Source organism: Enterobacter sp. 301B (assembly GCF_003850715.1).
GTDB lineage: Bacteria > Pseudomonadota > Gammaproteobacteria > Enterobacterales > Enterobacteriaceae > Enterobacter > Enterobacter intestinihominis.
Map to the genome: position 1 here is coordinate 56,575 of NZ_PQTC01000013.1, position 57,671 is coordinate 114,245.

General features: G+C 53.9%; 47 protein-coding genes and 1 pseudogene (2 of these 48 only partly in view). 35 read left to right on the forward strand and 13 right to left on the reverse strand.

Going from position 1 to position 57,671, the window contains the following annotated elements; translation table 11 throughout:
* The 27 genes from C3451_RS15280 to dbpA form a co-directional block, all read left to right on the forward strand.
* Positions 1 to 1,357: the 3' portion of a peptide ABC transporter substrate-binding protein gene (locus C3451_RS15280; protein WP_023300237.1), read on the forward strand. Its footprint begins 260 nt before the window's first position; only the last 1,357 of its 1,617 coding nucleotides appear in the window; its start codon lies beyond the left edge, outside the window; its stop codon occupies positions 1,355 to 1,357.
* A gap of 612 nt (positions 1,358 to 1,969) precedes the next feature.
* Positions 1,970 to 2,461: a type VI secretion system contractile sheath small subunit gene (gene tssB, locus C3451_RS15285; RefSeq protein ID WP_023300236.1), complete on the forward strand. Its 492-nt coding sequence runs from the start codon at positions 1,970 to 1,972 to the stop codon at positions 2,459 to 2,461.
* Between the two features lie 40 nt (positions 2,462 to 2,501).
* Positions 2,502 to 4,037 (forward strand): type VI secretion system contractile sheath large subunit, encoded by a 1,536-nt coding sequence (gene tssC, locus C3451_RS15290; protein ID WP_022648284.1) that lies wholly within the window; start codon positions 2,502 to 2,504, stop codon positions 4,035 to 4,037.
* Between the two features lie 15 nt (positions 4,038 to 4,052).
* The gene (tssK, locus tag C3451_RS15295) at positions 4,053 to 5,393 is read left to right on the forward strand and encodes a type VI secretion system baseplate subunit TssK (RefSeq protein WP_022648283.1); all 1,341 of its coding nucleotides are present in this window, start codon (positions 4,053 to 4,055) and stop codon (positions 5,391 to 5,393) included.
* The gene (gene tssL / locus C3451_RS15300) at positions 5,390 to 6,079 is read left to right on the forward strand and encodes a type VI secretion system protein TssL, short form (protein WP_022648282.1); all 690 of its coding nucleotides are present in this window, start codon (positions 5,390 to 5,392) and stop codon (positions 6,077 to 6,079) included. Before tssK ends, tssL begins: the two co-directional genes overlap by 4 nt.
* Positions 6,076 to 7,782, forward strand: coding sequence for an OmpA family protein (locus tag C3451_RS15305; RefSeq protein ID WP_038416146.1), 1,707 nt, complete (start codon positions 6,076 to 6,078; stop codon positions 7,780 to 7,782). The genes tssL and C3451_RS15305 overlap by 4 nt, the downstream gene beginning before the upstream one ends.
* A gap of 5 nt (positions 7,783 to 7,787) precedes the next feature.
* Positions 7,788 to 8,279: a type VI secretion system effector Hcp gene (gene hcp / locus C3451_RS15310; protein WP_009653685.1), complete on the forward strand. Its 492-nt coding sequence runs from the start codon at positions 7,788 to 7,790 to the stop codon at positions 8,277 to 8,279.
* Positions 8,280 to 8,451: 172 nt separating this feature from the next.
* On the forward strand, positions 8,452 to 11,097 hold the full coding sequence (gene tssH, locus C3451_RS15315; protein ID WP_045621585.1) for a type VI secretion system ATPase TssH: 2,646 nt from the start codon (positions 8,452 to 8,454) through the stop codon (positions 11,095 to 11,097).
* Entirely contained in the window at positions 11,094 to 13,466 is a 2,373-nt protein-coding gene (vgrG, locus tag C3451_RS15320) for a type VI secretion system Vgr family protein (protein ID WP_045621586.1), read from the forward strand. Before tssH ends, vgrG begins: the two co-directional genes overlap by 4 nt.
* A gap of 15 nt (positions 13,467 to 13,481) precedes the next feature.
* Entirely contained in the window at positions 13,482 to 13,748 is a 267-nt protein-coding gene (locus tag C3451_RS15325; protein WP_045621588.1) for a PAAR domain-containing protein, read from the forward strand.
* A gap of 46 nt (positions 13,749 to 13,794) precedes the next feature.
* Positions 13,795 to 16,563 carry a T6SS effector BTH_I2691 family protein gene (locus C3451_RS15330; RefSeq protein ID WP_063139070.1) on the forward strand — a complete coding sequence of 923 codons (2,769 nt, stop codon included), beginning with the start codon at positions 13,795 to 13,797 and terminating at the stop codon, positions 16,561 to 16,563.
* Entirely contained in the window at positions 16,560 to 17,519 is a 960-nt protein-coding gene (locus C3451_RS15335) for a putative type VI secretion system effector (protein ID WP_022648276.1), read from the forward strand. Before C3451_RS15330 ends, C3451_RS15335 begins: the two co-directional genes overlap by 4 nt.
* 293 nt (positions 17,520 to 17,812) lie before the next feature.
* Entirely contained in the window at positions 17,813 to 18,775 is a 963-nt protein-coding gene (locus C3451_RS15340) for a putative type VI secretion system effector (RefSeq protein ID WP_063139071.1), read from the forward strand.
* Positions 18,776 to 18,986: 211 nt separating this feature from the next.
* Positions 18,987 to 19,892 (forward strand): DUF4123 domain-containing protein, encoded by a 906-nt coding sequence (locus tag C3451_RS15345; RefSeq protein ID WP_045622584.1) that lies wholly within the window; start codon positions 18,987 to 18,989, stop codon positions 19,890 to 19,892.
* Between the two features lie 51 nt (positions 19,893 to 19,943).
* On the forward strand, positions 19,944 to 21,119 hold the full coding sequence (locus C3451_RS15350; RefSeq protein ID WP_045622582.1) for a hypothetical protein: 1,176 nt from the start codon (positions 19,944 to 19,946) through the stop codon (positions 21,117 to 21,119).
* Complete coding sequence (locus C3451_RS15355) at positions 21,082 to 24,537, forward strand: ImcF-related family protein (protein WP_306418672.1); 3,456 nt, start codon at positions 21,082 to 21,084, stop codon at positions 24,535 to 24,537. Before C3451_RS15350 ends, C3451_RS15355 begins: the two co-directional genes overlap by 38 nt.
* On the forward strand, positions 24,537 to 26,138 hold the full coding sequence (gene tssA, locus C3451_RS15360) for a type VI secretion system protein TssA (RefSeq protein WP_045622579.1): 1,602 nt from the start codon (positions 24,537 to 24,539) through the stop codon (positions 26,136 to 26,138). Before C3451_RS15355 ends, tssA begins: the two co-directional genes overlap by 1 nt.
* A gap of 41 nt (positions 26,139 to 26,179) precedes the next feature.
* Entirely contained in the window at positions 26,180 to 27,934 is a 1,755-nt protein-coding gene (gene tssF / locus C3451_RS15365) for a type VI secretion system baseplate subunit TssF (RefSeq protein ID WP_045622577.1), read from the forward strand.
* On the forward strand, positions 27,898 to 28,983 hold the full coding sequence (gene tssG, locus C3451_RS15370) for a type VI secretion system baseplate subunit TssG (RefSeq protein ID WP_045622575.1): 1,086 nt from the start codon (positions 27,898 to 27,900) through the stop codon (positions 28,981 to 28,983). Before tssF ends, tssG begins: the two co-directional genes overlap by 37 nt.
* Complete coding sequence (gene tssJ / locus C3451_RS15375; RefSeq protein ID WP_045622573.1) at positions 28,961 to 29,506, forward strand: type VI secretion system lipoprotein TssJ; 546 nt, start codon at positions 28,961 to 28,963, stop codon at positions 29,504 to 29,506. Before tssG ends, tssJ begins: the two co-directional genes overlap by 23 nt.
* Positions 29,506 to 29,961: a type VI secretion system baseplate subunit TssE gene (gene tssE / locus C3451_RS15380; RefSeq protein ID WP_045622571.1), complete on the forward strand. Its 456-nt coding sequence runs from the start codon at positions 29,506 to 29,508 to the stop codon at positions 29,959 to 29,961. The genes tssJ and tssE overlap by 1 nt, the downstream gene beginning before the upstream one ends.
* 23 nt (positions 29,962 to 29,984) lie before the next feature.
* Positions 29,985 to 31,316 (forward strand): VasL domain-containing protein, encoded by a 1,332-nt coding sequence (locus C3451_RS15385; RefSeq protein ID WP_045622570.1) that lies wholly within the window; start codon positions 29,985 to 29,987, stop codon positions 31,314 to 31,316.
* A gap of 25 nt (positions 31,317 to 31,341) precedes the next feature.
* On the forward strand, positions 31,342 to 31,830 hold the full coding sequence (locus C3451_RS15390; protein ID WP_045622569.1) for a hypothetical protein: 489 nt from the start codon (positions 31,342 to 31,344) through the stop codon (positions 31,828 to 31,830).
* 313 nt (positions 31,831 to 32,143) lie between these two features.
* On the forward strand, positions 32,144 to 33,274 hold the full coding sequence (locus tag C3451_RS15395; RefSeq protein WP_022648264.1) for a methyl-accepting chemotaxis protein: 1,131 nt from the start codon (positions 32,144 to 32,146) through the stop codon (positions 33,272 to 33,274).
* Positions 33,275 to 33,364: 90 nt separating this feature from the next.
* A complete protein-coding gene (gene zntB, locus C3451_RS15400; protein ID WP_045622567.1) occupies positions 33,365 to 34,348 on the forward strand; it encodes a zinc transporter ZntB in 984 nt (327 codons plus the stop codon).
* A 275-nt stretch (positions 34,349 to 34,623) separates the two neighbouring features.
* Positions 34,624 to 34,776, forward strand: coding sequence for a hypothetical protein (locus tag C3451_RS24340; protein ID WP_154815129.1), 153 nt, complete (start codon positions 34,624 to 34,626; stop codon positions 34,774 to 34,776).
* Positions 34,777 to 34,833: 57 nt separating this feature from the next.
* Positions 34,834 to 36,207 carry an ATP-dependent RNA helicase DbpA gene (gene dbpA / locus C3451_RS15405; RefSeq protein WP_022648261.1) on the forward strand — a complete coding sequence of 458 codons (1,374 nt, stop codon included), beginning with the start codon at positions 34,834 to 34,836 and terminating at the stop codon, positions 36,205 to 36,207.
* 43 nt (positions 36,208 to 36,250) lie between these two features.
* Here the strand turns inward: dbpA and ttcA are convergent, their stop codons facing one another.
* Together ttcA and C3451_RS24560 are read right to left on the reverse strand one after the other, a co-directional pair.
* Positions 36,251 to 37,186 carry a tRNA 2-thiocytidine(32) synthetase TtcA gene (ttcA, locus tag C3451_RS15410; RefSeq protein WP_001186974.1) on the reverse strand — a complete coding sequence of 312 codons (936 nt, stop codon included), beginning with the start codon at positions 37,184 to 37,186 and terminating at the stop codon, positions 36,251 to 36,253.
* Between the two features lie 48 nt (positions 37,187 to 37,234).
* Positions 37,235 to 37,420, reverse strand: a pseudogene (locus C3451_RS24560) (tyrosine-type recombinase/integrase); the annotation flags it as partial.
* A gap of 417 nt (positions 37,421 to 37,837) precedes the next feature.
* On the opposite strand from C3451_RS24560, the gene C3451_RS15420 reads away from it, so the two are divergent.
* Both C3451_RS15420 and C3451_RS15425 read left to right on the forward strand, forming a co-directional pair.
* Positions 37,838 to 38,035: a hypothetical protein gene (locus C3451_RS15420; RefSeq protein ID WP_022648260.1), complete on the forward strand. Its 198-nt coding sequence runs from the start codon at positions 37,838 to 37,840 to the stop codon at positions 38,033 to 38,035.
* Between the two features lie 3 nt (positions 38,036 to 38,038).
* Positions 38,039 to 38,461, forward strand: coding sequence for a GFA family protein (locus C3451_RS15425; RefSeq protein WP_023300213.1), 423 nt, complete (start codon positions 38,039 to 38,041; stop codon positions 38,459 to 38,461).
* A 33-nt stretch (positions 38,462 to 38,494) separates the two neighbouring features.
* On the opposite strand, the gene ompC is transcribed toward C3451_RS15425, so the two are convergent.
* On the reverse strand, positions 38,495 to 39,622 hold the full coding sequence (ompC, locus tag C3451_RS15430; protein ID WP_063139072.1) for a porin OmpC: 1,128 nt from the start codon (positions 39,620 to 39,622) through the stop codon (positions 38,495 to 38,497).
* Between the two features lie 387 nt (positions 39,623 to 40,009).
* The gene (gene nifJ / locus C3451_RS15435) at positions 40,010 to 43,534 is read right to left on the reverse strand and encodes a pyruvate:ferredoxin (flavodoxin) oxidoreductase (RefSeq protein WP_045622566.1); all 3,525 of its coding nucleotides are present in this window, start codon (positions 43,532 to 43,534) and stop codon (positions 40,010 to 40,012) included.
* A 270-nt stretch (positions 43,535 to 43,804) separates the two neighbouring features.
* Between nifJ and C3451_RS15440 the strand changes: the two genes are divergently transcribed.
* Positions 43,805 to 44,071, forward strand: a complete 267-nt coding sequence (locus C3451_RS15440; RefSeq protein ID WP_003856935.1) for a DUF333 domain-containing protein — start codon at positions 43,805 to 43,807, stop codon at positions 44,069 to 44,071.
* 1 nt (position 44,072) lies between these two features.
* Here the strand turns inward: C3451_RS15440 and hslJ are convergent, their stop codons facing one another.
* From hslJ to C3451_RS15460, 4 genes are all read right to left on the reverse strand, one after another.
* Positions 44,073 to 44,510 carry a heat shock protein HslJ gene (hslJ, locus tag C3451_RS15445; RefSeq protein ID WP_022648255.1) on the reverse strand — a complete coding sequence of 146 codons (438 nt, stop codon included), beginning with the start codon at positions 44,508 to 44,510 and terminating at the stop codon, positions 44,073 to 44,075.
* 124 nt (positions 44,511 to 44,634) lie between these two features.
* Positions 44,635 to 44,763, reverse strand: coding sequence for a DUF2474 domain-containing protein (locus C3451_RS15450; protein WP_017693358.1), 129 nt, complete (start codon positions 44,761 to 44,763; stop codon positions 44,635 to 44,637).
* Entirely contained in the window at positions 44,763 to 45,773 is a 1,011-nt protein-coding gene (gene cydB, locus C3451_RS15455) for a cytochrome d ubiquinol oxidase subunit II (RefSeq protein WP_022648254.1), read from the reverse strand. Before cydB ends, C3451_RS15450 begins: the two co-directional genes overlap by 1 nt.
* A gap of 5 nt (positions 45,774 to 45,778) precedes the next feature.
* Positions 45,779 to 47,173, reverse strand: coding sequence for a cytochrome ubiquinol oxidase subunit I (locus C3451_RS15460; RefSeq protein WP_022648253.1), 1,395 nt, complete (start codon positions 47,171 to 47,173; stop codon positions 45,779 to 45,781).
* A 393-nt stretch (positions 47,174 to 47,566) separates the two neighbouring features.
* Between C3451_RS15460 and C3451_RS15465 the strand changes: the two genes are divergently transcribed.
* The 3 genes from C3451_RS15465 (at position 47,567) to patD (ending at position 50,826) form a co-directional block, all read left to right on the forward strand.
* Entirely contained in the window at positions 47,567 to 47,755 is a 189-nt protein-coding gene (locus C3451_RS15465) for a hypothetical protein (protein WP_017693360.1), read from the forward strand.
* Positions 47,756 to 47,837: 82 nt separating this feature from the next.
* Positions 47,838 to 49,262: a PLP-dependent aminotransferase family protein gene (locus C3451_RS15470; protein ID WP_045622562.1), complete on the forward strand. Its 1,425-nt coding sequence runs from the start codon at positions 47,838 to 47,840 to the stop codon at positions 49,260 to 49,262.
* 139 nt (positions 49,263 to 49,401) lie between these two features.
* Entirely contained in the window at positions 49,402 to 50,826 is a 1,425-nt protein-coding gene (patD, locus tag C3451_RS15475) for an aminobutyraldehyde dehydrogenase (protein WP_063153489.1), read from the forward strand.
* 35 nt (positions 50,827 to 50,861) lie between these two features.
* Here the strand turns inward: patD and C3451_RS15480 are convergent, their stop codons facing one another.
* The 3 genes from C3451_RS15480 to C3451_RS15490 are packed head-to-tail and all read right to left on the reverse strand — an operon-like array spanning position 50,862 to position 51,755.
* Positions 50,862 to 51,044 (reverse strand): DUF1869 domain-containing protein, encoded by a 183-nt coding sequence (locus C3451_RS15480; protein WP_003856955.1) that lies wholly within the window; start codon positions 51,042 to 51,044, stop codon positions 50,862 to 50,864.
* Positions 51,045 to 51,047: 3 nt separating this feature from the next.
* Positions 51,048 to 51,401: a DUF1971 domain-containing protein gene (locus C3451_RS15485; RefSeq protein WP_022648250.1), complete on the reverse strand. Its 354-nt coding sequence runs from the start codon at positions 51,399 to 51,401 to the stop codon at positions 51,048 to 51,050.
* A gap of 27 nt (positions 51,402 to 51,428) precedes the next feature.
* Complete coding sequence (locus tag C3451_RS15490) at positions 51,429 to 51,755, reverse strand: DUF1971 domain-containing protein (protein ID WP_022648249.1); 327 nt, start codon at positions 51,753 to 51,755, stop codon at positions 51,429 to 51,431.
* 243 nt (positions 51,756 to 51,998) lie between these two features.
* Between C3451_RS15490 and C3451_RS15495 the strand changes: the two genes are divergently transcribed.
* Complete coding sequence (locus C3451_RS15495) at positions 51,999 to 52,172, forward strand: GhoT/OrtT family toxin (RefSeq protein ID WP_003856960.1); 174 nt, start codon at positions 51,999 to 52,001, stop codon at positions 52,170 to 52,172.
* 86 nt (positions 52,173 to 52,258) lie between these two features.
* The gene (locus tag C3451_RS15500; protein WP_039270671.1) at positions 52,259 to 53,017 is read left to right on the forward strand and encodes an alpha/beta hydrolase; all 759 of its coding nucleotides are present in this window, start codon (positions 52,259 to 52,261) and stop codon (positions 53,015 to 53,017) included.
* A gap of 33 nt (positions 53,018 to 53,050) precedes the next feature.
* On the opposite strand, the gene C3451_RS15505 is transcribed toward C3451_RS15500, so the two are convergent.
* The gene (locus tag C3451_RS15505) at positions 53,051 to 55,225 is read right to left on the reverse strand and encodes a virulence factor SrfC family protein (RefSeq protein WP_045622555.1); all 2,175 of its coding nucleotides are present in this window, start codon (positions 55,223 to 55,225) and stop codon (positions 53,051 to 53,053) included.
* A protein-coding gene (locus tag C3451_RS15510; protein WP_045622553.1) for a virulence factor SrfB crosses the window boundary here: on the reverse strand, positions 55,222 to 57,671 show its 3' portion. Its footprint extends 532 nt past the window's final position; only the last 2,450 of its 2,982 coding nucleotides appear in the window; its start codon lies beyond the right edge, outside the window — the gene reads right to left on this strand; it ends in the stop codon at positions 55,222 to 55,224. Before C3451_RS15510 ends, C3451_RS15505 begins: the two co-directional genes overlap by 4 nt.

The window sequence follows — 57,671 nt, forward strand, 5'->3', positions numbered from 1 at the left end:
GCAGAGCAACGATAACCGTGTCTGGACGTTTACGTTGCGGGATAACGCGAAGTGGTCTGACGGTACCCCGGTGACGGCACAAGATTTTGTCTACAGCTGGCGTCGTCTGGTTGATCCTAAAACTACGTCACCTTTCGCCTGGTTTGCAGCGCTGGCGGGTATTAATAATGCGCAGGCCATTATCGATGGTAAAGCTGCACCGGAAACGCTCGGCGTGACGGCAGTCGATGCTAAAACGCTGCGCGTGCAGCTGGATAAACCGCTGCCATGGTTCAGCAACCTCACGGCTAGCTTTGCGTTCTATCCTGTTCAAAAGGCAAACGTGGAAAGCGGTAAAGAATGGACGCGCCCTGGCGCGCTTATCGGCAACGGTGCGTATGTGCTGAAAGATCGCGTGGTGAATGAAAAACTGGTGGTTGAGCCGAATACTCACTACTGGGATAACGCCAACACGGTGCTAAAAAAAGTCACTTTTGTGCCGATCAACCAGGAGTCCTCAGCGACCAAACGCTATCTGGCGGGCGATATCGATATTACAGAATCGTTTCCGAAAAACATGTACCAGAAGCTGCTTAAAGATATTCCGGGACAGGTTTATACACCGCCACAGCTTGGGACCTATTACTACGCGTTTAACACACAAAAAGGCCCAACTGCGGATGCCCGCGTACGTCTGGCGCTCAGCATGACTATCGACAGACGTATTATGGCGGAAAAAGTCCTGGGAACCGGTGAGAAACCGGCCTGGCATTTCACTCCCGATGTCACTGCCGGTTTTACACCGGAAATCTCGCCATTTGAGCAGATGTCGCAGCAGGAGCTAAATGCTCAGGCGAAAACGTTATTACAGGCGGCAGGCTATGGTCCCCAGCGCCCGCTGAAATTAACGCTGCTGTACAACACGTCTGAAAACCACCAGAAAATCGCCATTGCCGTCGCATCTATGTGGAAGAAAAATCTGGGTGTTGACGTTAAGTTGCAGAATCAGGAATGGAAGACCTACATCGACAGCCGCAATACCGGGAATTTCGACGTGATCCGTGCGTCGTGGGTAGGGGATTACAATGAGCCGTCGACATTCCTGTCGCTGCTGACGTCCTCTCACACCGGCAACATCTCACGGTTCAACGACCCTGCTTACGATAAGATTATTCATCAGGCGACGCTCGAAACCACTGAAAAAGCGCGTAATGCAGACTACAACATGGCCGAGAAGATCCTCGCCGAGAAAGCGCCGATAGCCCCTATTTATCAATACACCAATGGCCGCCTCATTAAGCCCTGGGTTAAAGGGTATCCGATAAATAACCCAGAGGATGTTGCGTACAGTCGTACAATGTATATTGAAAAGCATTAAAAAAACAGGAAAGGCGCTTAAGTGGTTTTGGCAAATAGCTATACATCGCTTAAGCGCCTGAACACACGGTTCATGGTACCTACAGGCTAGTTATTATCAAAATTCCTTTCATAAAAAATCATTTATTCTTTTGATGAATGCTTCGAGCGACATCTCTTTTCCAGTTTATCGAAAAGCGTGCAAGCATTTATACATCCTCCATGTAATAGCTTAATTCCTGCTATTTAAAACCTGACTTTTGTCCGATATAGGATTTTTCCATATTCAGGAGGTTTATTGAATAAGATGATATGTCTCTGCGATTTTGCAGCTGATGCTTAAATCAGCATTGATATAAATCAATTATTCAACGACAGGTGGCAATGAATTCAATATTCTCTATCAAGGCAGACGTTCCTGCTAATCTATTGTGAATAAATGGTTAATACTTTCTGCGTGCCACTTATATCTGGAATTTATAAATACTAGTGATTAGTGGAAAATTCTTAAGAAAAATCCATATGCAGATCTTTGATCTGAAAAGTTGATCATGAATGGGCTTTTGCTCTAATATGGTTTTGTAAAGACCCGTCACTCACTTAACTCGTATTTCTTGCAAAGAAAGGGACTGCTATGGCCGATTCATTTCAGAATGAGGTGCCCAAGGCACGCATAAATTTAAAGCTGGCGCTGCATACAGGCGGCGCGCAGAAGAAAGTCGAACTGCCGCTTAAACTTCTCACCGTCGGTGATTTCAGTAATGGAAAAGAGAATCGTCCATTGTCCGAAAGGAAGAAAATCAACGTCAACAAAAATAACTTTAATAGCGTACTTTCGGAATTTAACCCGGAGGTTAATCTGACGGTGCCTAACACCATGGCTGTCGATGGTTCGGAGGAAAGTATAAAACTGAATTTCTCCGATATTAAGGATTTCGAACCTGAACAGGTTGCCCGCCAGATCCCCCAGCTCCGCGCCATGCTGGCCATGCGTAATTTATTACGCGACCTCAAATCCAATCTTCTTGATAACGCCACTTTCAGAAAAGAACTCGAGAAAATTCTTAAAGACCCAGCGCTGTCTCAGGAATTACGCGACGAAATGAGTGCACTGGCCCCGAAATAAGCGGCATGTGTAATTTAATGGATTAACCGGGAATATGCTGATGTCTGTGAATAGTGAAACCGCCTCCGCGCAGGGGCAGACCATCGTACTGGAAAAAGAGGGCGTTTACGCCTCCCTGTTTGAAAAAATCAACCTGACTCCGGCCTCGAGCCTGGGTGATATCAATGCGTTTCTGGATGATGCCGCGCTTTCTGACGCGCCGGCGGGTGAACGCCTGACGGCGGCGATGCAGGTGTTTATGGACTGCATCCGCAAATCTGGTCAGCCCGTGGAGAAGCTCGACAAGACCCTGATTGACCACCATATCGCCGAACTGGATTTCCAGATCAGCCGTCAGCTGGATGCCGTAATGCATCACCAGGCGTTCCAGAAGGTGGAGTCCCTGTGGCGCGGCCTGAAGCAGCTGGTGGACAACACCGACTACCGCCAGAATGTGAAAACCGAGATTCTGGACGTCTCCAAGGACGACCTGCGCCAGGATTTTGAGGATGCACCGGAACTTATCCAGAGCGGCCTCTACTGGCACACCTATACCGCCGAATACGACACCCCGGGCGGCGAGCCGATTGGCTCAGTGATTTCATCCTATGAATTTGACGCCAGTCCGCAGGATGTGGCGCTGCTGCGCAACATCTCGAAAGTGTCTGCCGCCGCACACATGCCGTTTATTGGCTCTGTCGGCCCGAAATTCTTCCTGAAAGACTCTATGGAAGAGGTTGCTGCGATTAAGGATATCGGCAACTACTTCGACCGCGCTGAATACATCAAGTGGAAATCCTTCCGCGATACTGACGACGCCCGCTACATCGGCCTCGTGATGCCGCGCGTGCTGGGGCGTCTGCCGTATGGCCCGGACACCGTACCGGTGCGCAGCTTTAACTACGTTGAGCAGGTGAAAGGCCCGGATCACGAGAAATACCTGTGGACCAGCGCGTCGTTCTCCTTCGCGTCAAACATGGTGAAGAGCTTCATCAATAACGGCTGGTGCGTGCAGATCCGTGGCCCGCAGGCGGGCGGGGCGGTGAAAGATCTGCCTATTCATCTGTACGATTTGGGTACCGGCAACCAGGTGAAAATCCCGTCTGAGGTGATGATCCCGGAGACCCGCGAGTTTGAGTTTGCCAACCTCGGCTTTATTCCGCTCTCGTATTACAAAAACCGCGACTATGCCTGCTTCTTCTCGGCGAACTCCGCTCAGAAACCGGCGCTGTACGACACCGCAGATGCCACGGCCAACAGCCGCATCAATGCCCGTCTGCCGTACATCTTCCTGCTGTCGCGTATTGCGCACTATCTGAAGCTCATCCAGCGCGAGAACATCGGCACCACCAAGGACCGCCGTCTGCTGGAGCTGGAGCTGAATACCTGGGTGCGTAGTCTGGTGACGGAAATGACCGATCCGGGCGATGAGTTGCAGGCTTCTCATCCGCTGCGTGACGCGAAGGTGGTGGTGGAAGATATCGAAGACAACCCGGGCTTCTTCCGCGTGAAGCTGTTTGCGGTGCCGCACTTCCAGGTGGAAGGCATGGATGTGAACCTGTCTCTGGTGAGCCAGATGCCGAAAGCGAAAGCGTAACGTAAGGCAGGAAGCATGAAAACGGAACAACCGTTATGGGGCAGGGGCCAGATGGTCTCTCCCCAGCACTTCCAGCAACAGGCCGCGTATGCGGCCTGGTCTGCGGAATGCATCGCCCGGTTAGGTCTCTCCCATCCCTGGGGAGTGATTGAAGCCACTTTCGAACCGGATGCACTGAAACTGGGCCGCCTGCAGGCCCGCCATCTGCACATCCGTTTCCCCGACGGGACGCTTATCGACACGGATAATGCTGACGATCTGCCACCGGTTCTCGCGCTGGAGAGTGAATCAAATGAGGTGGTAGTGATGCTCGCGCTTCCGCTGCTGCGCGCGAATGGTGGCAACTGTCTTAAGCCTGATGAGGTAGCCGGGCGTCCTGTTCGCTATCGCCAGCGCTGGCAGGATATCCGCAATACCTTCGGGGACGATACCCGCCAGATTGCGGTAATGCGTCCTGAGCTGACGCTGCGGTTTGCACATCAGAACAACAGCGATTACCTGACCTGTCCGGTTGCCCGCCTGCAGCAGGATCTGCAGGGGGCGTGGCAGCCTGATGAGACGTTTCTCCCCCCGCTCCTGGCCATCGAGGGCAGCCGCTGGCTGTTAACCCAGCTCGAACAGCTGATGATCCAGCTACGTGTACGCCTGAGCCGACTGATGGCCATGCGACGGGAAAGTAATGAGCGCATGGCAGACTTTGCCGTGGCCGACGTGTCGCTGTTCTGGTTGCTGAATGCCCTCAACAGCGCTGAGCCCGTGCTGGGGCAGTTTCAGCGCCATCCGCAAAGTCCGCCTGAACGCCTGTATCCGGAGCTGGCCCGCCTGGCGGGCAGCCTGCTGACCTTCTCGCTGGAGCACCAGGTGAGTGCGATCCCGGTCTGGCAGCACGAGCAACTGAATAACGTATTTCCGCCGCTGTTTGATTTACTGGGGGACCTTCTGGAAGCCAGTCTGCCATCGCGGGTGGTGGCGATTGAGCTTGAGCACGATGCCCGGCTGCACTTCTGGCAGGCCCGTCTGCATGATCCGCGTCTGCGTGAAGGGGCGGATTACTACCTCTCCGTGCGTTCAATGGTGCCGGTGGCTCAGCTGCAGGAGCAGTTCCCGCGCCAGTGCAAGGTTGGCAGCCCCGATCATGTCAGAAGTATCGTCAATTCATCGCGGGTGGGCGTGCCGCTGACCCCGCTGCGCCATGTGCCGGCAGCCATTCCGTTACGTCTGGAAAATCAGTATTTCAGTCTTGATGTCTCTCATCCTCAGGCCACTGAAATGCTCCAGGGCGGCACCTGCATGTTTTACGTTCCGGGCATGCTCGGCGAGCCTGAACTTGAACTCTTTGCGGTGCTGAGAACATGAGTGAGCGTAAACGCGGCGCTGCCGCGGCCATTGATATTGATGCCCTGCTGCAGGATACCTGGCTGCAGGTGATCAGCCTGCGTCACGGTCCGAAATTTCAGGATGGAGAAGGGCGCACGCTGTGGGAGCGTTGCATTGCTGATGTCGAACGTGTGCAGCGTGAGCTGAAAGCGGGCGAACTTGATGAAGCCAGCTGCCGGCATATTCTCACCGCACAATGTGCGCTGCTGGATGAGGCGGTTAAGAGTCGCGGTGTGGAGGATGATGCCTGCGTGCAGTGGTATGACATTCCCCTGCAGGGGCACTTCCTTGGCACCATGGACGCCGGTGACACGCTGTGCGATCGGATGCGCGATGTGCTGCGTGAACCGGCTCCTGACCACGCTGTCGTGACCTGCTTCCAGCGGGTCATGATGCTCGGATTCCTCGGCAACTTCCGCTCCCTGAACGATCCTGAGCGGCAGAAACTCATGAATGCACTTAATGAACATGTTGCGCCGTTCAGCTATTCACAACCCCATCCCGTTCTGGCGGAAAGCCATGCCGGACGGGGGATAAGGGGTTGGCTTGCATCATGGCCCATGCGCATTGGCCTGAGTGTGGTGGTGGTCACCGCATTATGGTGGGGACTGGATTGCTGGCTGGATCAGACACTGCTTACCCTGCTGCCGGGAGCCGTGAAATGAGCCCTGCACAACAGCGCGGGCTTGCGCTCTGGGCTGCCCTGCTGAGTGCAGTGGTCTGCCTGTGGTTTCTGCCAGCATCCCGGCTGGTTTCCGTTCTCGTCCTGCTGGCGGTACTGGGGCTAATCATGGCGTTCTGGGCTGTCGCCTGCCGTCGCGTGCAGCACGATTTCACCCTGTGTCTGGAGGACCTGCCTGAAACCAGTTATTGCCAGCCCGTGGTACTGGTCTGTGGCGATCTGCCGCTTGCCTGGCCGCATCAGTCACCGGTACTTACTGTCACGCAGGGCTGCTGGATCCGTGTGGAGGATCATCTGGAACTGGAGCAGGCCGCCCGTCAGGTACTGTGGTTGCGCCCCGACTGGGGACGTCAGCTGTCAGTGATGGTCAGTGTTTGTCCGCAGCAGCACCCTGACAGTGAACGCCTTACCAGTCGTTTGCTTGCCCTGCGCTGGCAGATTAGTCGGTTGCGTAAAGCAACCGGCCATTCTGTGCCACTGGTTCTGAATGGACAGGTCGGCAGTGCGATGATGAATGACATGCTCTGGCAGACGGCGATCCTGGGGGAAGGGGTAAAGGTCTGGAGTGGGACTTCAGCGCCTGGCTCAGTTGCTGAATGGGTTAATACTGGCGGAACGCCTGCGATGCATCAACAGGTGCTTATGAACAGCCTGATGAGCTGGTTCCAACAGCACGTCCACGCTGTCCTTATGGATGAAAACCCCGATATTCCTGTCATTGAACCTGTTGCGGTTCTGTGGGGATTGGGCCCGATCCTGGCCGGAAGCATGGCCACCTCTGTCTGGACAGCGTGGTTGTCCCGCCATACTGCGATGCAGCAGGTGTCTGGCTGGCAGCCGGCGGGAACGGACAGTACGGTTATTTCCCTGTTCCCGAATTTTGTCCTCCCTTTACTGCCAGAAGGACGAGGCCTGACACCGCATGGACGAACCTGGCGCGGTGCGCTCGGAATCTTCACGCTGGCGACCATTGCTGCACTGCTCAGCAGTGGCTGGAACAACCGCCAGCTGCTGCAACGCGTTAGCTTCGATATTGTCCGTTACAACAGCATCGCCATGGATGATTACGGTCCTAAAGCCAGCGCCGTACAGGTGCTGCGCGAGGATGCGGCGCTGCTGGATGAGCATGCACGCAATGGTGTACCGGCCCGGCTGGGTCTGGGGCTTTATCGGGGGGAACGTCTGCGAATACCGGTGCTGGAAGCGATCCGCTCATATGTGCCACCACCTCCTCCACCAAAGCCTGTGGAAAAGGTCGCGCCGAAAATCATCCGCCTCGACAGCATGTCGCTGTTCGATACCGGAAAGTGGGCGCTTAAACCCGCCTCAACAAAGCTGCTGGTGAACTCACTGGTGGGGATCAAGGCGAAGCCCGGCTGGCTGATTGTGGTCGCGGGCCATACCGACAGCACCGGGGATGACCAGTCAAACCAGGTGCTGTCCCTGAAGCGTGCGGAGTCGGTGCGCGACTGGATGCGGGACACCGGCGATGTGCCGGAGAGCTGTTTTGCGGTGCAGGGCTACGGTGAAAGCCGACCTGTCGCCACCAACGACACGGCGGAAGGCCGGGCGCTGAACCGCCGTGTCGAAATCAGTCTGGTGCCGCAGGCGAACGCCTGCCAGCTGCCGGGCAACACCCCCGCGTCATCGCAGGATGATGGCGCTGATAACAACTTAACGGAGTAATTAACATGGCAATACCAGTCTATCTGTGGCTGAAGGACGACGGCGGCGCGGACATCAAAGGGTCTGTGGACGTTCAGGATCGTGAAGGCAGCATCGAGGTGGTGGCCCAGGAGCATAACCTGTACATCCCGACCGACAATAACACCGGCAAGCTGACCGGTACCCGTATCCACACCCCGTTCCTGTTCACCAAGGAAATCGACTCCTCCAGCCCGTACCTGTACAAGGCGGTGACCACCGGCCAGACCCTGAAATCTGCGGAATTTAAGTGGTACAGAATCAACGACGCGGGCCAGGAAGTGGAGTACTTCAACACGAAGCTTGAGAACGTGAAGCTGGTGAAAGTGAATCCGAAGATGCACGACATCAAGGATCCGGCGTTCGAGAAGCACAACCACCTCGAGCAGATTGAACTGCGCTACGAAAAAATCACCTGGACCTACAAGGACGGCAACATCATTCATTCCGATTCCTGGAACGAACGCGCCACCGCGTAAGTCGCATGCGGACAGGGCCCTGTCCGCAGTTTTTTGCACAGCGTCTGTATGCACGGACGCTGTGCAAAGAAAAACACAATCTGCCTGCCCGACCTGATGCGCTTTGGGTTCCTGAATAACAGGGAACAGCGACGGGCGGTAGCGTGTCCGGAACTGATAAAGAGAGAGTCTCATGGAAAATCCCGCCATCCTGTTACGCCGTCTTAACCCTTACTGTGCCCGCGCGATGGAAGGGGCCGCGTCCCTGTGCCAGACCCGCGCCCATGCGGAAATCCTGCCCGAGCACTGGTTGCTGAAGCTGCTGGAGCAGGGTGAGGGCGACCTGACGGTGCTGGCGCGGCGCTACGAATGGGATATGGATACGATATGGCAGGATATGCTGGGTTTTCTGGACAACCTGCCACGTTCGGTGCGCAGCCGTCCGCAGCTGTCGGACAGTGTCCGGGCTCTGATGCAGGAGGCCTGGCTGCACGCCTCGCTGTCGGGGGAAGAGCACATCCGCAGCATTCACCTCCTGATGGCCCTGGTGGACAAACCGAAACTGGTGCGCTGCGACGGCCTGTGGCCGCTGCTGACGCTGGCGCAGAGCCAGCTTGAGCGCCTGCGGGGGCTTCTGGATGCGCAGTCGGATGAACGCCCGGAGGTGCAGCAGGAAGCGGAGCTTACGCAGGGCGATGAGGTGGAGTTTGTCGGCCGTCCGGTGAATGCGGATATAAAAGGAGAGCTGAACCCGGCGTTACAGAATGCGCTGGACAGGTTCACCCTCGACGTCACCGCCCGCGCCCGTGAGGGCAGAATCGACCCGGTCTATGGCCGCGACAATGAAATCCGCCAGATGGTGGACATTCTTTCCCGGCGCCGCAAGAACAACCCGATTCTGGTCGGCGAACCGGGCGTCGGCAAGACCGCCCTGGTTGAAGGACTGGCGCTGCGCATCGCCGAAGGCAATGTGCCGGACGCGCTGAAGCCGGTCTCGGTACGCACCCTTGACCTCGGCCTGTTACAGGCGGGTGCAGGCGTGAAGGGTGAGTTTGAACAGCGCCTGAAAAACATCATCGACGCGGTGCAGCAGTCACCCCTGCCGGTTCTGCTCTTCATTGACGAGGCGCACACCATTATCGGTGCGGGCAACCAGGCGGGGGGCGCCGATGCGGCCAACCTGCTGAAACCGGCACTGGCCCGCGGTGAGCTCAGAACCATCGCCGCCACCACCTGGAGCGAATACAAGCAGTACTTTGAGCGCGACGCCGCGCTGGAGCGTCGTTTCCAGATGGTGAAGGTGGACGAACCGGACGACGACACCGCGTGCCTGATGCTGCGGGGACTCAAGCCACGTTACGCGCAGCACCATGGCGTGCATATTACCGATGAGGCGGTTAAAGCCGCCGTCACGCTCTCCAGACGCTATCTGACCGGACGCCAGCTGCCGGACAAGGCGGTTGACCTGCTGGACACCGCGTCGGCCCGTGTCCGCATGAGCCTCGATACGGTGCCGGAGCCGCTGACCCGCATGAAGGCGCAGCTCACGGCACTTGCCATGGAGAAACAGGCGCTGCTGGAGGATATCGCGGTGGGCAATACCGCCCATGGCGAACGTCTGGCCGCCATCGGAGAGGAAGAAGTCGGCATCATTTTGCAGCTCGATGAACGGGAAACCCGGTACGGCCAGGAGCTGAAACTCACGGAAGAACTGCTTGCCTGCCGCACGGATATCTCGCGTCAGGGGGAAATTGCGGACCTTCAGATGCAGCTTACTGCCGTGCAGCAGAATACCCCGCTGCTGGGGCTGGATGTGGACGCGCGTACCGTCGCCACCGTTATCGCCGACTGGACGGGCGTACCGCTCTCTTCCCTGATGAAGGACGAGCAGACGGAACTGCTGAGTCTTGAGCACAGTCTGGCGAAACGCGTTGTCGGCCAGGACAGCGCACTGAATGCCATTGCGCAGCGCCTGCGCGCCAGCAAAACCGGTCTGGCGCCGGAGAACGGCCCGCAGGGCGTGTTCCTGCTTGTGGGCCCGAGCGGCACCGGCAAGACCGAAACCGCCCTGGCGCTGGCCGATGAACTGTTCGGCGGCGAGAAGTCCCTTATTACTATCAACCTCTCGGAATACCAGGAGCCACACACCGTCTCGCAGCTCAAGGGCTCACCGCCGGGCTACGTGGGTTACGGTCAGGGCGGCATTCTGACCGAAGCCGTCCGTAAGCGCCCGTACAGCGTGGTGTTGCTGGATGAAGTGGAAAAGGCACACCGGGACGTGATGAACCTGTTCTACCAGGTGTTTGACCGGGGCTTCATGCGCGACGGCGAGGGGCGGGAAATTGACTTCCGTAACACGGTGATTCTGATGACCTCGAACCTCGGCAGCGACCTCATCATGCAGATGCTGGAGGAACAACCGGAGGCGACAGAGCCGGACCTGCATGAACTGCTGCGTCCTGTCCTGCGGGACCACTTCCAGCCCGCGCTGCTGGCGCGCTTCCAGACGGTGATTTACCGTCCGCTGGCACAGGCAGCGATGCGTACCATTGTGGGGATGAAGCTGAATCAGGTGAGCAGACGCCTCAACCGTCACTACGGAATAACTACCCATATCAGCGAAAGCCTGTACGACGCGCTGACCGATGCCTGCCTGCTGCCGGACACCGGGGCTCGCAATGTTGACAGCCTGCTGAACCAGCAGATTTTGCCGGTCCTGAGCCAGCAGCTGCTGAGCCAGATGGCGGCGGGAAAGAAGCCGCATACCCTGACGCTTGGCTGGGATGAGGAAGAGGGCATAGTGCTCGAGTTTGACCGGACAGAAGGTGAGCATGCATGAGCAGTAATCTTCCCTTACGATTCAGCCACAGCCATCACCTGCTTTCGGTGAAGGGCTGCGATGCAGGGCTTGATGTGCTGGCATTTGAGGGCGATGAAGCCCTGAGCACGCCGTTCAGCTACCGTACTGAATTCACCAGCGCGGATCATGCCATCAGCAAAGAGATGATGCTGATGAAAGCGGCTTCCCTGACGCTTCAGGCCCCGGTAGACCAGGGTTACGGTATCAAAATACAGCAGCCGGTACGGGTGATTCAGGGCGTGGTGACCGGTTTTGAACGCCTCAGCACGTCAAAAGATGAAACCCGCTACGCCCTGACGCTTGAGCCGCGTCTGGCGCTGCTCGACCGCTCGCACCAGAACGCGATTTACCAGGACATGTCGGTTCCGCAAATCGTGGAAAAAATCCTGCGCGAACGTCACGGCATGCGCGGTCAGGATTTTCTGTTCTCACTCTCAAAAGAATACCCGCGTCGTGAACAGGTGATGCAGTACGCTGAGGACGACCTGCACTTTATCACCCGCCTGCTGGGCGAGGTCGGTATATGGTTCCGCTTCACCACCGACACGCGCCTCAGCATTGACGTGGTGGAGTTTTACGACAGCCAGCAGGGGTATGAGAAAGGCCTGACGCTGCCGTCTGTACCGCCATCGGGCCAGCATTCAAAAGGCGTGGATTCAGTCTGGGGAATGGGATGCCATCACAATGTGGTGCAGAAGCAGGTCAGCACCCGGGACTACAACTACCGTCAGGCCACGCAGGACATGAACACCCGGGTTGACGCGACCGGCGGGGATGTCACCACGTACGGTGATGCCTACCACTGGGCGGATAACTACCTGACGCCGGGCAGCGCGTATGACCGCAACCCGGCAGCGGAGTCCGGGGCGTTTTACGCCCGCATCCGTCACGAACGCTACCTGAATGGCCAGACGCAGACCGTTGCCTTCACCAGCTGCCCGGCCCTTTCACCGGGTATGCGGCTGAAAGTCACCGGCGGGTACGAAGTGGCGGAGGTGTTTACCCAGGGCGTGGTGGTCACGGCGATGCACAGCCATGCCCGGCGTGATGCAGACTTTTGCGTCAGGTTTGACGGCATCCCGGACAGCGCGGACTTTTGCTTTCGCCCGGAACCCGGCAGCCGCCCGGTAATGGCCGGCACCTTACCGGCCCGCGTCACCAGCACCACCGAAAATGACACCTACGGGCATATCGACAAGGACGGTCGCTACCGCGTCAATATGCTGTTTGACCGTGAGAACTGGGAAACCGGGTTCGAGAGCCTGTGGGTCCGTCAGTCCCGCCCGTATGCGGGGGACACCTACGGCCTGCACCTGCCGCTGCTGGCAGGCACCGAGGTGGCGATTGGTTTTGAGGACGGCAACCCGGACCGGCCGTACATTGCCGGTGTGCTGCACGACTCGGCGCACGGCGACCACGTTACCATCCGGAACTACAAACGCAACGTCCTGCGGACCCCGGCGAACAACAAAATCCGCCTCGACGACGAGCGCGGAAAAGAGCACATCAAGGTCAGCACAGAGTACGGCGGCAAGAGCCAGCTGAATCTCGGCCATCTGGTCGACAGCGAGAAACAGCAGCGCGGTGAGGGGTTTGAACTCAGAACCGACAGCTGGGGTGCCATCCGGGCGCAGAAAGGACTATTCATCTCGGCGGACGGGCAGGCGAAAGCGCAAGGACTGCAGCGTGAAATGCAAGCTGCGCTCAAAGAACTTGACGCTGCCAGAGAGGTGACTTCTGGATTACGTCACGCTGCTCAAGCAGCCCAGGCGGAATTAGCCGATCTTGAGAAACAAACAACATTTATGAATCAGACGCTTAGCGATCTTAAGCAGCAAGCATTACTTCTGTCTGCCCCTTCAGGAATTGCGCAGGTCACCCCCGCGAGCGTACAAGTTTCGGCGGGGGAAAATCTAATTGTTACTGCTGGTCAACATGCAGACATTAGCATTGCCAAAAAATTAACTCTGGCGGTGGGCGATATTCTGAGCTTATTTGCACACAAACTGGGAATAAAAATGTATGCCTCGGAGGGCAAAGTAGATATTCAGGCACAGTCGGACGCGCTGAATTTATTTGCTAAAGAAAAGCTTTCGGTCGCCAGTTCAGACAACAGCGTTGTCATATCAGCCAAAAAAGAAATCCTTTTGGTTTGTGGGGGGACATTTATACGGTTAAGTGATGCGGGGGTTGAAGTTGGTACTGGCAAAAACGTCACGTTGAAATGTATTGCGGTTCAACAGCAGTCTGCGGCGACGTTAAATTCAACGCTTTCGCTACCTTCTGGCTGCAAACCTGGGGTAATTTCTGCAGCCCAACAGCAAGGGGCTGTGGTGATGCTTAGCTAATACTTGAGGAAAAAGATGACTACAAAATTAGCCGTTTTAGGTGACAGGACGAGTAATGGGAAAATAATTTCTGCAACTGCGAATTATTTTAGTGATGGAAAACAGGTGGCACAAAATAATGACAAAGCCATCTGTACTGTCTGTAAGGGAACATTTCCCATCCTGGCCACTGCAGTTGGTATCGTCAGTAATGGCATACTTCTGGTACAGGATCAGGACCGTGTGCTTTGTCTATGTCCCGGCCATAAAGTGATCGCAGGCTCTAATTTTTTCACTGGCTAAATAAGAATTTTTTATTTACAGGCTTAATTAAAAAAAGGATGTGAATATGGCATGCCAGGGGTTATGCACAACGAAAGGCCTGACAGTACTGCCCGTGCGCTATGCTGTTGTGCCAGAAAATATTAATGCCAGTTTACCGGGATGGGCGAATGATCCGCACATCACAGGGGTAACGCTCGCCAGTAATGAAAAGTACACACTCCGCGCGCTTCGCCAGGGCTACCTTTACGTTTTTTATGAAAAAGGAAAACAGGGCATCAATTACTGGCAGTGCTACAGCGTTGCGCCAGACGGCTCACTGTGGCTGCAACAGGTGGCGTCTAATCCTGTACCGGTGGATAAAGCGCTGTGCGAAACGGGCGAGCATATCGCGCAAAACGTCGAGTTCATGAGCATTGAATCCCCGGATAAGTGCGGCAATGTGTGGTTTGCGTTCAGTCAGTATCCGTGGGAGCAGGAAACGCTCGATCGGTATCGCACCAGGCCAGAAGATCGCACTGAGAGAATGCAGAAAGTGATGCCTTCGGTGGCGGGAGCTCAGCGCACAAAAACAGGGACCGACGTTACCGGGGCAAGCCTGAATCAGGTACTGGACTATCAGGTGCCTTCTGTTTCTGGTCTTCTGCCTGGTCCGGATGAGGCGAAAGTGGTAAACATCAGCCGTGCATCGTCACTCTGGGATCCGACAGTGGATGATCCCTGGCGGGTCAATAATGATGTGGTGAAACTGCAGTCCAGTCTGTATCCGTGGGCAAAAAACCGCAGTGGCATGGCAGCCGCGACGGTCACGGCCATGGAAAACCGAAGTGAGGGGATGACGCCGTTGCTGCTTCCACTCTGGGATCCGGTGGGGATTGTTCATGAGCTTAACGGCTGGAGCCAGGATGTGCTGGGGCGCCAGGCGCAGTTCCTGCAGGAGCGTGAGCTTGAGTTCGCCACCAAAACAAACCTCGATGCAGTCAGAACGCTGCTGGAAAGCAATGCCGAATATCTGGAGGACGCGATGCGGAGACGAAGAACTGATGGTCCCATGCTGACAGACGAATATCTGGATTCGCGTCTGCAGGCGCTTGAGAAAAGGTATCAGGGTAAGCCTGATGTGCTGGCACAAATCAGGGCTGATGACAGGTTAGTGAGAAATTGGCATGCGCAGAACGTGACGGCATTATACCCGGAGAGTGTGCTGATGAGTCCACCCGAACCGCTGGCTGCTCACCAGCGACGGGTTGCCGCGATACAGGCTCAGGTCGATAAGGAACTGGCGTTAAATCTGCCTGAACCCTCGCAGGATTTCAGTGGAGTCCGGGCCCGGAGCTGGGCTCCCTATCAGAAAAAGCTCAACGCAACCCGACAGGCGAACTTTGATACCTGCTACACGAGCCTGGTTGATTCGGTTAATGCTATCTTCCAGAAGCGTATCGTCAGCGTGGTGAACTGGCTCAGTGCACCGGTACTGCTGGCAACGCTGGATGATTTCCAATGCGAGGCACAGCGGGCAGGGCTGTTCTACCAGTCAGCGGTGGGGATGGCCATGCACGGGATTAACAGCTGTCCGGCAGGGGCGGCAAAGATAGACGGCTGGTGGAATGAGTACAGCACTAAAAATCGCGGGAATCTGCTGTGGCGGCATGTGGCGGCCAATAACCCGCAGCTAATCAGTGAACTGGAGCCGTATCTGGCGACGGTGAAAGGGAAAAAGGACGAGGACGTGACGCCTCTGACGGCGACCGCCATGACGGCAGCCCTGATGCAGCAGGTCAGCAATATGAAAAAGCTGGAGGGGTATTACCAGAAATCGATGAACACTGTCGTGAAGGGGCTGCGGGAAAATGCCAGCAAACTGGAAGTACAGCTCTTCAACACGGATGCGTTTATCGTCACGGTGGGAGACAGGGTAAGCCGCATTCTGCGGGTGGATAAGGCAGGCGAGAAGCTTGCGACCACGGCGTTCAGGCTGATATTTATGATAAGGGCGGGAATACCTTCAGAAAAAGTTCACTCGTTAGTGAATGCGTATCTGAAAGATGCCCCGGAGTTACGTCAGACGGTGCTGGAAGGTATACGGCGCAGCGGACGTTTTATGGCGAGCGGGAATGAAGTCGCCGAGCTTAAACAGAGAATGAGCAGCAGGCTGGAAGAGCACTTTGCATCAGAAAAGGGCAAGGCCGAATATCGGCTGGCGGGAATAAACAGTCTGTTGCTGGTGCTGAATGCGATGGATTTTATCTACCTGTGCGGACAGGTAAGGGATGAGAAGAAGCCGCTGGCGAGCCTGCTGGCCAGCGGGCTGGCGATGGTGAGTCAGGGGACGTCGGTTATTTTGCCGGCAATAGAAAAAGGTCTGGAAGCGCGTGAGCTTACGGTGGCCTGGGTCAAGGGGGTTGGGGCGGCAGCGGGTGGAACTGCGTCTTTAATTTCGGTGTTTGCTGATGGTGCAAGTACTTACGAAGAGTTGCAAAGCAATCGTTTTTTACTTTCCTCTGTATTGCTTATTAAAACAACAGTTGATGTCCTGGCAGTCACAAAATCAGTCGGTCTTCTGCTGGAACAGTTTAGTCAACCGATAGTTAAAAAAGTAGCTGGGAAAATTACAGGTTTTTTGGCTTGGGAAATTTTAGGGATCCGAATACTTGCAGTACTGATGACCTGGGAAGTGATGGTAGCGATAACTTTGTTACAGGTGGTTGTGACCTGGATATCGGACGATGAGCTTCAGATATGGTGCAGGAAATGTGTATTTGGAACAGCACCGTTCAACCGCAGTGTGGCAGACCAGAATAAAGCCTTGGAAGGGGCGATAAAGGATATTTCATGAATTCAAAAGAGCAGCATCAGATATGCTCCCGTTTTGTTGAGCCAGAAAAATTAGCAGACCTGCGTACAAAGCGAGAGATTGAGATGATGAACGGCAGGCCGTGGACACGTGAGCTTCCGCCGCCGCCGGTATTGCCGCCTTATGGTCCTCTGGAGAAAATATCAGGGAAACTGCAGTCTTTCCGTAGCGAATATTTTCGGGAGTATTTTGATGCAGTTGCCTACCGGACCAGCACGTTGCCGGAGATATCAGATGGCCAGCGCGGAGCTGCCGCCGCTGCAGCGATAGTTGCAGGGAGCCCGGGTGTCGGGGCTGTAATGATGGCTGAAAGCGAGTCTTCGAATGATTCGGCGGAATATGTGCAGGGGATGATTAATGGCCAGCCGTTTCGCGGCTGGGTGGGTGTCACCCGGCTTCAGACTGGCGATGATGTGGACATGATTGTTGAGTGGCAGCATGACCATTATGAGGTCTATGCCATTGCGTTACCGGAAGAGCGGATAGTGTCAGTATGTCCGAAATGTGATATGGGGCATATTGCGCATATGCTGTGGCGCATTAAAAATATGTTCATTCTAATCACCATATTGATGGTGGCTTTTGTTTCTGTATGTGTATTTATCTCTATCTCAAAAGGAAATCCAAATGGTGTCTCTTTATTTGAGAGGTTTTATCTTTTCCTGGTAATGGCTTTTGTGGTGTCCTCTGTAATTTCGGGGTTGATTGCATTCTTTGCATATAAAGCCTGTGCGCCAACACGCTGCAAACTGGCGGAGGAGATATTTCAGTTGCTGCGGATGAGGCGTGTTGCAACAATCAATCTCAATAAAATAACAAAAAAACGTGAGCAACAACTAAAAGATAATGGGAAGTGGTATGAGCCGGGTGATAAAAGCAAACCTGCCTGTCCCAGCGGGAGATTCATTTATTCAGATGAAGGCTGGTTTTACTACTAAATCGGCAGTGAAACAAGCTACTTTCGCTAGTGTTATTAGTCGTGGAATGCTTCTGGTGTGGAATTAATTGCTGAAAAATAAACGGTGGAAATATATTTTGGAGTCAGATCTCTGGCGATTTTGCTGGCCTGGGCAGTGATGGTGGCGATAACTTTGTTACAGGTGGTTGTGACCTGGATATCGGACGACGAGCTTCAGATATGGTGCAGGAAATGCGTATCTGGAACAGCACCGTTCAACCGCAGTGTGGCAGACCAGAATAAAGCCCTAGAAGGGGCGATAAAGGATATTTCATGAATTCAGAAGAGCAATATCAGATATGTTCCCGTTTTGTTAAGCCAGGAAAATTAGCAGACCTGCGTACAAAGCGAGAGATTGAGGTGATGAACGGCAGGCCGTGGACACGTGAGCTTCCGCCGCCGCCGGTATTGCCGCCTTATGGTCCTCTGGAGAAAATATCAGGGAAACTGCAGTCTTTCCGTAGCGATTATTTTCGGGAGTATTTTGATGCAGATGCCTACCGGACCAGCACGTTGCCGGAGATATCAGATGGCCAGCGCGGAGCTGCCGCCGCCGCCGCGATAGTCGCAGGGAGTCCTGGCGTCGGGGCTGCCATTATGGCTGAGAGCGAATCATCAAATGATTCGGCGGAATATGTGCAGGGAGATATTAATGGCAGACCATTTCGCGGCTGGGTGGGCATCACCCGACTTCAGACTGGCGATAATGTGGACATGATTGTTGAGTGGCAGCATGATCATTATGAAGTCTATGCCATTGCGTTACCGGAAGAGCGGATAGTGTCTGTATGTCCGAAATGTGATATGGGGCATATTGCGCATATGCTGTGGCGGATTAAAAACATGTTTATTCTCACGGGGGTTTTTTTCTTCTCGGTGCTTTTTGCGGGAGTTCTGAGTGAAGTGATTGAAGATACCTGGAAGGGCCTTGAGTCATTTATCACCACATACTTTTGGTTGTATGTTATAGCATTGTTGGGGGGAGTGGGTCTTTCAGGATTAATTGCATTCTTTGCTTATAAAGCCTGTGCTCCAACACGCTGCAAACTGGCGGAGGAGATATTTCATCTGCTGGGTGTGAAAAATATTAGAACAGTAAACCTCAATAAGGTGACAAAAAAACGTGAGCAACAACTAAAAGACAATGGGAAGTGGCATGAGCCGGGTGATAAAAGTAAGCCTGCCTGTCCCAGTGGGAAATTCATTTATTCAGATGAAGGCTGGTTTTACTACTAGACAGAAAAAGACAGTGTTATTTTGGTTACCCTCGACAGGAAACGAGGTAAGCCAGCATGCCCAATTTTGAAATTTACCTACTCAGGAGGAAATTGCTATCTCTACTGAGAGAGGGAGCGGCTAAATCTGAATAAGATAATGATGTTTTATGAAAATCATAAATACAAATTAATTGAAATGTGTTTCTAATATTATTCTGGCAGGGTTGATTATGGATGATAAATTTTTTAACGATATACATGAAGAATTTACCAATGCTGCTTTTGGGAAAAATGGGAAATGTTTTCTGCTGATAGATGCATCTTTAGAACAGTATCATTCAGAACTTTTTTTGCCCGGTATTCTTAGAGAATATAAATCTTATCCTGTTACATTCCGCCAGGAAGAACTTCAGGGGGCTTTACCACTTTACCTTTTCCCTCTTAGTGCCTCCAGCGAGAGAGATGGTCAATTGTTTAAGAATAGTATTTACCATTCATTGAATGAGTTGAAAATAGAAAAACTTGAGTCCGGGGAAGGGCGCAGCGTCTGTGCGTGGATTTCGACGGATTTAACTGGGGAGCAGCTTGCTGAACAGGTCGCTTTGTCCGCCGTACAGTCGATTCAATCAGTTGGTAATATATTACTTCGCTATTACGACCCATCAGTATTTGGTTTGTTAATGTATACGCTAGATAAATGGCAAAAACAACAGCTATTAAGCAATATTAATACATGGTCTTATATTGATGGAGGCGGAATAGCTCAGGTGGTGAATGGTGATGGTAAATGCAAAAAAAAATTAAACTACTCACTTGGATTAACAGAGCAAAATGCATTAGAAATGGGCCGAATTTTAGTTGTTAATTATATTTTGCGAGCATATCGGAAAATGAGAATGCCGCATAAATTTAGTGAGCGTGATGTTATGGGATTATTGCATCCTGCGCTGGATTATTATTATTCAACTTTCTCAACATCCGATAAGGATGTTATTGATTTTGGGCTTGATGTGTTGAGCGCGCAGCGGCTATTTTATCAGGATGAGGTATTTAAGAAGATCTTATTTAGTAATCGCAGTAAAGACCTTCAGTCATACTCAGATATTAAATCCATAATTGACAGTATGGCATGTTAAGAAGTTTTTTCTCTTAAAGAAAATGTGCTGTTAACAATGATGGAGAATGATATGAATTGGCCTGTGCAAATAATCCCTCCAGTCGATAAGATTCCTGGAATTAAATGGAGTAAATGGTTTTTTTCTTTCATAAGTATTTTGTTGATTGTGGTGGTTAGTTGGGTTGGGGCTAAAATTATTTTGCCTGCTGAAGATGATGAGCTTTTGAAATTGCTTACCCTGTTGTTTTTTTCGGTGCCCCTAGCTTTTTCTGTCATAATTTCCGTTAGAATCTATTACCATGGTTTGTGTTTGTCGGCATTCGAAGCAAGAGAGCGCGAAGCAGCATTGGTCAGGAAAGACTGGACTGAATGGGCAAGTAAAAAGTTTTATGTTTCCGCTTATAAACTATTTCTCCCTTCTGCAATATCGCAAACCGATATAGCAATGTCTCATTCGGTTGAAATATATAATAACCAGCGATTGAAACTACGGGGCCATAACGATGATTTATATACTGAAGAACAACTGATTTACGAACTGTTGTCGTCTGTCAGAACAAGGCTGTTACGGTTGAGTGAATCATGTATATTTGATATTATATTTACCTATGATAGTAATTATATTACTTTCTCAATATTTCAAGAGTGTTGGGCTGCGATCGGGTTTGATGAAAATTGCTTGCGTAATTATTACTGTTGGAGTAAAGCATTAGGACAGGGATTTGATACATTATCCAACATCTCAAAAAATCGGGTGTCAATAATAATATCTGCAAACATTGAAACTTTTGTAAAATACCCCCCTGACTCAACAGAGTTCGCTTCAATATTGCTGGTGACTCATCGAGAACAACTCCCTGAAAAAAACAATAATGGTGTGGCTTTGCGACCAATGGTATGCAACAAAAATCTCACCAAACAAGAGGTCATCCACATGATGACTTACCAGTCAGATATTCTTAAAACGACAAGAGTACTTTTTAGCAATATGAGTGCAGAGGAAGCTTCAGAAGTTTCGGAGATATTAAGACTCTCATCTTTATCTATGAATGTTGAATGGGAGTGTGAGATAATGCATTTAAATTTGATGCTGGGTAATTTAAATGAGCACCATTTTTGGTTGGTGTTTACTCTGGCCCTTTTCATATCAGAAAAAAATAATGAGCCGGTTTTAATGGTCACTGGCGTTGGTGATGAATACCTTTTAAATGTCATTAAGCCATTTGATAATCGCAAGGAGCATTAAATTGAACACCTCGGCAAAATGGAGAGTGATTGGCCTTGTATCCTGTCTCATTATCTTTGGTGTGCTGACTTTTATAGGATGTTACTACTATGGGGATATCTTTGGATGGGTATCCTCAAAAGAAAAAGTGAGCCTTTGGTTCTTATGCATGTTTTTAATTTCTGTGTTCCTGATGTTGATGAACTTCGGTGTGTGGTTCCATCAAAAAGAGTATCGCTTTCAGCATATCGCGGGAGGGAAGTCCGTCACAGCTAATGTTCTTAATAACTATAAAAAGTCCAGTAAAAAGGATCCTGTAAAAGCTCATTTACGCCGACGCTATAGCTTCTTGTGGCAAAACAAGATCCGCCTGCTGTTGATCACCGGCGATGAAGCCGCGATTGAGCAACTGGTACCTGGCCTGCAACAGCAGCAGTGGCTTGAAGGCAACCGCACCGTGCTGATTTACGGCGGCAACCTGGCATCGGAGCCTGACCGCGAAAAATACACCGCGCTGCGTAAACTACGCCGCGGGCGCCCGCTGGACGGGATTATCCGTGTACTGCCTGAGTCGCCTAAGCTGACCCCACATATCAGCGACAGCGATTTACGCGGCCTGGAAAAAATCAGCGAACTGCTGCGTTATTCCGCTCCGGTCTGGCTGTGGCAACTGTGCAGCAGTCACTGGTCGCAGGGTACGCGTCCTGAGCAGGCGGTAGGTGCAAGCTTTCCACCACGCGCAAAAGAAGACGATGTAATCCGCCAGCTGGAACTGATGCTGCCAGCCCTGCGGGCGCAGGGGATGAGTCAGGTCGCGGAAAACAGCAGCCACGACTTCCTGCTGCGCCTGAGCCAGCACCTGAACGACGGTGCTATTGCCCGCTGGGCTCAGCAGTTGCAGCCATGGCTCTTTGTTTCTCAGCAGCGCGTCCCGCTGCGTGGTCTGATGTTCAGCCTGTCGGAGAAGAAACCTGCCGAAATGTCAGCGGGAACAGCCGACGCTGAGAATTATGGATCACAGCGTCATGCCCTGACTCTGCCAGCAACCTGGCAGGGTATTGTCGACGACTGCACCCGCGTACGTGGCCGTCGTGTCGGTATGCCGTGGGAACGAGCGCTGGCCTGGGCACTGATGGCCATCATCAGTGTCTGGGGGGCAGGGACGCTGCTGTCGTTTGCGGTCAACCGGTCACAAATAGTTTCTGTTGCACAGCAGGCTCATGCTCTGGTGGAGCACCCTTCTGTATCGGATTACCAACTGACGGCCCTGCATGCTCTGCGTAATGATGCCGGTCGCCTGCTGCACCATATTCAGGACGGCGCGCCATGGTATCAGCGCTTTGGTCTGGACCATGATCAGCAGTTGCTTGACGCAATGCTGCCCTGGTACGGAGTGGCGAACAACCGTCTGATACGTGACCCGGCAAATGAAGCGCTTAAGCAGAAGCTCATTGCGCTGGTCAATTCGGCACCCAACAGCGACCAGCGGACACAGATGGCGAAACCGGGTTATGACCAGCTGAAAGCCTGGCTGATGATGTCCCGTCCGGATAAAGCTGATGGTGCATTCTACGCGCAAACCATGAAAACCGTGCAGCCGACGCGTTTAGGCATCTCAGCTGGCCTGTGGCAAAGCCTGTCACCGGATTTGTGGGCTTTCTACATCACCGAACTGCCAGCGCAGCCACAGTGGAAAACCACACCGGATGCGCAACTGGTCAGCCAGAGCCGCCAGGTGCTGTTGCAGCAAATTGGACGGCGCAACGCGGAAAGTACGCTTTACGAGAACATGCTCAAATCCGTACGTCGTAACTTTGCCGATGTGTCTCTGGAGGACATGACTGGCGGTACCGATGCCCGTCGCCTGTTTACCACCGATGAGGTGGTGCCGGGCATGTTCACCCGTCAGGCCTGGGAGGGAGGGATTCAGCAGGCCATTGAGAAAGCGGCAAACTCCCGCCGCGATGAAATCGACTGGGTACTGAGCGACAGCCGGAAAACCGTTTCCTCAGACCTGTCGCCGGAAGCACTGAAAGCACGTCTGACGGAACGCTACTTCACCGACTTTGCCGGTAGCTGGCTGAGCTTCCTCAACAGCCTGCAACTTAATCCGGCAAACAATATTGCAGACGTCACCGACCAGCTGACGCTGATGAGTGATGTTCGTCAGTCACCGCTGATTGCCCTGATGAACACCCTCGCCTGGCAGGGGCAGACCGGCCAGAAGAGTGAAGGCCTGTCGGACTCCATCATCAAATCGGCTAAAGACCTGGTAGGCGGGAAGGACAAACCGGTAATTGACCAGTCAGCCTCAGGCCCGCAGGGCCCACTGGATGAAACCTTTGGACCGTTGCTGACACTTATGGGTAAAAACAAAGGCAGCAACGTTATGTCGGCTGACAATTCACTGAGCCTGCAAACGTATCTTACCCGTATCACCCGTGTGCGTCTGCGTCTGCAACAGGTCGCCAGCGCCTCTGACCCTCAGGAAATGATGCAGAGCCTGGCGCAGACCGTATTCCAGGGTAAAAGCGTGGACCTGACCGACACCCAGCAGTACGGCAGCCTGATTGCTGCAAGCCTGGGCGAAGAGTGGAGTGGTTTTGGCAGCACCATGTTTGTTCAACCACTGACCCAGGCCTGGGAAACTGTGCTTCAGCCATCGGCAGCGAGCCTGAATGACAAATGGAGTCGTTCCGTGGTGGCGAACTGGCATACGGCATTTGACGGACGTTTCCCATTCGCGATCAGCAAGAGTGATTCCTCTCTGCCAATGCTGGCTGAGTTTGTGCGTAAGGACAGCGGACGCATTGAGCGCTTCCTGACCACGGAACTCGGCGGCGTGCTGCATAAGGAGGGCAGCCAGTGGGTGCCAGATAAGGTTAATAGCCAGGGGCTGAGCTTTAACCCAGCCTTCCTGCGGGCGATTAATCAGCTCAGCCAGCTATCGGATATCTTATTTACCGACGGCAGTCAGGGCATCAGCTTTGAACTACAGGCGCGTCCGGTACCGCAGGTGGTAGAAACGCAACTGACTATTGATGGACAAAAGCTGCACTACTTCAACCAGATGGCAGACTGGCAGAGCTTCCGCTGGCCTGGTGACACCTACAAGCCCGGAACCATGCTGACATGGACCACCGTCAATGCGGGTGCACGTCTGTTTGGTGATTACAGCGGAACCTGGGGCTTTATTCGCTGGCTGGATGAAAGTAAGAGAGAGCAGCTTGACCGCAGTCAATGGATGATGAGTTTTACCGCCCCGGATGGTCGTACCCTACAGTGGGTACTGCGTTCACAACTGGGCAGTGGGCCGCTGGCGTTACTGGCACTCCGGGGTTTTACGCTGCCAGATCAAATATTCAGCGTCGACAGCGCGGCTATGGCGCAGGCGCTGATGACCAACACAGAAAACAGTGACATGGACGGAGTCGAATAATGGACGCTTTGCAGAATCTGGTTGTTGCCTGCCAGGCGGATGAAACCTTGCTGCGACAGCAGGCGCAGTCACGTATGGAAAGCTGGCAGAGCTGGCTTACCCCTATCAGTGAGATCAATCCTACAGGAGAAGACCCGGGTTATGACGATGATTTCCAGCGTATCCGGGAGGAGGTCAATAAACTTTCCGGCATTGATACCGGGCTGATTTGCCAGCTGGCTGAAAAGGTGCTGATCACTGTGGCCAAAGATGTCCGGGTTGCTACTTACTATTGTTGGGCGCGCTTGCACCAGGACGGTGAAACCGGGTTTGCTGAAGGGCTTGAGTTACTGGCGGGATTACTAACCCAGTATGGAACACAGCTCCATCCTCAGCGCGAGCGAAGCCGTAAACCGGCGCTGGAGTGGCTCGCAGGCTCTCGTCTACTTGACAGCCTGTTGCTCTGGCCAGAAGTGGTACGCGACGATGCCCAGCGTACGACCGGTGCGTTGCTGCTCATCCGTGACAGTCTTGAAACTGAGCCGGAAGCGTCACGTCCAGATCTGAATGCTCTGTACAGCGCGCTGGGATCCCGCCTGATGAAAGCCGGTGGCGTGGATGCGGTAATACCCCAGAACGCCAGCAGTCAGACACGCGCGCAGTGGACATCTCACGCGGCAGAGCAGGACGCGCCAGTACTGAGCCGCATCACGTCCGGTCAGGATTTGCTGGCTCAGGCCCGAACCCTGACGGGATATCTGCGTGAGCAACCTGATGGCTGGCTTGCCGCGCACCGGCTGATGAAAAGTCTGCGTCACGACACGCTGCGATCGATCCCGGCACCGGATGCCGAAGGGAAAACGCGCATCGAACCGCCGCGGGCTGACCAGCGGGCAATGCTCAAACGGCTGTATTTGCAACAGAGCTGGCTGGAGATACTTGAACAAGCGGACAGCACTTTCTCGCGTGGCGCCAATCATCTCTGGCTGGATTTGCAGTGGTACATCCATCAGGCCCTGATTAAATCAGGCCAGGATGTGCTGGCCGATATCATTATCGCTGACCTGAAAGGGCTGCTGCGGCGCCTTCCCGGACTTGAAACGCTGGCCTTCAATGACGGCACACCCTTTGCTGATGAGGTCACGCTGAACTGGATAAACCAGAGCGTGCAGGACGAGATGTCCAACTGGCGGGATGAGCCTGTCAATGCCTTGAGTGAAACTGGCAACGATATTCTGGCCCTTGAACCGGAAGCTTTGGAGAAAGCTGACACGGATGGTCTGGATGCCACACTCCACTGGCTGCAAACGCGCCCGGGCACCGACACCACAAAAGACAAATGGTTGTTGCGTCTGCTGATGGCACGTGTGGCGGAGCAGAAGGGTAAGAATGAGCTGGCTCTGCATCTGCTGGGTGAGCTTGACGGTGCAGCACAGGCCATCACCCTCACGCAATGGACGCCAGCATTGTTGTTTGAAGTGAAATCGCGCCGCCTCAGGCTGCTGCGCATGAAAGCCGCCCGCAGCGAAACCGATAAGTCACGGCTTCAGCCAGAGATGGACCAGCTTCTGGCGGGCCTGATTGCGCTTGACCCGGCAGGCTGTGCGGTGCTTTGCGGGTAAAGCGACTGACATACCTTTAAAACACATTTATTCAGGTTCTTATGGATGATTTAACCCTGCGTTATTACGACGCTGAAATGCGCTACCTACTTGAAGCCGGCGAGGAATTCGCCCGTGCTCATCCCGAGCAGGCGGCAATGCTCAATCTCGATAAAGCGGGCGCGCGCGACCCATACGTGGAGCGCCTGTTCGAAGGTTTTGCCTTCCTGATGGGCCGTCTGCGCGAGAAGCTTGACGACGACCTGCCGGAACTGACCGAAGGGCTGGTCAGCCTGTTGTGGCCGCATTACCTGCGCACCATTCCCTCGATGTCGGTGGTGGAGTTCACTCCTGTCTGGCGTGAGATGAAAGAACCGATGCGTATCGCCAGAGGTTTCGAGGTCAATTCGCGGCCGATCGGTGAAAAAGGCACGCGTTGTCGCTACACCACAACTAAAGAGATAACCCTTCAGCCACTGGCGTTGGAGCATGCCCGCCTGTCGACTGATCCTGACGGGCGCTCTGTCATCAGCCTGCGCTTCAGTTGTAGCCATCTTGCTGACTGGAGCCGTGTCGATCTCAGCCAGATCCCGTTCTATTTCAATGCTGACGCACCGCTGGCCTGCGCTATGCATGAAGCTTTTACCATGAATACGGCGCGTCTGTGGCTGCGCATGCCAGGTGACGTAGACAGAAGGCCGATGGACGGGTATTTCACCGCACTGGGGTTTGGTGATGATGACAGGCTGTGGCCGAAGGGGGACAGCAGTTTTAGCGGTTACCAGTTGCTGCTGGAGTACTTCACCTTCCGCGAGAAATTTATGTTCATGGGGCTGCGCGGGCTGGAGGCCGTGATCTTTCCTTCTGAGCTTCCTTGGTTTGAAATCGACGTGGTGCTGGCGGAACGCTGGGAGCATGACTTCAGCTTTACCGAAAAGCACCTGCGCCTGAATTGCGTGCCGGTCATTAACCTGTTTCCGCTGGAATCCGATCCGCTGACGCTCAATTCTCTGCAAACCGAATACATGCTGCGCCCGATGCGCGTGCAGGATGGCCATACCGAGATATATACCGTGGATTCGGTGATGTCGTCGAGTCAGCATACCTACGTGCCGTTTTCGAGCTTCCGTCATAAGGGAGGAATGATGCGTCATGAAGCACCGGAATATTACTACCACACCCGCGTGCGCCGCGGTCCGTCCGGCCTGCATAACACCTGGCTCATTCTTGGCGGCGAAGCATTTGATAATCATACCGTCCCGGAAGACGAAAGCCTGTCGCTGACGCTCACCGGCACAAACGGTCAACTGCCACGACGTGCGCTGCAAAGCACCGTGCTTGATACGGTGATGAAAACCACTTCGGTCAGCATTGCCGTGCGCAACCTGTGCGCGCCGACGCTACCTTGTTACCCACCGGCGCAGGACCGTTTCCACTGGCGCGTGCTGAGTCACCTTGGCAGCGGATTTCTGTCGATGATGGATAATGCCGACGTGCTGCGCGGTACCCTGGCGCTGTATGAATGGACCGACAGCGAGATGAACCGTCGCCGCCTGGAAGCCATCATTGACGTGAAGCACAGTGAAACCGAACGCTTTGAACAGGGCTACCTGGTGCGCGGCGTGCAGATTGAGGTGACCCTGGACAGCCATGGCTTTGCCGGGCGCGGTGACATCTGCCTGTTTGGCGAGATGCTGAGTCGTTTCTTTGCGCTCTACACCGACATTTATCTGTTTAACCGACTGATTATCATCCTGCAACCTACCGGAGAGCGCCTGGAATGGGAAGAGAAGCACAATCGCCGTATTCCCGGCTGAGCCCACGGCTGGAAGCCGACCTGCATCGCATTAACTTTTACCGTTTATGCCAGTTACTGGAGAAGCGTAACCCGGGCAGGCCGCTGATGGGCTCGACCAGTCACCCGGGGGATGATCCGGTACGCTTTGCCCCACATCCGGGGATGGGATTTCCGGCCAGTGAGATGAAAGCCGTGGAATATGATGAGGAGGATGACAGCCGGCCACCACTCATCCGCACGACCTTTATGGGAATGTACGGTGTCGACTCACCCTTGCCGACGGCGTATCTCGATGACATCGCTCAGCGTCGGGAAGGGCATTATGCACTACAGGGTTTTCTGGATATCTTTAGCCATCGCATTCTGACGCAGTTTTACCGTATCTGGCGTAAATACTCTTATCCTGCCACCTTTGAACCCGGTGGTACAGACAGCATCTCGCAGTCACTGCTGGGCCTGGTGGGGCTGGGTATTCCCGGCACAGCAGACCACATTGCCACACCGGTATCCCGTTTTCTGGCTTTGCTGGGTGTCCTACAGCAACCGGGCAAAACGCAGGAGGGGATGCAGGCGCTGGTGACTTTGCTGGCCCCGGGAACCACCGTTAAGGTTAGCCCGTACTGCCTGCGGCCGGTGGAAATTGGTCAGCCACTGGGCTTTTACGGTGATGACGATTTTCTGTTGGACGGCAACACACCACTGGGTGACGAAGCGATGGATGCGGGTAGCCAACTGCTGGTTGCGCTTAGGACGGATAATGAACAGGAGGCACAGGGCTGGAAGCCGGACGGTCTGCTGTATCAGGACTTTATGGTGATGATTCGTGTCTGGCTCGGTTGGCGTTTTAAGGCAAAACTCACCCTGACCACCCGGACCCGACTTCTTGCCGTTCCGCCGCTTGGTGAAGGCCCTTTCTGGCTCGGGATGAACGGCGTGCTGGGGGCTGATGAGGGGGAGTTTACAGACGATATCCCACCGACCTTTACGACGGAACTGGGCTATTACACCGGCCTGAAGCCGGCAATATCACAACAAGGAAACCGACGTGTTACGTACAAGTTCAATTAAACATGCGAGCTTGCTGCCTGCTCTGCTGGCATTCAGCCTGACGGGGTGCGGGGTGACGCAGGGCATCACCGATGGCACCAAATCGGCATTTAACGCCGTGTTCTACAAAAAAATTAAGATGCTGCACCTGGATTTCACGGCGCGTGAAGCGCTAAACACCGATTCCCGCGAAAGTAACTCACTCTCCGAGCCGGTGGTAGTTCGTGTCTATCAGCTGAAAGACCGTAAAATCTTCGATAAAACGGTTTACCAGCAACTGCTGAAAGATGGCGAAACTATCCTGAAAACCGACCTGATGGCGACCCGCGATGTGGTCGTAAAACCGGGCGGTGATACAAATCTTGATATGCCAATGGAAGAAGAAACGCAGTTTGTCGCGGTAGTCGGCCTGTTTCGTCACCCGGACCTGGTCAACAATACCTGGAAGCAGGTTCTAAAACGTGAAGATCTCGATCCGGATAAGCCGCGCATTCTGGAGGCTGGGAATAACCACCTTACGTTACAGCCATTGAAGGATGACTGATGCCACAGGGACACAACACGCCATCGCTTTATGAAATGCTGAGCGGCAATTTCTCAGGTGGCCTGAACCTCAACCAGGTCAGCGAACAGAATCAGGTGATTTTATCAGTACTCGATAACATGCAGCGCATCCTCAACTGCCGCGCTGGTACGCTGGCTCACCTGCCAGACTACGGCATGCCGGATATGACAAAAATCCTCCAGGGGATGCCCGGAACCGCCCATCAGCTGATCACCACACTGTCGGCCGTGTTGCTGAAATATGAGCCGCGCCTGAATCGAATTAACGTGGTGATGCAGGAACAGATTCAGGCCGGTGAGCTTCGCTACGCCATTGACGCGGAGCTGAAGGGGGTCGGGTTAGTTCGATATGGTACGGAATTTATGCCGGAGGGCAGGGTATTAATCCGTCATCTGAAACAACAGCAATACCTCGATGCACGTGCCGCCATCTAGTTATTACTCAGGTTAAAACAGTTATGACAATAAATTCTGAACGCCAACTTAGAACCGGCGGGGATCCGCGCACGCTTGCGGGTTACGCTGCCTTGCGCGAAGAAATGAACAAGCTCACCCATCCGGCACGCCCGGATGTGAACTGGCAACACGCGGAAACGCTCTGTCTGTCACTGTTCGGGCATAACGGTGTGGAGCTACAAACGGCTGCCTGGTATACGCTCGCCCGTACGCATCTGGCCGGATTGTACGGTATGAATGAGGGGCTTGCGTTACTTGCTGCACTGGTAGCCCGCCAGTGGGGAAACCTCTGGCCACAGCCTGTCCATGCGCGAATCGAAATCCTCAGTGCACTCAGCAAGCGCCTGCAACAGGTAGTACGAACGCTATCGCTGACGTACGCTGACTTAGGGCAGCTGTATCAGTCTGAAGAGCATCTGAGCGCTTTGGGGGACGTCTTGCAGCGTATGGAACTCAAGCATGCTACTCAGCTTGATGCTCTGCGCACGATGATGCAGAACGCAGCAGTGCGTCTGGAAAACAGCGAAAATACGGACATGAGTCTGCACGGTGACGCATTGGGTGCTACGGAAATTCACCTCGTCGAACCGACTGAGCGTAGTAAATGGGTTTATGTGGTTGAGCCCGAGCCGGTGCTGAACGTTGAGGTGGTTAAAGAACCTCCGGTGTCGATGAAACCCTGGAAGCCATTTGCTGCTGGTATGTTGACCATGCTGGTGGCAGCCAGTGTCGTCGCAGGAGGATGGCAGATGTTGCATGCGCCAGATTCGGCACAAGCGCAGCTAGCCGCGGCTCTGGCTCCTCTACCTCAAGGGCTATCTACAGGGCAATTAGAGGCGCTGCAACAAACGTCACCGTCACCGGAACCGGGGATTGGCAGGACACAACAGCTGTTAGCGCAGCTTTTACAGTTGAAACCAGACTGGGCTGTGAGCTTCGGCGACCGTCTGGTGCAGCAGGCGCTGACGCTGTGGCCGGAAGAAGCCAAACCCCTGGCGCAATATTGGCAGAAACAGATGAGTATCGCTGCGCTAGCAGATTTAGATCTGAATGGATGGCATCAGGGTATGGCGCAGTTGCAGCAGTTGACGAACAAGCTGAACGCACTGGATGAACAGAAAGGGAAGTACATGACGGTGAGTGAACTGAAATCAGACGTATTTGCCATGTCGCAGTCATTTAGCCAAACCATACCGCTTGAGGAGCAGCTTCGTCTGCTTTCCACTTTACCTGCCGGGCAACCCCGGTCAGCAGCGCAGCAAAACAAGGTCGAACAACATCTTCAGCAGTTGATTGTCAGCTACGCCCTGCTGAAGCACAAAAAAGAACAATAAGACTGGCGAAAAACACGGAGTTAACATGTCAGCAAGAGAGCGTTTTTTTAAGAAAGTGCAGCAGAATAACGTAAATAAACCGATTCATATTAATACGGCTGAAGCCGAAGTCAGGGCTTTTTGTCAGCGGATGGATGATCTTGCACAGCAAATTATTGTTTGGTTTGAGGGTTCTGGTATTGAAGTCTTGTTATCCCATAAGCATATCACCGATTTGAGTACGGTCGGCTACAGCCTCAGTAGCAGTATATGTCGTTATGTCATCACGACTGTCATTCTGCGAAATGGAGATCGCAGCGTCAGCATTATGCCAGAACAGATCATCAGGGGATCAGAGAAGGGGTGTATGACAATGTGCATTAATGCCCCCGGCAGTATATCGGGGGAGAGGATATACCATTTAAGCATGGCGCCTGAAACAGGCTGGTATATTCGTCGCGGACATCAAAGTGTTAAAGAGAATGTTCTCATGACGGAGGACTATTTTTTCCAGTCAGTCGACTGTCTGGCCTGAACGTAAGCCAGCCTGGTGGGAGGTCACGGTAACGTAGTTGATATATATTAACTACGTTAACTTATTAAGCATGACTAAACAATGTTGCCCTACGGTACTCCTTCTTAAATAGGTAAGCGCTAATATTTAAGGGGGGGCGGTAACCAAACTACAAGCTGGATATTTACCGTATATCATGCTTTTTATCTGCCTTAAGCGAAACTGCTCAAATCAAACTGCAAAACAACAAACCAACGACGAACGTGAGGACAAAATACTGTGGCAATGCTATAAACCTTAGAGCCCACAAAAATATAAAGTCGTAGGAAAAACTATGCTAAGAAATATTAGTGTCAGAACCTTCATTGTCTATTTCCTTTTATGTGTGTTTTTGGTAAGTGATGGAGTTATAGCGCTATTTTCAGGGAGTTTTTCGCTTTTTATTGCAGTCATTATCGTACAATGTATCGCCTTAATTTTACTCTGGGCGTATATGACAAAATATCTTGTGACGCCGATCAATACTGTGAAAAAAAGTATTGAAGAAGTGACGTCAGGCAATCTCGGCGTGTCGATCCCTGAATTCGGCAACAACTGTGCGGGACGACTGATCCCGGGCATTAATAGTCTCTCCAGCAACATTGCAACGCTGGTCCGTGAGATCCGCGCCTCCTCGCAAACCGCGATGACCCTGTCAGATCAGCTTTCTTCACGCAGCGCGCAGCTTTCCGTTAAAACAGAACAGCAGTCAGCTTCGCTGGTGCAAACGGCAGCCAGCATGGAAGAGATGGCTGCAAGTACAAAAAATAATGCCGACAATACCCGTTTAGCCAGCGAACAGGCGAATATCGCGACGTTGCAGGCGCGTAAAGGCGGAGAGTTAATGGGGCAGGTCGCGAACAATATGCAATCAATTACCGACTGCGCCCAGCAAATGACAGAGATTATCTCGCTGATTGACGGTATCGCTTTTCAGACCAATATTCTGGCGCTTAACGCCGCCGTTGAAGCGGCAAGAGCGGGCGACCATGGAAAAGGATTTTCAGTAGTCGCCGGTGAGGTCAGAAGCCTGGCGCATCGTAGCGCCGAAGCGGCAAAAAATATTAAGTCATTGATTGAAGTCACCAGCCATAACGTGACGCAGGGCGTTAACGTAGTCTCTGAAGCTGAAAAAAACATGCACGACATCGTTACCGGCTCGGGCAACGTGAGCCGACTGATGGATGAAATTTCCGCCTCAACATCGGAACAAGAAAAAGGGATTTCACAAATCACGCTGGCATTGTCAGAGCTGGAACGCGTAACACAGAGCAATGTGTCGATGGTTGAAGAACTCAACGGTTCGTCAGATGTGCTGCGCAATCAGGTGATTGAACTTCAGACACGAACACGTAATTTCCGTCTGAAGAACGAGTACCAGGCTGATAATGCGTTAATAAGCCGCGAATGGGTGGTGAATTCCTGAGCATATTCAGGATGATGCCTCACATAATTATTGCTTAACCCTCGACGAAAGCTAGACTGACACCGAAAGAGATAAATCGGTGGAGGCGCTGTGGAGAGCATTAAAGGGTCTGAAGTTAACGTACCTGACGCGGTTTTTGCATGGGTACTTGATGGGCGCGGGGGCGCAAGGCCGCTTGAAGATCAGGATCACATCGACAACGAACACCCATGCTGGCTGCACCTCAACTACACGCACCCGGACAGCGCCGAGTGGCTCGCGTCCACGCCGCTATTGCCCAACAACGTTCGGGATGCGCTGGCGGGAGAAAGTCTCAGACCTCGCGTCAGCCGGATGGGTGAGGGGACGTTAATAACACTGCGTTGCATAAACGGCAGTACGGATGAGCGTCCAGATCAGCTGGTGGCAATGCGTGTCTACATGAATGAACGATTGATTGTTTCCACCCGTCAGCGAAAAGTGCTGGCGCTGGATGACGTCATTAACGATCTGAAAGAGGGCACGGGGCCTACGAATTGCGGAAGCTGGCTGGTGGATGTATGTGATGCGCTGACCGATCATGCCAGCGAGTTTATTGAAGAACTCCACGATAAAATCATCGATCTGGAAGACAACCTGCTCGATCAGCAAATTCCCCCACGTGGTTTTCTGGCGTTGTTGCGAAAACAGCTTATTGTTATGCGCCGCTATATGACCCCGCAGCGCGACGTCTATGCGAGACTGGCCAGCGAACGCATGAGCTGGATGAATGACGATCAGCGTCGCAGAATGCAGGATATTGCTGACCGGCTGGGACGTGGTCTGGACGAAATTGATTCGTGTATCGCCAGAACGGCGGTCATGGCGGATGAGATAGCACAGGTAATGCAGGAGTCATTAGCCAGGAGAACCTATACCATGTCGCTGATGGCGATGGTCTTTTTGCCAAGTACGTTCTTAACCGGGTTGTTTGGCGTCAATCTTGGGGGGATCCCCGGCGGTGAATACCACTATGGCTTCACCACGTTTTGCGTCATGTTAGTGGTTTTGATTGGGGGTGTTGCATGGTGGTTGCATCGTAGTAAATGGCTGTAAATTTACGCATTTTCTAATGCTGCGACTGCTTCAAAACGACATTTTAATTGAGCGAAGTCAATAAACTTAGACCATGTTAGGTGCAATATGACTCCCGCAGGTGAATGCAACGTCAAGCGATGGGCGTTGCGCTCCATATTGTCTTACTTCCTTTTTTTGAATTACTGCATAGCACAATTGATTCGTACGACGCCGACTTCATAGTCGGCTTTTTTTTGCCTCCTGTTTATCTGCGTCTACCCTTTAGGGGTAAGCACCCTAATCTGGAGGGAAAGATGAGTATGCTACTTGCCTTGCAACGCCTGAACACATGGCAGTCCGATCCGGTGCCCACCGATCCGACCCCAATTCCCGATCCCATCCCGCGTCCGCAGCCGATGCCGGATCCGCCACCGGACGAAGAACCGATTAAATTGTCGCATCGTTAGCGGAGATCTGCGAGGATACGCGCCATCTGACTGCAATCATTACCATGAGAGTATATTGTGACCGCTTTTTCCACGCTGAACGTTCTGCCTGAAGCCCAACTGACAAACCTGAATGAGTTGGGTTACCTCACTATGACCCCTGTCCAGGCCGCCGCGCTGCCGGCTATCCTTGAAGGCCGGGATGTGCGCGTGCAGGCGAAAACCGGTAGTGGAAAAACGGCTGCATTTGGACTCGGCCTGTTGCAGCATATTGATGCAACCCTGTTTCAGACCCAGTCCCTGATACTCTGCCCGACGCGCGAGCTGGCCGACCAGGTCGCGGGTGAGCTGCGTCGTCTGGCGCGTTTTTTGCCTAACACTAAAATTTTAACGCTCTGCGGCGGACAACCGTTCGGTGCGCAGCGCGATTCCCTTCAACACGCGCCGCATATCATTGTGGCAACGCCGGGCCGTCTGCTTGATCACCTGCAAAAAGGCACCGTTTCACTCGATGCACTGCAAACGCTGGTGATGGATGAAGCTGACCGCATGCTGGATATGGGCTTCAGCGATGCGATTGACGAAGTGATCCGCTTTGCGCCAGCCACGCGTCAGACGCTGCTTTTTTCTGCCACCTGGCCAGAGGCGATTGCGGCGATCAGCGGGCGCGTGCAGAAGAACCCGCTGACCATTGAAATCGATACTGTCGATGCATTGCCAGCGATTGAGCAGCAGTTCTTCGAGACGTCGCAGCAGGGCAAAATTCCACTGCTGCAAAAATTGCTTAGCCAACACCAGCCAGCGTCCTGCGTGGTGTTCTGTAATACCAAAAAAGATTGTCAGGCGGTGTGCGATGCCCTGAATGATGCCGGACAGAGCGCATTATCGCTGCATGGCGATCTGGAGCAGCGCGATCGCGATCAGACGCTGGTGCGTTTCGCTAACGGCAGCGCTCGCGTGCTGGTTGCAACGGATGTGGCGGCTCGTGGCCTGGATATTAAATCGCTTGAACTGGTGGTGAATTTCGAACTGGCATGGGATCCGGAAGTGCATGTCCACCGCATCGGGCGTACCGCGCGTGCGGGTAACAGCGGTCTCGCCATCAGCTTCTGCGCGCCTGAAGAGGCGCAGCGCGCTAATATTCTTGCGGAAATGCTGCAACTGAAACTCAACTGGGTGAATGCCCCCGGTAATATCAGCATCGCTCCGCTGGCGGCGGAAATGGCCACCCTGTGCATCGACGGCGGAAAAAAAGCCAAAATGCGTCCCGGTGACGTTCTGGGGGCGTTAACAGGGGATATTGGTCTCGACGGGGCAGATATTGGCAAGATCACGGTCCATCCTGCACATGTCTATGTAGCGGTTCGCCAGTCGGTTGCGCATAAGGCCTGGAAACAGTTGCAGGGCGGGAAGATTAAAGGGAAAACCTGCCGCGTTCGGCTGCTGAAGTAAGGGAAAAAAGCGTCTCAGAAGCACTGTCTGAGACGCAGTCAGGTTATTTCACTTCCACCACGTTCAGGCGCAGTTCATCGAATTGCGCATCCTCTTCCTCTGGCTGCCAGCCAGCAGGCTGCATCGGGATCTCTTCGCGGTCAAACGCCAGATCCCCGCCATTCACCACCTCTGAACCGTGGTTAATCCCTTTGAAATCGAACAGTTCAACATCGGCGAGGTGCGAAGGCACCACGTTCTGCATGGCGCTGAACATGGTTTCGATGCGGCCCGGATAGCGTTTATCCCAGTCACGCAGCATGTCGCCAATGACCTGACGTTGCAGGTTCGGCTGTGAACCGCACAGATTGCACGGAATGATGGGGAAGGCTTTGGCCTGAGAGAAACGCTCAATGTCTTTCTCGCGGCAGTAGGCGAGTGGGCGGATCACGATGTGTTTGCCGTCGTCACTCATCAGCTTCGGTGGCATTCCCTTCATTTTGCCGCCGTAGAACATATTCAGAAACAGCGTTTGCAGAATGTCGTCCCGGTGATGACCCAGCGCAATCTTGGTGGCGCCCAGTTCGGTTGCGGTGCGGTACAGAATGCCGCGACGCAAACGTGAGCAAAGCGAGCAGGTCGTTTTGCCCTCTGGGATCTTCTCTTTTACAATGCCGTAGGTATTCTCTTCTACGATTTTGTACTCAACGCCCAGGTTCTCAAGGTACTCCGGCAGGATATGCTCCGGGAATCCTGGCTGTTTCTGATCGAGGTTAACCGCGACCAGGGAAAAGTTCACCGGTGCGCTTTGCTGTAGATTGCGCAGGATCTCCAGCATGGTGTAGCTGTCTTTACCGCCCGACAGGCAGACCATGATGCGATCGCCTTCTTCAATCATGTTGAAGTCTGCAATGGCTTCGCCCACGTTACGGCGCAGTCGCTTTTGCAGTTTATTCAGGTTGTACTGTTCTTTCTTGTTAATCTCTTGATTTTGTTGCATCTATTCGTTACTCAGATCTCAAATGGGGCACAGGGTGAGAAAACGATTTCAAAGCGTCAGCTTCGTGTTCATCTCTTCTATCCATGTAGCATAGATTTCATACACCATCTGCGCATTTACGTGCCCCATCTGGTTAGCGATAAAAGACGGGTTTGCGGCTACCGGTAAAAACCAGCATGCGAAAGTGTGTCGTGTATGGTACGGATTGCAGCGCCGAATGCCAGCACGATTTACAAATGAGCCCCTCAAAGAAGTTTGGTTAAGACTAACGGGTTGTCTACACTTACAGCTTACGCAGTAAAAACGGAGGTGAAAATGACTGACCGACCCGTTAATGGTGACCATCCTGATTATAATCCCAGCCCGGATAACCCGGGAAAGGATGGAAGAAAGCCGAAAGATGATCCTGGCTCAGCGCCTGAATCAGGCGATAAAGATCCAGAGTAATGACCAGCCGCCTTTACGAAGGCGGTTTTAACACCCATTACGGCCTCGCTATGCGCAACGCTATTCACGATATTCCGATACCCGCTCAGAACCCCCTGTTTTGCCGGACGAGAAGGTGAGATAAAGCACCGACCTCTTCCCCGCGTTCCAGCACGTTTTACAGTTCTCCTGCTACGCTTTTGAGGGGAACAAGGGAGCGCTTCTATGAAAAATAAAGACGAACAGACAGGATTAGTTGGGCTGGCGATTGGTGCCGCCGTTATCGGGCTGGTTTCAGCGCAGAAGATCATCAACCGTGAAAGTATTGTCGATGAGCTGGTGAGGCTCGGCAGGCAGAAGGGGGATGGTGTCGAAGATGAGGTCTTTTTAAAAGCGGCTGAGTTAGTGAGAAAAGGGGTATAAGCGATGGCTGAAATTCGTCATGCACAGTGTCATTGTGGGGCGGTGAAATTTACTGTTGAGCTGACGGACGGCCTGAATACCGCACGGCGATGTAGCTGCTCGTTTTGCAGGATGCGCGGGGCAGTAGTGGTTTCCGCGCCGTTGACGGGTATTAAGGTGACGCAGGGCGCGGACACGCTCACAGAGTACCGTTTCAACACCGGCACGGCGCGCCATTTCTTCTGCTCGGTTTGCGGTATTTACACGTTCCATCAACGACGTTCCAATCCCAATGAATATGGTGTGAATGTCGCCTGTCTGGAAAATGTTACGCCATTCGACTTCCCGGAAGTGGCGGTAATGGATGGGATAAATCACCCTATGGATGGCGACAGCGGGGTAATTGGCTATCTCTCTTTTCGCAAAGAACAGGCGAAACAGAGATAAAATTAGCCCGCAGATCGCTGCGGGCTAACGGGATTAGAACTGGTAAACCAGACCTAACGCTACGATGTCATCCGTACCGATGCCATTGTTTTTGTAGAATGAATCATCTTCATCCAGCAGGTTGATTTTATAATCAACATAGGTGGACATGTTTTTGTTGAAATAGTAGGTAGCACCGACGTCAGCGTATTTCACCAGGTCTTTATCGTCCTGTCCATTGCCCAGATCTTTACCTTTGGACTGTAAATAGGAAACAGCCGGACGAAGGCCGAAGTCAAACTGATATTGTGCGGTCACTTCAAAGTTCTGGGTTTTATTTGCAACCGCATCTGCATTGTCGCCGTACGGCGTCATATTGCGGGTTTCGGAATACATTGCAGCCAGGTAAATGTTGTTGGCATCGTATTTGAGGCCTGCGGTCCATGCATCCGCAGTATCACCGCCCCCAGTAGTGTAATTTACCTGATCGTTAGTACGGTCAGATGAAGCATATGCCGCGCCTGCGCTGAAGCCCATGCCGAAATCGTAGGTTGCGGAGATACCGTAACCGTCACCATTTTCATGACGTGTATCACGACCGTTGTTGGTCCCTTCATTGGTAGAGCAGAAATTCTCATCGCAGTTATTACCTTCATTATTACCCTGATACTGCACCGCGAAGTTCAGACCCTGCACCAGACCAAAGAAGTCGGTGTTACGGTAGGTCGCCACGCCGTTTGCACGACCGGTCATAAAGTTATCGGCATAAGTATAAGAGTCGCCACCAAATTCTGGCAGCATATCGGTCCAGCCTTCTACGTCGTACAGGACGCCATAGTTACGGCCGTAATCGAAGGATCCGTAGTCGCCTACCTTCACACCCGCGAAGGCCAGACGCGTCCAGGACTGATTGTCAGAGCCTTCGGTGTTGTTTGCCTGAATGTTGTATTCCCACTGCGCGTAACCGGTCATCATGTCGTTGATTTGGGTTTCACCTTTGAAACCCAGGCGCATATAGGTTTGGTCGCCATCTTTTGACGCATCGTCAGAGAAATAATGCAGACCATCTACTTTGCCATACAGATCCAGTTTATTGCCGTCTTTATTATAAATTTCAGCTGCGTGAGCGGCTCCAGCCATTAACAAAGCGGGGATCATCAGTGCCAGTACTTTTCTTTGCATTTTGATTATTCCTTTGCAGTTATTTTTTTATTGCTTAGTGAACTTTCCGGGATGGAAAGCTGTCCCATGCTAAATCACACAGAGGGTTGATGAATAAAATATAATTGTTACGGGTTGAGTAAAATCTAAAGCAAATGATGCGTTTGAAATAACAATTGATGCCGTGAATTAATCGTTATAATCGATACAAAATAAAAATTATTAATTAAGTGGTAAAGAAGGTATTCTCCATGGCGTTATATGCCTTTAAGATTTTTTCATCCATAATTCACGTGAATATTGTTCAGAACGTTGAGGCAATTTTCACCGAACATTTGGATTAGCCCGGTGCACGTGCATCGGGCTTTTTTATGGCAAAAAAATGCCCGGGCAAGCCGGGCATAACGGTTATTCGCTGGTTGATTTTTCCGCTTTCCCCGCCAGCTGTGCAAGGAAGTCATAACGCTTCTGAAGATCCGCTGCCGCGTCCCTCCATAGCTGCTCTGCTACTTCTGGTTGTTGAGCGTTCAACCTGCGGAAACGCTGCTCCTGAACTAAGGTTTCGGCAAGGGCGTCTGAAGGCGGACGGGAATCCAGCGCCAGCGGTAATTTTCCTTCATCGGCACGGCGCGGGTCAAAGCGGTACAGCGGCCAGAAGCCGGTTGCGGTAAGCTGACGCATCTGGTCGTGGCTAAGCGCCAGATCGTAGCCATGCTCCTCACACGGGCTGTAGGCGATGATCAGCGACGGGCCAGGATACGCTTCCGCTTCCTGAATGGCTTTCACCGTCTGGTTAAGCTGCGCGCCCAGCGAAATCTGCGCGACGTAGACGTGTCCATACATCATCATGCTGACGCCCAAATCTTTACGCGCCTTACGTTTGCCATGCTCACCAAATTTCGTGACCGCACCCAGTGGCGTTGCTTTCGAGGCCTGTCCGCCGGTGTTGGAATAACACTGAGTATCAAGCACCAGAATGTTAACGTTTTCGGTGAGGCTCAGGACGTGATCAAGACCACCGAAACCAATATCGTAGGCCCATCCGTCGCCACCGATCAGCCAGATAGATTTTTCAACCAGCGCGTCAGCATCGGTCAGCAGTTGTTCAGCCCCTTCAACACCCTGAAGCGCGTGGCGCAGTTCAGCAACCTGTGCGCGACGAACGTCAGGCGTGGCCTCCGCATGCAGGGCGTCATTCAGCTCTGCCGGGATTTTATCGGCAAACTGTTCCAGCAGACGCATTACGCGGGCGCGGTGCTGATCGACCGTCAGGCGGAATCCCAGACCAAATTCTGCGTTATCCTCAAATAGCGAGTTTGCCCAAGCCGGGCCGCGGCCATACGCGTCGGTGGTATAAGGCGTGGACGGCAAGTTCCCCCCATAGATTGACGAGCAGCCTGTCGCGTTGGCAATCAGCATCCGGTCGCCGTAAAGCTGGGTAAGCAGTTTGATGTACGGCGTTTCACCGCATCCGGAACACGCCCCGGAGTACTCGAAGAGGGGGGTGATGAGCTGCGAGGTACGAATGTCAATGCGTTCCAGCTTGTTGCGATCGATTTCGGGCAGGTCGAGGAAGAAGTCATAATTCACTTTCTCTTCTTCAACATGTTCCAGACGCGACATCATATTAATGGCTTTGATTGAGGGATCCTGACGATCTTTCGCCGGGCACACCTCGACGCACAGGTTACAGCCGGTACAGTCCTCTGGTGCCACCTGAAGAACATATTTCTGGCCACGCATATCACGGGATTTTACATCCAGCGAGTGCAGACTTTCCGGTGCGTCCGCCATCGCTTCTGGCGACACCACTTTGGCGCGAATGGCCGAGTGCGGGCAGGCCGCCACGCAGTGGTTGCACTGGGTGCACAGCTCTTCTTTCCAGATAGGGATCGCTTCGGCAATGTTGCGTTTTTCCCAGCGGGTCGTGCCCATCGGCCAGGTGCCATCAGGCGGAAGCGCAGAGACGGGAAGAGTGTCGCCCAACCCGGCAAGCATCGCCGCCGTAACGGTTTTGACGAAATCCGGGGCAGCGTCAGACACCACTGGCGGCCGGTTCGGGCTGCTGGTATTGACCGGCTGCAACGGCACCTCGAACAGCGACTCGCGGGCCAGCGCCAGCGCCTGCCAGTTGCGCTCAACCAGCTCCTGACCTTTGCTGCTGTAGCTTTTGGCTATCGCCCCCTGGAGCTCCATCAGCGCGCTGTCGCCCGGCAGAATAACGGTCAGGTGGAAGAACGCCATCTGCATAACCGTATTGATACGCGCGGCCAGGCCGCACTCGCGGGCGATCTTCGCGGCGTTAATGACATACAGGCGCGCCTGTTTCTGGTTTAGCACCGCCTGGACTTCCTGGGGCAGTCGTGCCCAGACCTCATCGGCGCTATACGGGGTGTTGATCAGGAAAATACCGCCGGGCTTCAGGCGCTCGGCCATCTGGTATTTATCGATAAACTGGAGCTGATGACAGCCAACAAAATCCGCCTGAGAAATCAGGTATGCCGAGCGGATTGGATGTTCGCTGACGCGCAGGTGCGAGACGGTCAACCCGCCCGCTTTTTTGGAATCGTAGACGAAATACCCTTGCGCATACCACGGCGTGGAGTTACCGATAATTTTGATGTTGTTCTTGGTCGCCGAGACGCTGCCGTCGCTGCCCAGACCGTAGAACAGCGCTTCCAGTTTCGCATTCGAGGGCAGGGTGTTTTCCGGCAAAGGGAGAGAAAGGTTAGTCACGTCATCATAAATGCCGACCGTAAAGCGCGGCTTCGGTTTTGCCTCGCGCAGTTCAGCAAATACGGCCAGGACGCACTCCGGCCCGAACTCTTTGGAAGACAAACCATAACGCCCGCCAATGACGCGCGGCAGCGTTTCGCGCTCACCGTGATTAAATGCCTCAGCCAGAGCGGTCATTACATCAAGGTAAAGGGGTTCAGCCTGCGCGCCAGGCTCTTTGGTGCGGTCAAGTACCGCCACGGCACGCGCGCTTTCCGGCAGGGCTGCGAGCAGATGTTTCGCAGAGAATGGACGGTAGAGGCGAACTTTTAGCACGCCAACTTTTTCACCACGCGTAAGAAGCTCATCGACCACCTCTTCGCAGGTGCCGATGGCGGAGCCCATCAGGACGATTACGCGCTCGGCCTGCGGATGACCGTAATATTCAAATGGCTTATATGCGCGACCCGTCGCAGCGGCAAAATCGTCCATCGCCTGTTCAACGTGCTCATACACCGCGTTGTACCACGGGTTTGTCGCCTCGCGGGACTGGAAATAGGTATCCGGGTTCGCAGAGGTACCCCGGATCACCGGATGTTCCGGATTGAGGGCCCGAGCGCGATGGGCATCAATGTCAGCCTGCGGCAGCAGGTTAAGAATAGTGTCATCCGGCAGCGGAACGATTTTATTGATCTCGTGAGAGGTGCGAAAACCATCGAAGAAATGAATAAATGGCACTCGACTTTTCAGCGTGGCGATATGCGAAATCAGCGCGAAGTCCTGTGCTTCCTGCACGCTGCTGGCGCAGAGCATAGCGCAGCCGGTCTGACGCACGGCCATCACGTCTGAGTGGTCGCCAAAAATAGAGAGCGCGTGTGTGGCTACAGTACGTGCGGCGACGTGCAGGACAAACGGCGTTAATTGTCCTGCCAGCTTGTAAAGTGTGGGGATCATCAACAGCAGCCCCTGAGACGAGGTGAACGAGGTCGACAGGGCACCGGTCTGCAACGCACCATGCACGGTGGCAATGGCGCCGGCTTCGGACTGCATCTCAACAACCCGCGGGACATCGCCCCAGACGTTTTTTACCCCATTACCAGCCCAGGCGTCAGCCTGTTCAGCCATCGTGGAGCTTGGGGTGATGGGGTAGATGGCGATAACTTCGCTGGTGCGAAACGCAACAGACGCGACTGCACCATTGCCGTCAATAGTTTGCATAGGACAACACCCTTACATTGCGCAAAAAGAGGGGTCTGTAAAACGACGACAGACCCTGAATATTATCTGTGTATTTTAGCAAAGCTCAGGTTTTACGATTTTCGCTTTTGTGTCCTTGGTATGCGCTGTATCAATGACTCGAAGGCTATTCGCGTTAAAAAATTGCGAGAAATTGTTACCAAGGCGCATAAATACGCACATCCGCTCTCGACGATGCGGCGCGTGATGCCTATTATGCATAGGTTTCGCGTTAATTATGGGGAGGAAGGTATGCGTTCAGCATTTTGGGTCGGATGTGCCGCGTTACTGTTGTCGGCATGCAGCAATGAACCTGTACAGCAGGCGACAGCGGCACACGTTACGCCAGGTATGCGAGCGGCTATGTCCAGTTCAGGCCAGGCCAACTGCGCAATGATCGGAGGGTCACTCTCCGTTGCCCGTCAGCTCGACGGCTCCGCTATCGGCATGTGCGCGTTGCCAAACGGCAAACGCTGTAGTGAGCAGTCGCTTGCCGTAGGATCGTGCGGGAGTTACTGAGTTATTCAACTCGCTTAAACATTAAAGACTTATTGGCTGTCGCCAGCGTTAACTGGTCTTCGGTCAGGTCTACCTGAGCGCCTGTGCGTAGCATATCGGCGAGGGTCTGATCCAGTTCATTAAGCTGCGGCTCGGTGCAGAGTTTCCGCGTCATTGCCAGCGTTTTGACCGTCAACTCTCCTTCGGACAATTTTCCCTGGCCGTTGAAGCCGTTGCACATTGTGCCGGAGACGGCAATGTTGTTAATCAGGCTGATACTGGGCTGCGCGCTGAACCGAATTTCAGGCTGCGTTTTCAGGCCCTTAACCGCTTTTCCATCAACGTTTTCCAGCACGAAACGGTGATTCTCTAACTGATTGGTCTGAACGGAGGCTTTACCGGGATTAACGCATCCCGCCAATGCGAGGCTGATTAAACTTACTGCCGCGAGCTTTTTCATTTTTCTTCTCAAACTATCAATGCTGTAAATATTTTTTCAGTGTAACCATACCCTCCAGGGTGTTAATGGGGTTTATCTGAAAGTGCGAGATAAGGACCGGGCGGCAACGCACCCGGTGAATGAATTAGTGCGATTTAAATCCGGCTGCGGCCATCAGCATTTTAAAGAGCATACTTACGCAGGCCAGTGCCAGGACGCTGCCGCCCCAGATGATGGCAAGCCACATCAAACGTTTCCATACAGGTTGTTGCATCAGTGATAACCCTCCCCATGCTGTACTTTTCCGCGAAAAACGTAATAACTCCAGAAGGTGTAGACCAGAATCACAGGAATGATCAACAGTGCGCCCACCAGCATGAAGCCCTGGCTTTGGGCTGGCGCAGCGGCCTGCCAGAGGGTAATGTCCGGCGGGATGATATGCGGCCAGATGCTGATCCCAAGCCCGCTAAAGCCAAGAAAAACCAGCCCTAACGTCATGATAAACGGCAGTGTATGGCTCGCAGGATCGTTCAGGCAGCGCCACTGGCACAGACTCAGGATCGCAACCAGCGCAGGAACGGGCAGCAGATAAAACAGATTTGGCAGCGTAAACCAGCGCGCAGCAATGGCTGCTTGGGCGAGAGGGGTCCATATACTGATTACCGCAATGAATACCAGAAGCAGGAGCAGAAGCACTTTCGATACCTGACGCATCCGCTGTTGCAGGGCATTTTCACTTTTCATTACCAGCCACGTTGATCCTAACAGCGCGTAAGCCACCACAAGACCCGCACCGCAGAAAAGATTGAACGCGGTAAACCAGTCAAACGGACCACCGCTGTAAGCGCGACCGGTGACGCTGAACCCGTGGATGACCGCGCCGACGGTGATGCCCTGGCTGAAGGCCGCCACAATTGACCCGCCAATAAAGGCCTTATCCCAGAACGGACGGTGCGCCGGAGTCGCTTTGAAGCGAAATTCGAAGGCGACGCCACGAAATATAAGCCCGATCAGCATTATTGTCAGTGGAAGGGTTAGCGCGTCGATGATCACCGCATAGGCGAGAGGAAAGGCGCCAAACAGGGCCGCACCGCCAAGCACCAGCCAGGTTTCGTTGCCGTCCCAGACGGGAGCCACGCTGTTGACCATTACGTCGCGATCGTCCGCATTCGGCGTTACCGGAAACAGTATGCCTATCCCCAGATCAAAACCGTCCATCACGATATACATCAACGTGGCGAAAACGATAATCACGAACCAGATAATGGAAAGATCGATACCCATTACGGTTACTCCTTAAATTCAGTGGTGACGGCAGAAAGCGGACGAGCAGGGCGGCCATCGGATTCAGTCGCGAAGGATTCATAAGGCTGCGGCCCTTTTTTAATCAGACGCACCATATAGCTGTAACCCACGCCGAACACCGCGGTATAAACCACGAAGAAGGCCAGCAAGCTGATGCTCATGTGCAGATCGCCATGTGCGGAAACCGCATCCTTCGTACGCTGTAGCCCATAGACGACCCAGGGCTGGCGGCCGACCTCCGTTGTTACCCATCCGGCGAGGATCGCGATCAGCCCGGACGGCCCCATCAGCAGGGCAAACCACAGGAAGGAACGTGAGGTGTAGAGGCGCTGTTTGTAACGCAGCCAGACCGCCACCATGCCCAGGAAGAGCATCAACATCCCTAAACCGGCCATGATGCGGAAAGACCAAAAGACAATGGTGGCGTTCGGGCGATCGTCTTTTGGGAACTCCTTCAATGCCGGAACCTGTTTATCGAAACTGTGGGTCAGGATAAGGCTGCCGAGAGCGGGAATTTCAAGGCTAAAACGGGTCCGTTCCTGCTCCATATCCGGCCAGCCAAACAGCAGCAACGGAGTAGGCTCACCCGGGGGATTCTCCCAGTGGCCTTCAATGGCGGCTATTTTCGCGGGCTGGTGTTTTAAGGTATTAAGCCCGTGCATATCACCCACCAGTGCCTGAACAGGGGCTACGATCAACGTCATCCACAACGCCATGGAGAACATGGTGCGAATGGCAGGGGTGTTGTTTCCGCGCAGCAAATGCCAGGCCGCGGAGGCTCCGACAAACAGTGCACTGCTGAGAAATGCCGCTATCGACATGTGCAGCAGGCGGTAAGGGAAGGAGGGGTTAAACACCACGGCAAACCAGTCCACCGGAACGACCTGACCGTTGATGATTTCATACCCTTGCGGTGTCTGCATCCAGCTGTTTGACGAGAGGATCCAGAACGTAGACATGAGGGTCCCCAGTGCCACCATGCAGGTCGAAAAGAAGTGCAGCCCCGGCCCGACCTTATTCCAGCCAAACAACATTACCCCGAGGAACCCCGCCTCAAGGAAGAACGCGGTGAGCACTTCATAGGTCAGCAGAGGGCCGGTAATGCTGCCCGCAAACTGCGAAAACCCGCTCCAGTTGGTGCCAAACTGATAAGCCATCACCAGGCCGGAGACCACGCCCATCCCAAAGTTGACGGCGAAGATCTTCGACCAGAAATGGTACAGCGAACGCCAGACGGGGTTTTTTGTTTTCAGCCACAGCCCTTCCAGCACGGCGAGATAGCTCGCCAGGCCAATGGTTATCGCCGGAAAAATAATATGAAAGGATACGGTAAAGGCGAACTGTATTCGCGCAAGATGAAACGCATCTGGACCAAACATGCACTGCCTCAATGTTAAACGGTGTGCTGTTATGATAAAGAGGGGGAAAATGAGATATCAGAAGCAGAAATTGAAAATTTATCTATAACAGTTGTGGGAAAAGGTGAACTTTATCTGGCTGATATAGCTAACAAGGAAGAATAAAAAATTTCTTTTTATGATTTTTACGCATTAAACAGCTTGCTTTGTCGCCAGCAACATGCGTTAATGGATTTCTGGTTTTGAATCCAAATAAATATCTGACGTAGTTTTATAAAGCAGTTCTCATCACGTTGTGCCTCTCCGCAGCCTCTCTTGGGTCTTTATCTACATTCCGATTAGTTTTGTATCGAACCAACTTTTGCCTGATCGGCTCATGAGTAATTTACGTTTTTACGTTTACAGGAGAATCCTATGACTTCTTATATCCATTTCCGCTGCCCATGCTGTCATGGCTCGCAGTACCGCACCTCAGCTTTTGATGTGTCTGACAAAAATCCGTTCGGCGCAAAATGCATTTTCTGCAAATCGTCGATGATCACGCTCGACCACCTGGCCGCAGCGCGTTCTGCTCAGAATCACATTACTGAGTACCGCAAGTAATCTACCGCGTTTCCCATAACAGTTAGCAAATTCTTCTCTTTTTCTCCTGCTGATATACACTGTCAGCAATAAGGAGAATCTGATGAAAAAATACCAGCGTCTGGCGCAACAAATTATCTCGCAGATTGAGCTTGGCGTATGGTTGCCGGGCGATAAGCTGCCTTCTCTGCGAGAGCAGGTGGCAAGCAGCGGCATGAGTTTCATGACCGTGGGCCACGCGTATCAGATGCTGGAAAGTCAGGGGCGCATTGTTGCCAGACCGCAGTCAGGCTATTACGTTGCCGCCCGTCCGACCACACACCAGCCAGCACCGCCCGCGCAGGTGATGCGCGATGAAGTAGTTGACATCAACACCTATATCTTCGACGTGCTACAGGCCAGCCGCGACCCCTCCGTTGTCCCTTTTGCCTCGGCATTTCCCGATCCGCGCCTATTCCCGCTTCAGCAACTCAACCGCTCGCTGGCTAATGTCAGTAAAACGGCCACGGCCATGAGCGTGATTGAAAACCTGCCGCCGGGTAACGTCGACTTACGTCATGCCATTGCCCGTCGCTACGCTCAGCAGGGGATGAATATCTCCCCGGACGAAATTGTGATCACCGCGGGCGCGCTCGAAGCACTCAACCTTAGTTTGCAGGCTGTCACTGAACCAGGTGACTGGGTTATCGTTGAAAACCCCTGTTTTTATGGCGCACTCCAGGCACTTGAACGTCTGAAACTGAAAGCGCTGTCGGTTGCTACTGACGTACGTGAGGGCATCGATCTCAGTGCCCTTGAGCAGGCGTTAAATGATTATCCGGTGAAAGCCTGCTGGCTGATGACCAACAGTCAGAACCCGCTCGGTTTCACGCTGAGTGCAGAGAAGAAAGCTCAGCTGGTGGCCTTATTAACCCGGCATAACGTCACGCTGATTGAAGACGATGTTTACAGCGAACTCTACTTTGGCCGCGAAAAGCCGCTTCCGGCAAAGGCCTGGGATAAGCTGGATATGACGTTGCACTGCTCCTCATTCTCCAAGTGTCTGGTGGCCGGTTTCCGTATTGGCTGGGTGGCGGCGGGAAAACATGCGCGCCGTATTCAGCAGTTACAGCTGATGAGTACGTTATCCACCAGCTCCCCCATGCAGCTGGCGCTGGTGGATTACCTGGCGACCAAACGTTACGACGCCCACCTTCGTCGCCTGCGGCGCACGCTTGCTGAACGCAAACAGCAAGCCTGGCAATCGCTTTTGCGCCATATGCCTGCTGGCGTCAAGATCCATCATAACGACAGCGGCTACTTTTTATGGCTGGAACTGCCTGAACAGCTGGATGCGGGGCAGTTGAGTGAAAAGGCATTAACTCATCAAATCAGCATTGCGCCCGGCAAAATGTTTTCCACCTCCAATATCTGGACACCGTTTTTCCGTTTCAATACCTCATGGGGATGGGGCGAGCGGGAGGAGCAGGCGGTCGTCCAGCTGGCGGCGTTAATTCGCGAAATGATGCTGCCCCCAGTCACACCTTGATGAAAATTCCTGAAGCGACATGATGCGCGGTCTACCTTTAGTAAGGGAGTGCGGATTGGTGACGTGACGTTGTCACGCTTCGACCCGCCAGAACGTGTGCTGACAGCGAAAACTATGTCGATTTCAACAGGACGATGCTATGCAAAATCAACTGCTGATTAATGGTGAACTGGTGACCGGCGAGGGTGAGAAGCAGGCGGTTTACAATCCTGCCACGGGTGAAGTATTGCTGGAGATTGCTGAAGCGTCGGCAGCACAGGTGGACGCTGCCGTCCAGGCTGCCGATCGGGCGTTCACTGAGTGGGGGCAAACGACGCCCAAAACGCGCGCCGAAAGTTTGTTGAAACTGGCTGATGTGATAGAAGCCAACGCTGACGCGTTCGCACAACTGGAGTCGCTAAATTGCGGGAAACCGCTGCACTGTGTCCAGGGAGATGAGATCCCGGCCGTGGTCGATGTGTTTCGCTTCTTTGCCGGGGCCGCCCGCTGCCTGAATGGGCTGGCTGCCGGAGAATACCTCGAAGGACATACCTCAATGATCCGCCGCGACCCGGTTGGCGTTGTCGCCTCTATCGCGCCCTGGAACTATCCTCTGATGATGGCGGCGTGGAAGCTGGCGCCCGCGCTGGCGGCGGGAAACTGTGTCGTCATCAAGCCGTCTGAAATCACCCCGTTGACGGCGCTGAAGCTGGCGGAACTGGCGAAAGATATCTTCCCGCCAGGCGTGCTCAACGTGCTGTTTGGTCGCGGCAAAACCGTAGGAGATCCGCTGACCGGGCACGAAAAAGTCCGTATGGTTTCTCTCACCGGCTCTATTGCTACCGGAGAACATATTATCGGGCATACCGCATCTTCAGTTAAACGTACCCATATGGAATTGGGTGGAAAAGCCCCGGTCATTGTCTTTGACGATGCAGATTTGGATGCCGTGGTTGAAGGCGTGCGTACGTTTGGTTTCTACAATGCTGGTCAGGATTGTACCGCAGCCTGTCGTATCTATGCCCAGAAGGGGATTTACTCCGCGCTGGTCGAAAAGCTGGGCGCAGCTGTTGCCAGCCTGAAAATGGGCGCGCCGGACGATGCGTCAACCGAGCTGGGACCGCTCAGCTCCGCCGCGCATCTTTCCCGCGTTTGCGCTGCCGTGGATGAAGCCAAAGCCCTTGGACATATCCGCGTCGTCACCGGTGGCAGTAAAAGAGAGGGGGCAGGATATTACTTCCAGCCAACGCTGCTGGCCGGGGCGAAGCAGGAAGATGCGATCGTCCAGCGAGAAGTGTTTGGCCCGGTGGTCAGCGTGACGGAATTTGAGGATGAAGCGCAGGTGCTGAGCTGGGCTAACGATTCGCAATACGGCCTGGCCTCGTCCGTCTGGACAAAAGACGTCGGACGCGCCCATCGACTCAGCGCACGGTTGCAGTATGGCTGCACCTGGGTCAATACCCATTTTATGCTGGTGAGCGAAATGCCGCACGGCGGAATGAAATTATCCGGTTACGGCAAAGATATGTCGGTCTACGGACTTGAGGATTACACGGTAGTCCGACATGTGATGATCAAACACTAAACCCTCATGCCCGGCGCAGTGCCGGGCGATTCAGCTTACCAGCCACATACCTCGTGTTCATTTTCCGTATCGTAGGCGCGAACGGTATTCACCAGATCCTTCACGACATCTGCCGCGACGTCCGGGATCAGCAGCTCCATTGGCGCTTCTGTTTCATAATCCACCGACACGCCGTTGCTGTTGTTGGTGACGGTCACGGTATAGGTAGCCTTACCCATTATTTACTCCTTATGCGTGTTGACCACTTTACCGATACCCGCACCGCTGAGCGTGACGGCAGGATCCGCGAAAAAGTCGATATTAAAATACGTGTCGTCGGTCAGTAGCTCAATGCGGTGCCATTTTTGCGGTGGCGAGATGCCAAAAGAACCGGCCTCAATGATCACTTCCAGATCGGGTTCGGTGGCATCGCCATCGGCAAAGCCAAAGTAACGCACCGCACCCTGCATGACGGACAACCGACCGTACACGCCGGCTTTGGTGTTGTGATGGGTAAAAAGCGCTTTTGGGGCGCTCTCTTTATTCCAGAACGGCGTCGAGCGGGTATGAACAAAGTTTTCAGGAATACGTAACATAATAGTTTCCTTCATGTTGTCGGACGCTTAAAGGGACTTAAGCACCTCAGGTTCAACAAAGAATTCAATATTGAACAAGGTATCGTCGGTCATCACCTCAATGTGGTGCCATCTCTCTGGCGGGAAAACGCCAAAACGACCCGCTTCAATGACGAGCTCGCTGTCAGGCTCAGGTGTAAATTCATCAGCATAGCCCAGATAACGCACCGCGCCGCGCATCACCGACAGGCGAGGGTAAACGCCCGGCTGCGTGCCCGTATCAAGGTGACGTTTAAAAATGCCGGCGGGGGCCGTTTCTTTGTTCCAGAAAGGCGTGGAACGGGTGTGAATGCAACTCTGCGGAATGCGTAGCATGTTTCCTCCCTTAAAAGCCTGCTTTTATTAGACTGCTTTCTGCAGGGATGGATTTACCAAAAAGTGCATTTTATATGCATCTTATCAATAATAACCGTTTTGCTTTACCCGGCGTTGTTACACAAGGTACTCAGTTGTTATTATCATTAATAATTAAGTGGTTATTGTGTAACGAAAAAACTTGATCTGTGTCAACATATGACGCATATTGCGTGCGGTTATTTTTCGGCTCAGGTAAACAGAATGACGTTGTATCAAAAGATGTTGGTTTTCTACGCAATCATGGCCTCCATCTGCGCATTAATTACCTGGTTCCTGTCTAAAGATCGTAAACGTATTCGCCTGTTGAGCGCATTCCTGGTGGGATCTACCTGGCCGATGAGCTTTCCTGTTGCCCTGTTAATCTCTCTTTTCTGAAGCACGCTTCAAGAATCGGCATCCAGACATAGCACTTCATACATTGAGGCTGTATAAATATACAGTCCGTCATACATGGAGTGCTTATGAACAGTTTCTATTCACAGCAAGCAGGCTGCACGGTGCGCTGGCAGGATCTTCCCGGTTTCGGTGACCCGGTTGTGTTTATCCACGGGTTGGGCTGTGCATCGTCGTATGAATATCCTCGTATTGTCTGTGATACCCGTTTTGGGGGGCGCAGAGCCATTCTGATCGATCTCCCCGGTAGCGGTTACAGTGACAAACCTGACAACTACCGTTATCGCACGAGCGAACAGGCGCAGGTGGTGGTTGAACTGTTAAACCATCTCGCCCTGGATAGTCTCTGGCTGTATGGTCATAGCATGGGGGGGAGTATCGCGATCGAAACGGCAGCACTGTTAACGTCGCGCGTTAAGGGCCTGATAGTATCTGAACCCAATTTTCATGCGGGTGGCGGGATGTTCAGCCGAGCAATTGCGGCCCAAACGGAACAACATTTTCTGGAACAGGGCTATGATGACATGCTGCGGGCGGAAACGTCGCCGTGGGCTGGAAGCCTTCAAAGCAATGCCCCCTGGGCCGTCTGGCGCGGCGCAACAAGCCTGGTCGAGGGCGTTAAACCTGACTGGGCACACCTGTTCTTGTCATTGAGCTGCCCGGTAATGTTAGTTTTTGGTGAGCGATCCCTGCCTGATGACGATTTTAATCGCCTGCAACAAAACGGCGTTGCTGTAAAAATTATCCCTGATGCGGGCCATTCAATGTCCTGGGAAAACCCGTCAGCGTTGGCTCAGGCTTTGTCTGGCTTCATAAACGGCTCATGAATGGGTAGCCCGCATTGCTGCGGGCTGCAATGATTAAGACAGCAGGGCAGACAAGGCTTTCCGCGCAGCAGGCTGAACGTCATACGGGCACTGATAATCCACGTTTTCAATCGCGCGGGTGTAGAGCGCAACCAGCCAGTCATAAACATAGGCTGTCGCCGCATGGACAGGCTGCTCGCCAAGTCGGGTAAGACGGGGTGAAGCATTGCTCACAACTGGCGTCACAAAAATTGGCTGACCTTTGCGGATCCGGCTTGCAGGCCGTTCAGAAACGGGCGTCAGTTCATAGCCAAGCCAACTAATGAAATTGCCTGTCGCGGCATGCAGCTGCGCAGCACTGCTTTTATCTGTTTCTGCAATGCGTTGCAGTTGCAGCGGCAGATCCAGCCGGTAGCTGGTAACGATTAACACATCCGCAATCTGCTGTAATACCTCTGGGTCCAGGCCCAGACGGGCGGCGGCCGCGTCGTTGCGACTCCACTGACGAAGATGGTTAACCCACACGTTATGGGCCAGTCGCGCCTTGTCTTTGGTCTGCAACGTGCCTGGATATTCCGGCGTCTCTTCCGCAAACAGATCGATAACGTCGTTAAACAGGCCGTTGACCTGTTCCTCACGGGGCTGGTGAACCGTCAGCAGCGTCTCAAACGCGTTTAACGGCGGCAGAAGCCCCTCAAGCAGTTCACCATGACGAGCGGCGCTGCCTTGCAGCGTTCGGACCATTTTTTCGGCCTCTGCCCGCCCTGCGCCTGGCTCCTGAGTGAGTGGGGCGACGTATGCGCGCATCAGCGTGGTCAGAGACTGTTGCAACAGCCTTTTCAGCGCGTGGAGACGCTTCTGGCGCTGTGCTGGAAGGGTAGCCTGCGACAGCCATTCAATTACCCGCTGCATGCTGTGGGTATCGAGCGCCTGGAGCGTACCCCAGCGCAGACCCGGCTGGCCCAGCAACTGTTGCACCGCTTCGTCCAGATTCTGCTTTGTGGTAAACCGCGCATCGTGAGGGGTAATGGCCCAGACCAGGCCCGGCAACGCGGACTCTTCCACCGGCTGCGTCTCTTTGACCCAGTTTTGCAGGAGCCTGGCCGTTTTTGCCGTCTGCTGGTGGTGGGCCGTCGCATTGCAGATAACCAGGACATCCGGCTGTATGTGCTGACGATAATGCTCCAGCAACCACAGGCATTTTGCCTGCGTCATCAGCGGCGTGTTTTCCTCAGAAATGGCCGGAATATCAATAATATCTACGTTATCCAGAACGCAGTTTTCAACGGGCAGCACCACTTCGCGGGTCAGGCAGGCCAGCACATCGACGGACAGGCTAATGGCATTAAGCAACTCGCCGTTATTTACCGGATGAAGCAATGTTTCCTGCGCTTCCGGCACGGTAAAGGCCCCGTGAGTAAGGAAACCTTCACACGGCAGACCAAAACTGTCCACCAGCAGACTCAACGGCGCCGCAAGCGCGCTGGCATGGCTGGTTTGATGCAGCACCTGGGCGAGTTTAAGCCACTGCTGGGTTAACTCCTGCTGCTCACCCCACAGCAGAGACCAGACGCTGGCGCGGGTGCTGAGATCAAGCGACGGAACCAGCAGGGCAAACTGGTGCCACAGGGCATCATCAATATGCTGCTTAGCGCCGGGTACTACGGTTTGCCAGAACCGGGCAACGGTCGCGACTTCCTGCGCCGTTATTCCCGGCACGCTGTGCGGCTGACGCAGCGTACGCCACTTCTCAAGCCGGGCTTCAATCACCGATTTATCCACCGCACGGATCTGCGGATCCAACGTGGTGCGGGCGATAAACAGCTGTACCAGCTCGGCCTCCGTTACCAGGCTCAGGCGCAGGGGAAACGCGTCGTCTGCGACCTCGCTGGTCGCTCTGGTGAAACGCACGGCCATATTGGTCGGCGCATGCCCGGGGTTAATATGCGAGAAGTAATCAAACGTGCGTTGACCCGGCGTTACGTTCAGCCGTTCGTCCCCGCTGCCGCACAGGGCAGCCAGCAGGTGCGCTTTCGCGGCCTGCGAGTGGCCATATAGGCCGATACTGCCCTGGCTGACAAGGGCGCGATCGAGCGCCTCTTCACGCGCGCTTACTGCGTTAAGGCGGGCAAGCAGGGCGTCGGCTTCGTTATCCAGCATCGGGGCGTGCTGTCGCGTCTCGTTGATCCACCCGATTAAGGCCTGAGTGGTGGCAGTCGTCGCAGTCATTTGAGGTATACGCTCCCGCTGTCGATCCAGTAGTGGCTGCCGCTGTGTCGGCGATCGGCCAGAGTATTCAGTTTAAAGGTCAGGGCATCCGGCGGCACTGGCGTGCCGTCCTGTAGCCAGGCATCACTCAGCTCGAAAGATTCCGGCCCCTCCTGCTTATTGCCGCCACGCAGCTTCAGGCGCACGTTCAGTACGCCGTCGCCCGCAATGGCTTTCGCCAGCTCGGCAGAGTTGATGCTCAGGGTATAGAGCGGCGTCGCGGGCCAGCGGGCATTGGCCAGTTGCCGGAAGCCCAGCGTAACGTTGCCGCGCAGCGGGAAGTGCAGACGGGCGTCCAGTTTCGCGCCGGGCTTATCGAGGTCGATATCGTGATACCAGACGTTCTCGTCCCGCAGGGTATTGATGGTGTTATCCAGCACGCCCAGATAGCGCACCGTAGAGTACGCGCCAATATCTGCTGCTTTAAAGTTAAAGCGCGGCAGACGAAGATCCAGCGCCAGACTACAGAGCATCGCTCCCACGGCGGCTGTGGATTTCGGGTTGCCGATTCGTCCCTGCTGGCTGAACGGATACCATTCATGAACCTGGTATTTATCCAGCCAGACGATGCGGTTGACGGGCACCGGTTGCAGGTGGCGAATCAAGGCCTGAACGCCGGGCAGACAGCCTGGCCGTCCCGTGATCAGCAGAATATCGCAGCTGTAGTGAGAGATCGCCTCACATACCGCATGCAGCGGGGCGGCAAGCGTGAACTGACCCGCCAGCATCGCGTCCTGCATCTCGCGGAAACTGACGTGCAGCGGGACGCTGAACAGATCAAAGTGTTCTGAGCCGGCAGGCAACGCATGGTCGATCGCCTGCCGGAGATAGTTCATCACGTTGCGGGTCGGTTTTTGCGCAAGCAGATCGCCAAAGGTGGCATGCAGCCCGGCCAGCGGATCGTCAACATCGCTCGATTCCCACGCCGCCAGGATCGCGTGGCCGATCGGCATAAAGAGCTGAAGTGCCGTCTGCTGGCGCAGGACCGCCTGGGTATCGATCCGCCCGGAGTCGCCGAACAGGGATGCCATCAGCTGGGAAGCATCGGCAATGCCGGATTTCTGAAGCTGGGTTTGCAGCGCGGGCAGAACGTAGCGCTGGATCACGTCCAGCAGTGTGTCGTCGCCAGCGACCTTGAACCCTTCGCGGAACAGCAGTTGCGGGGTGATTTTGACGTTATTACCGGTACCATCGTCTAGCTGATAGTGCGTGATGGCCATATCCGTCGTGCCGCCGCCGATATCAATCGAGGCCACGCGCAGAGCGCGCCCCGGCTGGACGCCAGGCTCAGGCGCGCGATCCGGACGGGCAAGGGAGGCGAAAAAGGCCTCGGTCTGGCCACCGAAGTGGGAAATGGCTTCGTTATACAGCCACACCAGCTGGCCGCAGCTGGCCTCGTCCCACTCCATCTGGATCTCAGGGACCGGCACCACGCTTTTTTCCTGCTGCTTGCGGCTGGCAAAATCTTCATCCTGCGGATGCCAGCCCATCGCTTTCCAGACGATGGCGATGGCTTCGAACATGCGGCGGCGGAAAATCTCGCGCTCCTGTTTCGGCATCGCCGAAGGCAGGGTGAGGATCAGCGTTCGCAGCTGGCGGGGAGAGGCCGGGAAGCCGAGCCGCAAGCGGGTGGCCACGCTGTTAATCTGGCCAAGCGCCTGAGCCAGCAGCTCGCAGAGCATGTGCGTCATCAGGGTGCTGCGGCTGTACTGCGGAGAGAACACCGGCAGACGCTCATCCTGCGGCAGCGTAAAGAGTGGTTCCCCGTCGTCGTTCATCAGGTTCATCAGCGGAAACGCGGTTGCCAGCGGTTCGCGCTGAGTTTTGCTGTTCATCTGGCTAAAGCGCCAGTCCTGCACCACCGGCGTCTCGTCCCACAGATAGCGACGCGGGCTGGAGATACCGCTGTTGCCTTCCGTGCCCAGACGCTGCATCGCCAGCTTACGCGCTTCATCACCCACGCGGACAATGGATGGCCAGACGAACGCATCCTCCCGGCCGCTTTCCACCGAGAAGTGCTGCTTGCCAAAACGCGCTTCGGAAAATTCAAGACGGCTGGTAAACAGCGGCTCATTCAGAAACTGCGGCTCACTCAGGGAACGCACCTGGAGTTCAGCCGTCTGGCGCAGGCCGTCGTTGGCATCACCATGATCTTCAATAATCACGCCGCAGGTGTGGGTGTTGCCTACGTCAAGGATCAGATCGACAGGAATGGCAGGGGTGCTCAGGGTATGGGTGACAAACTTCACTTCCGGCACGGTGAGTTGTTCACCGAGCATGGAGAGCAGGTTGAGCCAGTGCGCCTGATATTCAAAGCTGCGCATGGCCTGATGCAGCTCGCGCTCGGCGCGTTTTTCAACACCGTCAGCATATTGTGTGAAGGCTTCACGCAGCCAGCCGTCAATCC

Excerpts from the sequence above, each read along its gene's own strand:
- C3451_RS15465 (WP_017693360.1), top strand. The coding sequence starts at position 47,567 with ATGACTTCTTATATCCATTTCCGCTGCCCATGCTGTCATGGCTCGCAG.
- tssH (WP_045621585.1), top strand. The coding sequence starts at position 8,452 with ATGGAAAATCCCGCCATCCTGTTACGCCGTCTTAACCCTTACTGTGCC.
- C3451_RS15305 (WP_038416146.1), top strand. The coding sequence starts at position 6,076 with ATGAGCCCTGCACAACAGCGCGGGCTTGCGCTCTGGGCTGCCCTGCTG.
- C3451_RS15325 (WP_045621588.1), top strand. The coding sequence starts at position 13,482 with ATGACTACAAAATTAGCCGTTTTAGGTGACAGGACGAGTAATGGGAAA.
- cydB (WP_022648254.1), bottom strand. The coding sequence starts at position 45,773 with ATGGGTATCGATCTTTCCATTATCTGGTTCGTGATTATCGTTTTCGCC.
- C3451_RS15480 (WP_003856955.1), bottom strand. The coding sequence starts at position 51,044 with ATGGGTAAGGCTACCTATACCGTGACCGTCACCAACAACAGCAACGGC.
- C3451_RS15385 (WP_045622570.1), top strand. The coding sequence starts at position 29,985 with ATGACAATAAATTCTGAACGCCAACTTAGAACCGGCGGGGATCCGCGC.
- C3451_RS15495 (WP_003856960.1), top strand. The coding sequence starts at position 51,999 with ATGACGTTGTATCAAAAGATGTTGGTTTTCTACGCAATCATGGCCTCC.
- C3451_RS15450 (WP_017693358.1), bottom strand. The coding sequence starts at position 44,763 with ATGCAACAACCTGTATGGAAACGTTTGATGTGGCTTGCCATCATCTGG.
- C3451_RS15485 (WP_022648250.1), bottom strand. The coding sequence starts at position 51,401 with ATGTTACGTATTCCTGAAAACTTTGTTCATACCCGCTCGACGCCGTTC.
- C3451_RS24340 (WP_154815129.1), top strand. The coding sequence starts at position 34,624 with ATGAGTATGCTACTTGCCTTGCAACGCCTGAACACATGGCAGTCCGAT.
- C3451_RS15345 (WP_045622584.1), top strand. The coding sequence starts at position 18,987 with ATGGATGATAAATTTTTTAACGATATACATGAAGAATTTACCAATGCT.
- C3451_RS15420 (WP_022648260.1), top strand. The coding sequence starts at position 37,838 with ATGAAAAATAAAGACGAACAGACAGGATTAGTTGGGCTGGCGATTGGT.
- C3451_RS15500 (WP_039270671.1), top strand. The coding sequence starts at position 52,259 with ATGAACAGTTTCTATTCACAGCAAGCAGGCTGCACGGTGCGCTGGCAG.
- hcp (WP_009653685.1), top strand. The coding sequence starts at position 7,788 with ATGGCAATACCAGTCTATCTGTGGCTGAAGGACGACGGCGGCGCGGAC.
- C3451_RS15390 (WP_045622569.1), top strand. The coding sequence starts at position 31,342 with ATGTCAGCAAGAGAGCGTTTTTTTAAGAAAGTGCAGCAGAATAACGTA.
- vgrG (WP_045621586.1), top strand. The coding sequence starts at position 11,094 with ATGAGCAGTAATCTTCCCTTACGATTCAGCCACAGCCATCACCTGCTT.
- C3451_RS15340 (WP_063139071.1), top strand. The coding sequence starts at position 17,813 with ATGAATTCAGAAGAGCAATATCAGATATGTTCCCGTTTTGTTAAGCCA.
- ompC (WP_063139072.1), bottom strand. The coding sequence starts at position 39,622 with ATGCAAAGAAAAGTACTGGCACTGATGATCCCCGCTTTGTTAATGGCT.
- C3451_RS15425 (WP_023300213.1), top strand. The coding sequence starts at position 38,039 with ATGGCTGAAATTCGTCATGCACAGTGTCATTGTGGGGCGGTGAAATTT.
- C3451_RS15505 (WP_045622555.1), bottom strand. The coding sequence starts at position 55,225 with ATGACTGCGACGACTGCCACCACTCAGGCCTTAATCGGGTGGATCAAC.
- nifJ (WP_045622566.1), bottom strand. The coding sequence starts at position 43,534 with ATGCAAACTATTGACGGCAATGGTGCAGTCGCGTCTGTTGCGTTTCGC.
- tssL (WP_022648282.1), top strand. The coding sequence starts at position 5,390 with ATGAGTGAGCGTAAACGCGGCGCTGCCGCGGCCATTGATATTGATGCC.
- ttcA (WP_001186974.1), bottom strand. The coding sequence starts at position 37,186 with ATGCAACAAAATCAAGAGATTAACAAGAAAGAACAGTACAACCTGAAT.
- tssE (WP_045622571.1), top strand. The coding sequence starts at position 29,506 with ATGCCACAGGGACACAACACGCCATCGCTTTATGAAATGCTGAGCGGC.
- tssC (WP_022648284.1), top strand. The coding sequence starts at position 2,502 with ATGTCTGTGAATAGTGAAACCGCCTCCGCGCAGGGGCAGACCATCGTA.
- C3451_RS15330 (WP_063139070.1), top strand. The coding sequence starts at position 13,795 with ATGGCATGCCAGGGGTTATGCACAACGAAAGGCCTGACAGTACTGCCC.
- C3451_RS15470 (WP_045622562.1), top strand. The coding sequence starts at position 47,838 with ATGAAAAAATACCAGCGTCTGGCGCAACAAATTATCTCGCAGATTGAG.
- C3451_RS15395 (WP_022648264.1), top strand. The coding sequence starts at position 32,144 with ATGCTAAGAAATATTAGTGTCAGAACCTTCATTGTCTATTTCCTTTTA.
- tssK (WP_022648283.1), top strand. The coding sequence starts at position 4,053 with ATGAAAACGGAACAACCGTTATGGGGCAGGGGCCAGATGGTCTCTCCC.
- hslJ (WP_022648255.1), bottom strand. The coding sequence starts at position 44,510 with ATGAAAAAGCTCGCGGCAGTAAGTTTAATCAGCCTCGCATTGGCGGGA.
- C3451_RS15355 (WP_306418672.1), top strand. The coding sequence starts at position 21,082 with ATGTCATTAAGCCATTTGATAATCGCAAGGAGCATTAAATTGAACACC.
- tssA (WP_045622579.1), top strand. The coding sequence starts at position 24,537 with ATGGACGCTTTGCAGAATCTGGTTGTTGCCTGCCAGGCGGATGAAACC.
- tssB (WP_023300236.1), top strand. The coding sequence starts at position 1,970 with ATGGCCGATTCATTTCAGAATGAGGTGCCCAAGGCACGCATAAATTTA.
- tssF (WP_045622577.1), top strand. The coding sequence starts at position 26,180 with ATGGATGATTTAACCCTGCGTTATTACGACGCTGAAATGCGCTACCTA.
- tssG (WP_045622575.1), top strand. The coding sequence starts at position 27,898 with ATGGGAAGAGAAGCACAATCGCCGTATTCCCGGCTGAGCCCACGGCTG.
- patD (WP_063153489.1), top strand. The coding sequence starts at position 49,402 with ATGCAAAATCAACTGCTGATTAATGGTGAACTGGTGACCGGCGAGGGT.
- C3451_RS15350 (WP_045622582.1), top strand. The coding sequence starts at position 19,944 with ATGAATTGGCCTGTGCAAATAATCCCTCCAGTCGATAAGATTCCTGGA.
- C3451_RS15440 (WP_003856935.1), top strand. The coding sequence starts at position 43,805 with ATGCGTTCAGCATTTTGGGTCGGATGTGCCGCGTTACTGTTGTCGGCA.
- C3451_RS15490 (WP_022648249.1), bottom strand. The coding sequence starts at position 51,755 with ATGCTACGCATTCCGCAGAGTTGCATTCACACCCGTTCCACGCCTTTC.
- C3451_RS15335 (WP_022648276.1), top strand. The coding sequence starts at position 16,560 with ATGAATTCAAAAGAGCAGCATCAGATATGCTCCCGTTTTGTTGAGCCA.
- C3451_RS15460 (WP_022648253.1), bottom strand. The coding sequence starts at position 47,173 with ATGTTTGGTCCAGATGCGTTTCATCTTGCGCGAATACAGTTCGCCTTT.